The 57,671-nt window shown below is 45.3% G+C and carries 36 protein-coding genes (1 of these 36 running past the window's edge); 7 read left to right on the top strand and 29 right to left on the bottom strand.

The window, feature by feature from the left end:
* The 6 genes in view from QZ135_RS05205 to QZ135_RS05180 are tightly spaced (at most 29 nt apart) and all read right to left on the bottom strand, a layout consistent with a single transcriptional unit that may run on beyond the window.
* Positions 1-2,401, bottom strand: the 5' portion of a protein-coding gene (locus QZ135_RS05205; RefSeq protein ID WP_294606514.1) for a glycoside hydrolase family 2 TIM barrel-domain containing protein. Its footprint begins 71 nt before the window's first position; 2,401 of the gene's 2,472 nt are visible here — the first part of the coding sequence; it begins with the start codon at positions 2,399-2,401; its stop codon lies off the left edge, out of view.
* Positions 2,402-2,410: 9 nt separating this feature from the next.
* On the bottom strand, positions 2,411-3,484 hold the full coding sequence (locus QZ135_RS05200) for a glycosyl hydrolase 53 family protein (protein WP_044263324.1): 1,074 nt from the start codon (positions 3,482-3,484) through the stop codon (positions 2,411-2,413).
* Between the two features lie 12 nt (positions 3,485-3,496).
* Positions 3,497-5,215 carry a DUF5114 domain-containing protein gene (locus QZ135_RS05195; protein ID WP_294606511.1) on the bottom strand — a complete coding sequence of 573 codons (1,719 nt, stop codon included), beginning with the start codon at positions 5,213-5,215 and terminating at the stop codon, positions 3,497-3,499.
* Between the two features lie 11 nt (positions 5,216-5,226).
* The gene (locus tag QZ135_RS05190) at positions 5,227-6,801 is read right to left on the bottom strand and encodes a RagB/SusD family nutrient uptake outer membrane protein (RefSeq protein WP_294606509.1); all 1,575 of its coding nucleotides are present in this window, start codon (positions 6,799-6,801) and stop codon (positions 5,227-5,229) included.
* Between the two features lie 29 nt (positions 6,802-6,830).
* Entirely contained in the window at positions 6,831-9,800 is a 2,970-nt protein-coding gene (locus tag QZ135_RS05185; RefSeq protein ID WP_294606507.1) for a TonB-dependent receptor, read from the bottom strand.
* A gap of 27 nt (positions 9,801-9,827) precedes the next feature.
* The gene (locus QZ135_RS05180) at positions 9,828-12,404 is read right to left on the bottom strand and encodes a hypothetical protein (RefSeq protein WP_294606505.1); all 2,577 of its coding nucleotides are present in this window, start codon (positions 12,402-12,404) and stop codon (positions 9,828-9,830) included.
* A 214-nt stretch (positions 12,405-12,618) separates the two neighbouring features.
* On the opposite strand from QZ135_RS05180, the gene QZ135_RS05175 reads away from it, so the two are divergent.
* Complete coding sequence (locus QZ135_RS05175) at positions 12,619-13,107, top strand: PepSY-like domain-containing protein (RefSeq protein WP_294606503.1); 489 nt, start codon at positions 12,619-12,621, stop codon at positions 13,105-13,107.
* Positions 13,108-13,222: 115 nt separating this feature from the next.
* Here QZ135_RS05175 and QZ135_RS05170 read toward each other — a convergent pair whose 3' ends face one another.
* From QZ135_RS05170 to QZ135_RS05145, 6 genes are all read right to left on the bottom strand, one after another.
* Positions 13,223-17,230, bottom strand: a complete 4,008-nt coding sequence (locus tag QZ135_RS05170; RefSeq protein WP_294606501.1) for a hybrid sensor histidine kinase/response regulator transcription factor — start codon at positions 17,228-17,230, stop codon at positions 13,223-13,225.
* A 26-nt stretch (positions 17,231-17,256) separates the two neighbouring features.
* Positions 17,257-19,017: an AAA family ATPase gene (locus tag QZ135_RS05165; RefSeq protein ID WP_294606499.1), complete on the bottom strand. Its 1,761-nt coding sequence runs from the start codon at positions 19,015-19,017 to the stop codon at positions 17,257-17,259.
* 271 nt (positions 19,018-19,288) lie between these two features.
* On the bottom strand, positions 19,289-19,750 hold the full coding sequence (locus tag QZ135_RS05160) for an HU family DNA-binding protein (protein WP_294606498.1): 462 nt from the start codon (positions 19,748-19,750) through the stop codon (positions 19,289-19,291).
* A gap of 225 nt (positions 19,751-19,975) precedes the next feature.
* On the bottom strand, positions 19,976-21,643 hold the full coding sequence (locus tag QZ135_RS05155; protein ID WP_294606496.1) for a leucine-rich repeat domain-containing protein: 1,668 nt from the start codon (positions 21,641-21,643) through the stop codon (positions 19,976-19,978).
* Positions 21,644-21,650: 7 nt separating this feature from the next.
* The gene (locus tag QZ135_RS24865) at positions 21,651-22,013 is read right to left on the bottom strand and encodes a hypothetical protein (RefSeq protein ID WP_308758012.1); all 363 of its coding nucleotides are present in this window, start codon (positions 22,011-22,013) and stop codon (positions 21,651-21,653) included.
* Positions 22,014-22,063: 50 nt separating this feature from the next.
* Positions 22,064-23,233, bottom strand: coding sequence for a helix-turn-helix domain-containing protein (locus QZ135_RS05145; protein WP_294606494.1), 1,170 nt, complete (start codon positions 23,231-23,233; stop codon positions 22,064-22,066).
* Between the two features lie 375 nt (positions 23,234-23,608).
* Here QZ135_RS05145 and QZ135_RS05140 point away from each other — a divergent pair, with 375 nt between their 5' ends.
* The 6 genes from QZ135_RS05140 (at position 23,609) to QZ135_RS05115 (ending at position 34,254) form a co-directional block, all read left to right on the top strand.
* Positions 23,609-24,616: a LacI family DNA-binding transcriptional regulator gene (locus tag QZ135_RS05140; RefSeq protein ID WP_291550587.1), complete on the top strand. Its 1,008-nt coding sequence runs from the start codon at positions 23,609-23,611 to the stop codon at positions 24,614-24,616.
* Between the two features lie 113 nt (positions 24,617-24,729).
* Positions 24,730-26,106: an MFS transporter gene (locus tag QZ135_RS05135; protein WP_294606491.1), complete on the top strand. Its 1,377-nt coding sequence runs from the start codon at positions 24,730-24,732 to the stop codon at positions 26,104-26,106.
* Between the two features lie 227 nt (positions 26,107-26,333).
* Positions 26,334-28,646 (top strand): family 65 glycosyl hydrolase domain-containing protein, encoded by a 2,313-nt coding sequence (locus QZ135_RS05130; RefSeq protein WP_294606489.1) that lies wholly within the window; start codon positions 26,334-26,336, stop codon positions 28,644-28,646.
* Positions 28,647-28,741: 95 nt separating this feature from the next.
* Entirely contained in the window at positions 28,742-29,794 is a 1,053-nt protein-coding gene (locus tag QZ135_RS05125; RefSeq protein WP_294606487.1) for an efflux RND transporter periplasmic adaptor subunit, read from the top strand.
* Positions 29,795-29,861: 67 nt separating this feature from the next.
* Positions 29,862-32,894, top strand: coding sequence for an efflux RND transporter permease subunit (locus tag QZ135_RS05120; protein ID WP_294606485.1), 3,033 nt, complete (start codon positions 29,862-29,864; stop codon positions 32,892-32,894).
* Positions 32,895-32,979: 85 nt separating this feature from the next.
* Positions 32,980-34,254, top strand: a complete 1,275-nt coding sequence (locus QZ135_RS05115; RefSeq protein ID WP_294606563.1) for a TolC family protein — start codon at positions 32,980-32,982, stop codon at positions 34,252-34,254.
* Between the two features lie 141 nt (positions 34,255-34,395).
* Here the strand turns inward: QZ135_RS05115 and QZ135_RS05110 are convergent, their stop codons facing one another.
* From QZ135_RS05110 to QZ135_RS05030, 17 genes are all read right to left on the bottom strand, one after another.
* Positions 34,396-36,663, bottom strand: coding sequence for a GH92 family glycosyl hydrolase (locus tag QZ135_RS05110; RefSeq protein ID WP_294606483.1), 2,268 nt, complete (start codon positions 36,661-36,663; stop codon positions 34,396-34,398).
* An 18-nt stretch (positions 36,664-36,681) separates the two neighbouring features.
* Entirely contained in the window at positions 36,682-37,815 is a 1,134-nt protein-coding gene (locus QZ135_RS05105) for a DUF4185 domain-containing protein (protein ID WP_294606481.1), read from the bottom strand.
* 56 nt (positions 37,816-37,871) lie between these two features.
* Positions 37,872-39,746, bottom strand: a complete 1,875-nt coding sequence (locus tag QZ135_RS05100) for a glycoside hydrolase family 172 protein (RefSeq protein WP_294606479.1) — start codon at positions 39,744-39,746, stop codon at positions 37,872-37,874.
* 112 nt (positions 39,747-39,858) lie between these two features.
* The gene (locus tag QZ135_RS05095) at positions 39,859-41,307 is read right to left on the bottom strand and encodes a glycoside hydrolase family 125 protein (protein ID WP_294606477.1); all 1,449 of its coding nucleotides are present in this window, start codon (positions 41,305-41,307) and stop codon (positions 39,859-39,861) included.
* Positions 41,308-41,344: 37 nt separating this feature from the next.
* A complete protein-coding gene (locus QZ135_RS05090) occupies positions 41,345-43,321 on the bottom strand; it encodes a glycoside hydrolase family 97 protein (protein WP_294606561.1) in 1,977 nt (658 codons plus the stop codon).
* A 122-nt stretch (positions 43,322-43,443) separates the two neighbouring features.
* Complete coding sequence (locus QZ135_RS05085) at positions 43,444-44,202, bottom strand: DUF3823 domain-containing protein (RefSeq protein WP_294606475.1); 759 nt, start codon at positions 44,200-44,202, stop codon at positions 43,444-43,446.
* Between the two features lie 19 nt (positions 44,203-44,221).
* Positions 44,222-46,138, bottom strand: a complete 1,917-nt coding sequence (locus QZ135_RS05080; RefSeq protein WP_294606473.1) for a RagB/SusD family nutrient uptake outer membrane protein — start codon at positions 46,136-46,138, stop codon at positions 44,222-44,224.
* A 15-nt stretch (positions 46,139-46,153) separates the two neighbouring features.
* The gene (locus QZ135_RS05075) at positions 46,154-49,489 is read right to left on the bottom strand and encodes a TonB-dependent receptor (RefSeq protein WP_294606471.1); all 3,336 of its coding nucleotides are present in this window, start codon (positions 49,487-49,489) and stop codon (positions 46,154-46,156) included.
* 234 nt (positions 49,490-49,723) lie between these two features.
* A complete protein-coding gene (locus QZ135_RS05070; RefSeq protein ID WP_294606469.1) occupies positions 49,724-50,749 on the bottom strand; it encodes a FecR family protein in 1,026 nt (341 codons plus the stop codon).
* Between the two features lie 161 nt (positions 50,750-50,910).
* Positions 50,911-51,522: an RNA polymerase sigma-70 factor gene (locus tag QZ135_RS05065; RefSeq protein WP_294606467.1), complete on the bottom strand. Its 612-nt coding sequence runs from the start codon at positions 51,520-51,522 to the stop codon at positions 50,911-50,913.
* Between the two features lie 223 nt (positions 51,523-51,745).
* Positions 51,746-52,981, bottom strand: coding sequence for a sodium ion-translocating decarboxylase subunit beta (locus tag QZ135_RS05060; protein ID WP_294606465.1), 1,236 nt, complete (start codon positions 52,979-52,981; stop codon positions 51,746-51,748).
* Positions 52,982-52,987: 6 nt separating this feature from the next.
* Positions 52,988-54,823: a biotin/lipoyl-containing protein gene (locus tag QZ135_RS05055; RefSeq protein ID WP_288241502.1), complete on the bottom strand. Its 1,836-nt coding sequence runs from the start codon at positions 54,821-54,823 to the stop codon at positions 52,988-52,990.
* Between the two features lie 37 nt (positions 54,824-54,860).
* Positions 54,861-55,121, bottom strand: coding sequence for an OadG family protein (locus QZ135_RS05050; protein ID WP_294606461.1), 261 nt, complete (start codon positions 55,119-55,121; stop codon positions 54,861-54,863).
* A gap of 196 nt (positions 55,122-55,317) precedes the next feature.
* Complete coding sequence (locus tag QZ135_RS05045) at positions 55,318-55,803, bottom strand: HU family DNA-binding protein (RefSeq protein ID WP_294606459.1); 486 nt, start codon at positions 55,801-55,803, stop codon at positions 55,318-55,320.
* A gap of 358 nt (positions 55,804-56,161) precedes the next feature.
* On the bottom strand, positions 56,162-56,539 hold the full coding sequence (locus QZ135_RS05040) for a hypothetical protein (RefSeq protein WP_294606457.1): 378 nt from the start codon (positions 56,537-56,539) through the stop codon (positions 56,162-56,164).
* Entirely contained in the window at positions 56,500-56,835 is a 336-nt protein-coding gene (locus tag QZ135_RS05035; RefSeq protein WP_294606455.1) for a hypothetical protein, read from the bottom strand. The genes QZ135_RS05040 and QZ135_RS05035 overlap by 40 nt, the downstream gene beginning before the upstream one ends.
* A gap of 237 nt (positions 56,836-57,072) precedes the next feature.
* A complete protein-coding gene (locus QZ135_RS05030; RefSeq protein ID WP_294606453.1) occupies positions 57,073-57,558 on the bottom strand; it encodes a hypothetical protein in 486 nt (161 codons plus the stop codon).
* Positions 57,559-57,671: the final 113 nt, after the last annotated feature.

Genomic DNA, 57,671 nt, shown 5'->3' with positions numbered 1-57,671 from the left:
CGGGTTGTTCAGCCGTTTGCACAATTGCCGTTAACTGACCGCTGAAGGCGGGCATCTTCGGTAAATGGAATAAGTCGAGCGAAATGGCATCGCCATTAGCAGCGGCACGATAACTACCGGCACCTTTCACGGTGAAATTAACAAGTCGGCTATCAGCAGGACAAAGATTACCGTCTTTATCAACTATGCGGACAGTGATATAAGCCAAATCCTTGCCATCGGCTGTAAGTTGGTTGCGGTCGGCAATCACTTCCAGATGGTGAGGTTTACCGGCGGTACGGATTACTTTTTCCTCTACGGATTTGCCGGAAGCATCGTATGCGACCACTTTCACTTCACCCGGTTCATAAGGAACATCCATCCACATCAGGCGGTAACGACGCTGCAAAGCAAGCGCATCTTTGCCTTGCAAAGCTTTACTCTCTTCGGCAGTGAGTTTACGCTGTTTGCCAAAACTCTTACCATTAACAAAAAGCTCGGCCGACGGATAGCTCGTATAGACAAACACAGGAGTGTTCTCCCCTTCCCTACCCGGCCAAGTCCAGTGAGGAAGGACATGGAGAGTATTAGCTTGCTTGTTCCAAAGGCTGCGATACAGATAGTAACGGTCTTTGGGCAGGCTGGCAAGGTCGATGATGCCAAACAGCGAGCTATGGCTCGGCCATGCATCAGTATCATAAGGCGAAGGTTCACCCAGATAATCAAAGCCTGTCCAGACAAACTGCCCGATAGTCCAGTCATAATCATCGGCAAGAGCAAAGTCTTCGTCGGGGACATTAGACCATGCACAGTGTTCCAGGTCATAACCGGAAGATTGATGATCCTCATACTTTGCATCACCACGCTTCTCTACCGGGAATTTATATACACCACGGGAACTTACAGTGGAAGAGGTTTCCGACCCAAGCACAATGTTCTGCGGCAATTGTTCATAAGCCTCCAAATAACGATGCGCACGGTAATTGAAACCGGGAACATCAATCATGGCGGCAAAACCATTCTTCAAGACACAAGTCACCTGGTCCATACCACAAGTTACGGGACGTGTCGGGTCTTCACGGTGGCAGATGTCTTGCAGGAAAGAAGCCACTTTATAGCCTACGGGGCTGCACTGGGTGGGAACCTCGTTACCAATGCTCCACATCACTACACAAGGGTTATTGCGGAACTGATGCAGCATATTTATCATATCGCGCTCCGCCCACTCATTGAAATAACGGTGATAACCGTTCTCGCATTTGGCAATGTCCCACTCGTCAAAAGGTTCCACCATCATCATGAAGCCCATTTCATCACAAAGCTGCACCAACTCCGGCGCAGGCATATTGTGAGCGGTGCGAATAGCATCGCAACCCATATCTTTCAGCATAGTGAGCTGGCGGCGCAAAGCAGCAACGTTGATAGCAGCACCCAGCGGACCAAGGTCATGATGGTTGCATACGCCCTGAAATTTACGATGCTTACCATTCAGAAAGAAACCCTTATCAGCTATGATTTCTATGCTACGGATACCGAAACGGGTAGTGTATTCATCCGTTTGTTTGCCATCAGCATAGATTTTAGAAACTGCCTTATATAAATAAGGTGTCTCCGGTGACCACAAACAAGGTGCATCGACCAGGAAGTTTTGCTCAAAAGGCTGACCGTGATTAATCTTACGGGTGTTATCCTTAGTTGCTACGACTTTACCATCCGGTGAAATAATCTCCGTAACGATACGGATATCTTTCCCCTCATCATTGGCAATGGTAGTCAACAAACGAACCGAAGCATACTCATCGGAAACATGAGGTGTAGTCAGTTGCGTGCCCCATACGGGAACATGCACTTTCTCGGTAGTCACTACACGCACATTACGATAAAGCCCGGCTCCGGGATACCAACGGGAAGACTGCGGTTTGTTTTCTAAACGAACAGCAAGAGTATTGTTCTTACCGTCTTTATTCAAAAGAGAAGTGACATCGCAATGGAAAGAATTATAACCGAACGGCCAGAAACAGGCTTCCTGCCCATTGACGTAAACACGAGCTTCGCTCATGGCTCCATCAAAAACAAGAGTGGTCTGCTTATCGGCAGTGACATCAAAAGTTGTACGATACCAGCCGATACCCACATAAGGAAGCCCTCCTGTGCGTCCGGTCTTGACAGAGGCTTTCTTCTCAAAGTTCTGTGTCACCGCTACTTCCTGCAAGTCGTTACTGCGGTCGAAGGGACCGAAGATGGCCCAATCGTGAGGCACGGTTACGGTTTCCCACTTGCGGTCGTCAAACTCCGGTTTCATAGCTTCCGGAACTTCGCCTTTGGTGAATTTCCAGTTCTTCTCAAGAAGAGACTCGCTGCGTTGCGCTTGCAGGGAGGCAGCGAGTAAGGTCATTAAGAATAAAGTCGATAGTTTTTTCATGATGGTATATTATTGATTAAATGCGTCCAGTGCAACAGTCGGTTTACCGCTTTCATCAAAAGCTCCCAACGTATATCCGTTCCAACTGCCATAAGACTGCGGTTCCCAATAGAAGATGCCGAGACACTGTTCGATTGCTTTAGATTTGGCAATCAGCTCGGTCAGGCAAGATTTTGAGATCCCAGGCTCATCCCACGGCATACCGACTTCGGCAATCATAACCTCCTTATTATAGCGGCTCACCATATCCTCCATATTGGCCACACAGGCGGCAACCATCTCTTGCCAGTTATCTGTTCCGGGATAAAGGGACATAGCTATGACATCATAAGGAGTATTATTGGCTTTCAGAATATCGAATATCCAGCGATAGGTACCGTTGTTGTTTCCATCATGCAAATGTACAATAACTTTTGCATTGGGGAATACCTCTTTCACTGCATTCGAACCGGTTGTGATAAAATCTGCAAAGTTCTTCTCATTTTTCGCATAAGTCACGCCCTCCTTCGGAACGTCATAGGTGGCACCACTCACCGTGGCATCCTCATCCCACAACATACCGGGAGTAATCTCATTACCCACCTGCACCCATTCGGGAGTAATACCTTTCTCTTTCAAGGCATTCAGCACATCTTTGGTATGGTCGGCAATTGCTGTCTTCAGTTCATCAAGCGAAAGTCCCACCCAGGCGGCAGGCTTATACTGGCTACCCGGATCTGCCCATACATCACTGTAATGGAAGTCAATCATCACCCGCATACCCAGTTGATGGGCACGCCAGGCTTTCGCCACAACATCACTCTTATTGCACCAACCATCCGAAGGATTCACCCATACACGCAGGCGGATGGAGTTCATGCCCAGGTCACGCAATAAAGTCATACACTCCGTTTCACGACCGGAAGCGTTGTAGAACTTCTTTCCCGACGCTTCCATCTGTGTCAACCAACTGACATCGGCACCTTTGGCAAAGCCGGTCATGTCATAAGTCGGTTCTTCGGGAAATGTCGGTTTATCATCGTCACTGCAAGCGGCTGCTCCCCAAAGGAGCAAGCCGGCTAATAATATATTCATTAATTTCATAATTGATATCCTTTATTTAATAGTATAGGTTGCATTAATTAAATCTACAGTCAGAGTGTATGTGCCCGGTGCCAGCGTGGCATCATCCGTGATGCCGTTATTGCTCTTGTAATAGAGTTTCCCGGCACTTCCGCCATAAACGTAATTCCAGTCTCCGTTAAAAAGATAAATCTTAAATCCCCAGGCAGACGGTTGTGTGATAGTAATACTACCACTATATACACCACCGGTAGCTGTAGCGGGTAATGGCTCAAAAGTCCAGTCTTCATCTTCCAGTTTGTTGAGACCGGCAACATAAATTTCATTGCCTATAGCCGTCAATTTATAAGTCAACGCTTTCAATGATACATCAAAGAAGTAAAGACCGCCATCCGGTGCAGGAATATTGTTCTCCGCATTAAAAGCTAACGTTCCGGCATTGGCATCGCCTTCGCCCAATTTATAAACATCTCCCCAATTACCTTCTTCTATTGCAATCTGATATCCCCAGGGAGAATTAACATCCGCCACACCGGCATATCCCAGATTATCCTCATCATAAAGCCGCAGGTAGTTATTGAAGTTCCAGTCACCTTCTCCTTCACTGATACCCAGCATATAAAGAGTCTCTCTCACCGGTTCGGGCTCGGCACTGCCACTGGTTACTTCTACCGTCCACTGTTTCGGATTGCTCAAATCAATAACCAAAGTACATTCTCCCGCTGCCGGAACATTCACAGTGATATTACCCGCTTCTCCGCCAAAGATAAGATTTTCTCCGTTTTGCGCAAAACTTACAGGAGTTTCAATTCCTAAGTTGGCATCACTATCCGAACCCTCGGTGCCCGTAGAAGAATCGTATAGACGACCGGTTCCGTTTACCTTGAATGTAATATTTCCCGCCTGTGCAGCACTAAATGCATACGTCCATTTCACATTCGGACGATCAAAAGTCATTGTACCTGCCACATCTCCTGTAAGCGTAAGAGACGGTATGTAAAGGGTCGACCAAGCTTTCTTGTTAGTGTTTGCATCCACATAATAACAACCGCCCATTCCGGGGAACCAGAAGTTCCAGGAGGATTCTTCCGAAGACATCAGGAAGGCCGTTCCAGTTACGCCATCATTACCCCAAACCGTTCCATCCCCTTCTTTCATAAAGAAGTTGTACCAGGCAGTGGCTCCCATGAAACCCAGATATTGTCCGTCGGAAGCAGCCGAATAGAGTGTCACACCGGTTTCTGCCTTATCGGCATTAAGAATATACCCCAGACTCATGTCAATCGTATAGGGAGTGACCGCTACTGTAACTACATTAGAGTAAACAGGGGTCATATTCTTTCCCGTCTGCGCAGCAAGCCGGAAATAAACGTTATTCGCCACATCAGGATTGGCACCGATATTCTTGGCCAGAGCATTTAAGGCAGCACCGGTATAAGCCTTCGAGAGGGAAGTTTCTACATTTTCGCTCACCACACCCGAGAAATCCTGAGTAGTGGAAACCTGCAAGGTCTGGATGGTCACATCAATAGCCGACAAAGCAGGGTCGCTGATCTGCAAGGCATCTTTCGTCCATGCCAAAGACAGGACAATGTCATTACTGTTTTCCTGCGACAAGACGACTGTACTTTCCGTCGCAACCAGTTCACCGGATTCAATACTGCTCAGATATATTTTGTCTTCATCCTTTTCGCAAGAGGCAAAACTAAAGACTGCCGCAAGAAGGAGAAGGAAATTCTTCATTGTCTTCATATAGTATAGAATTAATAGTTTTCGTTATAAAGATTCGGGTTAGCCGTCAGTTCGGTGGACGGAATAGGATAAATGTTATATTTGTTGTCTACTGCCTGTCCGTTCATCACACCGCCTTTCCACTGCCACAGATAGCTGGAAGTAGTAAACTTGCCGTAACGTATCAGATCCGTGCGGCGGACACACTCCAGATAGAGCTCACGGGCACGCTCGTCAAGAATAAAGTCGGCGGTCAACTGTCCGTCGGTAATATTCCCTGAATCGTTGCCAAAGGCACGTCTGCGCAAGTCGTTGACATAACCTAAAGCTGTGGAACGGCTGCTGCCTTCTCCCCCTCTCACTACAGCCTCAGCCAACATCAGATAGACATCCGCCAGACGGAAAACCGGGAAATCGGTATTCACACCACCGTCGTTGCTATTGGAAGCGGCTTCGCCCGCATCAGTCAGGTTAGTCCATTTCTCCGGAAGATAACCGTTGCTTTGGTTTTCCACCACATCTATTGTTTTGGTTTGTCCTTCAGTATAGAACATCCCCCGGCCATCACCATCACTGAAAAGGTCGGGAAGTTCGCCTCGCAGGCGGAAATTACCCCAACCGGAAGATACACCGTAATCGGAAGGTACCTGAGTATCGGAAGTGTTATTCACGCCTCCGCAGATGATATAAGTAGTTGCTCCCCACGATACGGTGTGTGTTGCATCCACCGGAAAAGCATAGATGATTTCATTGGTACGGTTATGGTTGTCGGCATTGAATAGTTTGGCATAATCACCTTCCAGCGTATAACCCGCTTTCAGGATTTCGTTGCAGTAGGTGATGCAATCTGTCCAATGGGCAGTACCCGTATAAACTTCCGCATTGAGATATAAGCGTGCCAACAGGGCATAAGCGGCTTGTTTGCAGGCACGGCCGTATTCACATTCTGTGCGGTCCAGCAAGTCTGCATCCACATCTTTCAATTCCGTCTCCAGATATTCGAACATTTGCGTAGCAGTGTAGCGCGGCGGCAGATAGCCGCCTACAGGATCATTCTCGGTGACGAGAGGTATGTTGCGATAAAGATCGAGTGCATGATAGTATGCCAATGCACGGAGAAAACGGGCTTCAGCCCGATAATGGCGTATTTCCGCCTGCTCACCCTCACTGAATTTTTCAATCTGCCCGTCGGTGGCATTACGCAGGAATTCATTGCAAAGTGCTATGGTATAGTAAATGCGATAATATGTATCGGACACCCACGCATCATTGGCATCCCAACTCAGATAAGTAAGCCCACTCATTTTTTCGCCTCCCAGCCAGGTGTAAACCAACTCATCGGTGCCACACTCCTGCATATTGAAATAACAGCGCATATAATCGTAACCGAAGTTACTGTCGAGGTCTTTATCTCCGCCGCCTTTTTCTTGTCCGGCAATGACGAAAGATACATAAAGTTTTCCTAAGACGGCTTTATAGTTGGCTGCAGACGTATAGACATCAGCCGAAGTGGTTTCCGTATGCGGATACTGGTTGAGGTCGTCCAAACAGGAGGTTGTGAATAGTGTACCGGCAAAAAGCAGTACGGTATAGAATATCTTTTTCATACGATATGTCTTGTTTTTAATGGTAAAGATTAGAATTCAAGTCCTAGGCTGAGTGAGTAAGTACGCGGACGGGGATAGAAAGAAGAATCCATTCCACTCGGAACCTCCGGATCAACACCCGAATACTTGGTTATACAAAATACGTTTTGCACCATGACACTGGCATTCAAACTGAGCCAACGGCATACACGGCCAAAGTTGTAAGATAGTGACAGGTTATCCATTTTCAGGAATGAGCCGTTCTCCACATAATAGTCCGATAAGTGCTGGCGCCTCTGGAAACCGGTTTCCAGATAACTGCTGTGCACGTTATTCAACTGGAACGCATTATAGCTCATCGTCTCCCAGGCACCGGTGTTCATAGCCATACCGTTATATACGTAATTCCCCACATTGGCACGAAGGCTGGTGCTCAGCGTCCACTTCTTATAATTCAACGAAGTACTGAAGCCGAAGATAAAGTCGGGTGTAGGTGATTTATAGCGATAGAGGTCACCTGAGTTTATCTCACCATCCCCATTCAGGTCGGCATAAGCTCCCTCGATGGGTTTGCCGGTTTCGGCATCGTAAAGCTGTTTATAGACGTAGAACATATAAGGTTCGTAGCCTTCGCTCAACACCTGCACATTTTGTCCGTCAATGGAGGCACCGGCCGAGATGTTGGTGGCAGCACCACCTTCTACCAGAGAGAGGTTCTTGACTTTCATCTTTTGCCAGGTCATGTTGAAGCTGACATCCCAGTTCCAGTTCTTGCTTTGAATGGGGCTGGCGTTCAGGGAAACTTCAATACCCTGACTATCTACATTACCCACATTGGTCAGGATATTCTTATCGAAATTAGTACCGGCGGGAGAGGCAACAGTAGCCAACAGGTCCTTGGTCTGGCGGGTATAGTAATCAAAGCTACCGGTAATACGGTCTTCAAGGAAGCCAAAATCAAAACCGGCATTCCAGGCGGTAGTAGTCTCCCATTTCAAATTAGAGACATAAGCCTCAGGACGGTAGGTGGTGATGTACTGATTGCCGAACTGTGCTTCCGCCCCACTCTGACTGGCAGTATAAACGGGCAGGTAATTATAGTTACCAATGCCATCCTGCTGACCGGTGACACCGTAACTGGCACGGAGTTTCAGGTTACTCAACACTGCATTGTCTTTCAGGAAAGCCTCTTCACTGACTCTCCAGGCCAGAGCTACAGAGGGGAAAGTTCCCCAACGGTTATCTTTGCTGAAACGAGAGGTACCATCACGACGCATGGTGGCCGTCAGCATATAACGCGAATCAAAAGTATAGTTCAGACGCGCATAGTAAGAGAGAAGCACATGGCGCTCGTCGGAAGCGGCAGTCGTACTTTGTATCTCGCCTAATGTGCTCAGTTCACTGTATTGAGGGGAAGTACTCTTCCAGTATTGATAATCATATCCCACAGTGGCATCAATACTGCTCTTCCAAGAGTCAAGGTATTTATTGTAATTGAAATAAGTAGTCAGCAGGCGGTTGGTGTTCTTTTGCGGGCCATATTTATAATCACGCCCGTTAGTTGTCGCATACTGGGCTGCCTCAGCCGGAACATATATTTTGCCTTGTCCCTTGGCATAATCATACCCCAAAGTAGCATGAAATTTCAATTCGGGCAGGAAGTGCATTTTGTAGTCCACATCAAAGTTACCGACCAAGCGGGAGACACGGCTGGTTGATTTATATTGTTTGAGAGCCCCCAAAGGATTGACCGTACCACCTGTAACCAACTGCCCTACATTGTCAGTGGCCTCGGTGTATCCGCCAAACGTATCGTTGCCCGAATAAACCGGGATGGTAGGATTCCAGGTTGCTGCATTCCAAATGGCATTTGAATTGGCGAAACGGTTATCGTTACGCGAACCTTTCACATTGAAGTTCAGTTTCAGATGGTCATCAAAGAAACTGGGAGATAAGGATACACTTCCTGTGATGCGCTCTGCATTGTCCGTCTTCACCAAACCATCCTGGTTATAATAACCTATTGACACACGGATAGGAAAGTTCTTTGCCAGACGGCCGGACAGGCTGAGATTATTGTCCGTACCGAAAGCATTATGATAGATTTCATCGTTCCAATCCGTGTAGGTATTACCCAACAAGGCTTTCTGTGCATCCGAACCCTGAGTATTGACTACATTGATGAACTCTTCGCGTGAGAGCATATCGTTCAATTTAGTACGGGTCTGTATGGAATTGGTAGTTGTGAAACTCACTTTCATACGGTCAGTACTTCCTTTCTTGGTAGTAATGATAATGACACCGTTTGATGCGCGCGAACCGTAGATGGCGGTGGACGAAGCATCTTTCAGGATAGTCATACTTTCTATATCGCTCGGATTGATTAATGCCAAAAAGTTACCGTCATTACCACTGATACCACCTGTTTCGAGGGGCACACCATCCAGAACGATAAGCGGGTCGTTACTGGCATTCAGCGAAGCGCCGCCACGGATACGGATGGTACTTCCGGCTGTGGGTGAACCACTATTGCTCATAATCTGTACACCGGATACTTTACCGTTAATAAGTTGCTCAGGCGAGGAAATCAGTCCTGAATTGAAATCCTTGCTGCTGACGTTGGAGACGGATCCCGTCAGGTCACTTTTGCGGGTTGTTCCGTAACCGATGACAACCACATCACTCAGTACCTGAGAGTCACTTTTCATCTTTACATTCACAGTATTATTACTTGGAATGGGAACAGTCATAGTTTCATAACCCACATAAGAGATTTGCAAAGTGGTAGTTCCCGAAGGAACAACAATGGAAAAGTTTCCGTCAAGATCGGTTATCACGCCGGTACTGGTGCCTACCACCAAAATACTGGCACCGATAAGGGGCTCGTTCGTGTCGTCTACGACATGCCCGGTTACTTTTCTTCCGTCCTGAGCGGAAAGCGGGCTCATAATTGCTGATAGTGCGATGCACAGCAGGCATAAAAAAGCTGTGACGCGATGTCTTAAGGTTTTGTTTCTCATACTTGGTATTTAATTTAAAAGTGTTACTTATTCCAGCCAAATGCCGCCTATTTCTATTTCCGCCTGTTTCCCGGCAGTTCCTTCAAAGGACAGTTCAAGGCTTTCTATCTTTTCTACCTGGAAAAGAATCTCCGTTTGCGGACGGAAATAATTGTCGAGGAAAACCGGATAGGCATGAGGCAACAGGGCGGTATTAGCCTGTCGCAGTTCCGTGAGAGGAATTCGGATGATATCATCCGTTACAGCCTTACACGGTGCAAGATAGGTATATCCGTCCGAAGTAATGAAACCTGCTTTAAGCCCTTCCGGCATCTTCTTCACATGCAGGCAGAGGGTATGGCTGGCGGCAAGACGTTCGGGACGACCGCTAATGTCATCTTTAATATAGCGGCGAAGGAAGAAGACCGGGTTCGGGTCCTTGGACTCAAAAGTAATGCGGAGAGTCGGTTTCTCCGTCGGAGCATTCTCAATCAATTCACGATTGGTACGGCTCCACTCCGGTAAGGTATAGACTTCCAGGTTATTGTCGGTATCTCCCACTTTCAGTAAAGAAAGTGACTTCGTAGAAGCAACTACATTCGTCTCCCACAGGGTAGCCGTAGTATAGTCCCAATCCAGCGGACTCTTGGCTACCCCGGAAGGGAATGTCTGTCGTTTATCTCCCCGACAAACAACGATGTTATACCTAAAACAACCTTCTTTTATATCTGAGGCAGGAACAATGGCACAATAAGTGTAACCACCTGCATAGTTCATCTTTATAGATGGGTTCTTTTCATTCCAAAAGGAGATTTTATCAGTATAGATGATAACGGAGTCGGGCTGTTCATTACCGGCTATAGTGGCTTGTATGATCAGGTCTTTGCCTGCATCAACAGTTCTCACCGGAGAATGATTGACTATGAAGTCAAGGTCTGAAGGTTGAGAGTGTAGAGTTGGGGAGACGTATTCGCCGAGAGTGATGTTTTGCCAACGGGTATCGGCAGTCCAGGTTCGGGAAGCGGATATGCCTTCGCGCTGCAAAAGATAAACGCCGGGGCGAAGGGCGGAAATAGTACCGTTCGTGGCGGAACTATGCCGGAAGTTATCTTTATCTAATCCATTTATTTGGAAATGTTTACCCAAGTCAGGTAAATCCAATACCATATCCCATGCATTGGAAATGATATGCATCACTTCTTTATCCAAAGAAGGTTTGGCAAACGGATCGCTCACCTGCACCACATCGGGCATAACTTCCAGACGCCAGACACCATCTTCCAACTTATCTATCCAATAAGCACCTGTACCCTCGTAACGGACAACGGGAGAACTGCCACATCCGGCAATGGCACGAAGCCGTGAAACATCTTTCGGAAGGGTCTGCGTCGTATTGGAATAGTAGAATTTCTCTCCATCGTTCAGTTCACTCAAATCCTGTACGTAGCTGACGCGGAAGTCATTGAACAGCGTATCTGCCGGATAACCTCCAAAGCTCTCTCCCCTGCCCACTTTTTGTGCCACTTCTGCGGCAATCATCAAGCCAAGAGCCTTGTTCGGAGTATAAGCCACATTCAGGTAATGAGTCTGATATTCGGTATTATATGCCGCCATATCAATAGGATCATACGCAAACTGTGTAATCCACTGGAAGCCGGCAGAACGGAAAGTGCGGACAGTGGCAGGATAAAGATAGGAATAGAGATTGTCCGCAGGATCAAATTCATAAACCAAACGCGCCTTTTTATTGAAACCTTTCAAATTGGAGAAAGGAATATCGTAGCGGTCTACCGCAGGCAGGAAGTTTCCTTTACGGGTATGTCCGGAAACAAGACCGACGGGATACCATTGATAAGTAGTACCTTGAACAGCAGTATCGTAGTAAGCTTCAACCACATGCTGATTGTGGCTGACATTATAGAATACCGGTTTCCGGTTGCCTGCACGTTTCAGGGCAGATAACATCTTGTTGATATAAGCACGTGTCTCAGCTATCGTACCCGGATGGCAAGGTTCGTTGTTGATTTCAAAACCTACAATGTAAGGATCGTCTTTATAGGCATAGCCTGTGTAAGAATTGACGTGGCGCACAAGAGCGGCAATGTATTTTTCCTGCGCAGCAATAGCTTCTGCATCGCTATGAACAGCACATTTATCATAATCGTAGGAAAAGCCGCCGGTAGGCTGGTTACGCTCGGGATAGCCATTGCCGAAGTTGGTTTGAGCAGTGATAACGATGCGAATGCCACGTTCCTGCAATTTAAAGATAAGATAATCCAGCAGTTCCAAATGTTCGTTCTCCAGCAGGTTACCTTCGCCATCGGAAATCTCAACGTCCCAGATGTGGATGCGGTAAGCATTCAGTCCCAGACGCGCAAAGTGGTAGACATCACGGTCGATAGCAGCTTTGCGGTCAATGCCCAGATAGCCCATTGCACGGTAAGCATGGGCAAAAGGCAGGGTATAGTTCACTCCGAAGAAAGAGGCCTCTTTCCGGGTATCGGACCAGCGCATGATGCCGTTACCATCTACGTAAACAGTAGGGATGCTTTTGGATGCTTTGTTTTGTGCCGGGACAACTGCCATCAGCAAACAAGTAATCAGGAGTAGAATGTGTCTCTTCATGTCATCAAATTAAAGTTGGTTTTCTGTTGGCAAAAGTAGCGGAGAGAAGGAATTTACGAAAGTATATTTCGGACATAAAAGGATAATATTGAGACATGAGACGACCATAGAACACCTTGTGAGAACGATTTGTGTTAAATGAGCAAACAAAAGACATGAAATGCCGTTCTCTACAAAAGTATTTTTCAAGACCTAACCAAAAAGTTTTATGAGTATGAACAAGCTGAAGTTTTCTTTCCTGCTTCTGATGTTTCTGACATCAGTTCCGGTTTTTGCCGACTATGCTCCTGTCAATGTACAGGAAGCTTTAAAAAAGATGTATCCCGAAGCTAAGGACGTCGCCTGGACCCGGGATGAAGCGTATTATGTGGCAGACTTTATATTGAATGGCTTCGACACCAAAGTCTGGTTCAATGCCAATGCCTCGTGGGCGATGAAACAAACTGACTGGGAGACTATGGATGAAGTGCCCCCCGCAGTTTATAATGCATTCGCCGCCAGCCAGTATTCTGACGGAATGGTGCAAAATGTGACGTTGGTTCAGTTTCCCGAAAAACAATCGGTGATTTCAGTAATAGTGGGGATGGCGAATACACAGACCAGATATCAACTATTATTCACCCCCGACGGAGGACTGGAGGATGAACGAAATGCCACTTACTTTAATAATCTGCTGGGAGCAGAGGTGTTCCTGAACACTTAACACGGCCAATTCCTTGCCACTATATTAGCAATCTTTTGCCATCGCAGTGGCAAAAGATTGCCACCGTATTGGCAAGACTTTGCCACTGCGATGGCAAAAAATTGGCAAAGCTAAACTAAATATATTGCTTGGGCGTCACCCCAAACTCCGACTGAAAGCACTTGGAGAAGTAAGAATGATTGGAGAAACCAACCATGTACATCACCTCGGCAACCGTGAACTTTTGTTGCTTCAACAACATGGCGGCTTTCTTCATGCGGATGGATTTGATATACTCTACAGGCGTCATGCCGGTGAGTTGTTTTATCTTGCGATACATCTGCTTGTTATTCGTACTCGTCCATTCACAGAGGGCATTCACATTCAGTTCCGAGTCCGAAATATGCTCTTCAATCAAATGAATAATATTTGCCAGGAACTTTTCATCGTAGGAAACAGCCTCGATTTCCTTCGGAGCGGCAAGGGCTTCGATGCGGGCTTTCGTCTCGTGCATCTCCCAGGCAACCAATAACTGCTGTACACGCGAAAGCAAAATATCCGGTTCAAAAGGCTTGGGAATGAAAGCCTCGATGTTCAACCGGATACTTTCAAGCTCCGTCTCCTTGTCGCTCTTAGCCGTCAACAGGATAATGGGGATAGTGGAAGTAGGAATGTGCTTTTTGAGGCGGCGCACCATTTCAAGCCCGTCCATTACGGGCATCATGACATCAGCAATAATCAGATCAGGAGATAATTCCATCGCCATCTCCATACCTGTCTTGCCATTCTCCGCTATACGGCAACGATATTTTGCGTGCAGTATCTGATAAATGAACCCGGCTATTTCCGGAGTGTCATCCACTATCAATATCAACGGAGCTTCAGGGCTGGCTGCCTCTGCGGCAGAAGAAGAAACGGAGGCTGCTGTTTCTGCTTCAACAAGCGCCGTCTCCTGTTCAGAAGCCACAGACTCGGAAAGCACATCAACCGACATCTGTTCCGGACTGCCAACCGGTAAGTTCAGTGTAACGGTAGTCCCTTTATTTTCTTCCGAAGTAAGCAATACGCTGCCGCCATGCAATTCCGTGTAAGTCTTTACGAGATAAAGTCCGATACCTGTCCCTTCCTTTTTTCCTGCCGTCTTGGGCGACTGGAAGAAGCGCTGGAAGATATAGGGCTGGTCCTGACGGGGCACACCGATACCTGTATCGGAAACTGAAATACGCACATCTTTTTCCTCACCGGGAATTTCCAGGCGAAGCGTGACGCTCCCACCCTCCGGAGTATACTTCACAGCGTTGGACAAAAGATTATCCAGAATGGATTCCAGTTTTATGGCATCCATCTGTATGTATATCTTTTCCCGGTCGGTATGAAAGTCAAATGTGAGTTGTTTCTCCCTCGCCTTTTCTTCTGCATATAGAGCAAACAATCCACGCACGAAGGAGACCAACTCTATTTGCGACAAAATCAACAGCGCATTGTTGCCGCTATCCACCCGGTTGAAGTCCAGTCCCTGATGGATCAGCGAATTCAGCTTCATGGCATTGTGCTGCACCTGTTCCAGTTGCTTCTTCTCCTGCGGATTCTTGATGGCGGGGAGCATCCGGCTGATAGGCGCAATAATCATGCTCAACGGAGTTTTCAAGTCGTGGGAGAGATTTGTGAAGAACTCCATCTTAGCCTGAGACTGCTCCAGGATTTTCTCTTTCTCCAGACGCTCCAGCTTCAGACGGTTCTTCACGCGGAAGAAGTTGATTGTCCAGAGTATCAAGACAAGGCACAGCAAGACATAAACGGCCTTTGCCCACGGGGTGTAGTACCAGGGCGGAATGATGTGGACGTCCAATGCATACGTTTTTTCGGACGGCTTGCCATGCGCATCCAGCTTACTCACTATCAGGCGGTAGTCACCGTAGTTCAGATTGTTGTAAGTAATCCGGTTGGTATTCGGTTTCAGTAGGTTCCATTCACGATCCACACCTTCCAGGCGATACAACAGTTTGCTTTTCTCTTCAAGGGAATAAGGCAGGTCGGAGAGTTCAAAAGCAAGATTGTTCTGGTCGTAGTCCAGATTTATATGTTGTGAGTAGCGGATGCTTTGCCCGGATTGTGCCACATCAGGCGCCTGTTCCCCCTGCCCTGCCCCGGACTGATAAAGTTGGTTGTTGACATAAAGGGCGGTCAATATCAAAGGCTGTTCAAGATGTTCCGCCAACAAGGCTTCGGGTGAAGAGATGGCAAAACCATCTGCAGTGCCCAGATAGAATTCTCCGCTTGTCTTATCAAAGAACATGCTGGTGAAACGCTTGTCGGTGATATTCAGGCGGCGGACTTCCAGAGTCTGTTGGTCGGCTACCCAGAAACCATCTGTGGTAGAGATCCAGATGCGGCCGTCGGCTTCGGCCATGGAAAGCACTTCGTAATGATTATAGGCATCAAAGGGCAGCATGCGGATACTGTCGTTTTCGGGAGTCACGCGCATCACTCCGCCGGGGAAACCTATCCAGATGTAGCCGTCTTCGGCACAAAGGATAAAGTTGGGAGTACGCTCGCCTTTCAGTTCACCGGCGGCAATATGGGTGACTTCGCCTGTACGGGGATTTATCTTTTCGATGCTGTTGGGACTGTTATAGAGCAATGCCCATACATTCCCTTCCCGGTCGGGAATCATCTGGTTGATGAACATGCCGGACAAGCCGTTGTGGATGGAATAAGTCTTCTCCGCCATGTAGAGTCCGCCGGAAGAACGCATGAGGTTTTCCTTATCCACCACGAAGATACCACCGAGGCAGGTAGCTATCCAGAGTTGCCCGTCACGGTCTTCAAAAAGGCTATACGTCCAATTGGCGTTGTAGCGGCGGGTGCTGTCCACTATATTATAATGTATAAACTGGCGTTTCGCCGGGTCGTAACGACTGATGCTGCCATCCGTAGCCACCCAGAGTTGTTGTTCACGGTCTTCGTAAAGATGGCGTACCCGGTTGTGGGACAAAGGATATTTCCGGTCCCCCATCTTGTACCAGGCAACGTCCTGTTCCCCATCCATAAGAGCGGTGAAACGAATGAGACCGTTGGTGCCGCCAAACCAATAAGTTCCGTGCGCATCACGCAGCATGGAATAGAACTGATTGCCCTCCCCTGTTCCGGTAATCTGCGAGATAGGGATATGACGCAGCACACTGTTATGGCGGGACATGGAGATGCCGTAATCCGTACCCAACCAGACGTTATGCTCGCGGTCGGCAAAGATGGTCCAGATGATATTGTTAGAAAGGGACTGGAGGTTTCGGGAGTCATGAACAACGTGCAACAGAGGTTCGTCCTCCTGATAGACGTACAGACCATTATCGGTACCTACCAGCAATTGTCCGTTTCCGTCCAGTGCCAGAGATTTGACGGAGTTATCATGAAAAGCATCTATCCGCCGTGTATGCCCATCGGCAGGGGTGTATTTGAAAAGACATCCTTCTGTGCCTATCCAGATACAACCGCGTGCGGTATCTTCCAGAAGTGAATTGACAAACTGGTTGCTTCGGCCACGAGTGACGGGCAAGTCTATGGTTTCAAAGCGTCCGGTAGCGGGAATGTAGCGGCAACAGCCGTTGTACGTGCCAATGTAGAGGTTATCGTCCGAGGCGCGGATAATGGAATAAATGGTCTGATGCGGAAGTCCTTCGGTGATGGCGGAGAGCTGCCGGGTTTCCGGTGAGTAGGTGTAGAGACCGTTAAGTGTTCCCAACCACAGCACGCCGTCACGCAATGCCAGTGTGCGTATGTCGGTCGGGAAGTCCGCTTCCGGTTCTTGGTAGGTGTCTGTCCGGTAATTATAAATCAGCAAGCCATTGTCCGCACCCATATAGAGATAAGTGCTGTCCACCACTTCACCGCAATAAATGCGCGTATTGCTGCGCTCGCCGAAAGTGAAATGCGGTTGTGAGGAATAGCCGTCGTAACTGAACAGTCCTTTGTTGGAACCTATCCATATCAGTCCTTGCGTGTCTTGCAGGAAGCAACTGATAACGGATGCTTCCGTCCCCAGACTGATATTATCAAACAGCCTGTAATCGGACTTCTGCCCTGCCAGACTGCAAGGAAGCCAGATTTGTAACAGAATGAAAAGAAAAAGAACTGGTCTGTACATACGCCGGGTTACGTTAAAAGTCCGGACTATTGTATTTCTTCGCACACCCACATTTCCATGCCTTTATACACCACCACAATCTTATGTAGCCGTGTGTTACCAATGGCACGTTTCACCGTATCGGTCTCTGCATAACGATTGGCTTGTGCGATAGCCTCCTGACGCAACTCCTCCACACGGGTTTCGGGATCTTTGTATTTGGCATACTTCAACTCCACAATGTAGCTGTGCGTCATGTCGGAGTAAATATCCAGCATCGGACAGAGGAAAATATCGACATAGCCCGCCTGCGTATCCTGTTCGGAGACGGGACGGTAGAAACGGTTCTGTGCGGTCATGGCAAGTGTGAAGCCGTGCACGAAGAACTCTCCCTTCTGTTTGTCGCGTTGCGAAGCGTAGGTCTTCAGGCAGTCGGCAATGTAGTCGAAGTAAGCTTTCCAATTGCCATCGTAAGCGAGCTGGCTGGAAAGTTCACTCTTTTCGTAACTACTGAAACTGAGGTCAGCTTCGTTGTAGGTGCTTAGCAGATAGGTATAGAGTTGTTCCTGAACAACCAGATTGGGGATGATGAGTTTAGTCTTTCCCCGGTGCATACCGCTGATGGTGAGCATACCGAAATAGTAGAGCAGGCTCACGAAATTATCGGGATTGGTGATGCCGGAAGCAGGGAAGCCACTCTTCAGTTCGCCGGTGATGAAGCCCTGGCTCACGAGGGTTTGAATGACGGAGGCATCGTGGGCAAACTCCTTGTCCTTGCGGATGAGCATGCGTAGTTTCTCATAGTCGATGCGGATGTTCTCTTCCACCATGCTTAGCGGTGCTTTGCCACGCGAGATGTAGTTCTTGACGAAATAAAGCACCATGTTGGAGTTATACATCGTGGTTTCGCCGTAACATTCCTGCGCGAAGCAATAGTTATCATACCACGGCTTCATTATCTCTATCAGTTCATCAATGGTATGATTGAAGGGGCTGGTGGTAGAATAGTAGGTCAGCATTTCGCGCACTTCTTCTTCTGTAAATCCCATCATTTGGTTGAAGTCCGGTGAGAGGGAATAGTTGGTTCCGATGTTGAAGCCGCTGGTGAGGTCGTCCATCGTCACGGGGCTTACACCGGTAATGAAACAGCGCTCGATGCTGGAATAGGTTCCCGCTTTCACTTTGTTGAAGAAGGCGCGCAGATAACCCTCGCCATGCGTCTCGTTGGTGTAGCGGTGCAGACTTTCGGGGTCGGAGAGAATGGCGTTGGTGAAGTGGTCGTACTCGTCGATAAAGAGATACACCTTCTGTCCGGCACGTTCGCATTCCGAAATCAGATAGTCTAATTGGTTGACGGCTCCGTCCTTCTCGTCCAGCCGATCCCTGATGCCTTCCGGCAGAAGGTCGGCATAGACTTCACAGAAAAAGTCGAAGCGGATTTGGCAGTGCTCATCCAGCCCTTTGCGATAGTCGTTCAGTGCACCGGTGATGCCGGAGAAATTGAGATAGAGCACAAGATAAGTGTTACGACTCGGTGTGGGATGCTGCCCGATGTAGAGGTCGCCAAAGAGGTCGTCGAACTTGTCGCGGGTGCGCACATCGTAGTAATGTTGCAGCACGTTCAGCGTCAGGCTCTTCCCGAAACGACGCGGACGGATGAAAAAGAAAAAGCGGTCTGCCTGTTCTATCAAAGGGATGAAGCGGGTTTTATCCACATAATAATAGTCTTCACGGCGGATGACCGCGAAGTTCATCATGCCGTAGGGAAGTCTCCTTCTGCCGGGTACTAAGTATTCTAATGGATCCATATGCTGTCCTCCTACTGTTTTTGAGATATTTAATCCGTCGCTTTATGACGGGATAACGACACAAAGATAATGCAAATTGAGTGCAGAACTTTCATGCAAGCATGAAAAAGTTATGCCGAAATGCAGCTTATCTTATCTAAAGATAACAAAAGTTCTTATAGGAGGGTGCATCGCAGTTAATATTTATAACGACTGAAAGCTTCCCTTCACGCATTGTGAAAGGAAGCTTTCGGTAGATATAAGAAAGAAGACCGGAGTTTCAATTGGGATATCACCCCAACGGATTTTCTTCCAGTCCGCCCTCATCGCCTCCTGAGGGACCATCGTCCACAGTATCGGAGGGGAGCTCAATCCACTCCAGCGTACCACTGTCCACCAGCGCACGGGTGTAGGTGCCGCTGGAGGTCTTCTCCCGGTCGGGAGTGAACTCCACACGGACGGCTTTCACTTGTTTCTGAAAATCGAAATCCTTGAGGTCGGCCACGCCTACGGTATTGAGCGTGTAGCGGAAGTAGCCCAGCCCTTTGATGTGGACGGACTTTCCTTGTTTCATTTGGGTGTGCATCACGGGGGCTATGTCGCCCAGCACGGCCTGCACGTCGGAGTTACTGACGGTGGAGATGCGAGCCAGTTCCTTGGCTATATCTTCGGTTTCCACGGGTTTGCCCTTGACGATGGCCTGGGGGTAATATACTTTCTTTGACTTGTTCTGTTGTTTTTTCCAAAATGCCATAATTGTAAGTTTTTTTAAGTGAATATATTGTTGCTGTATTATCCGCTCCGTCTCCTCCCGCTACCATTACTCCGGGCAGGTGAAACTTCCCGGAGGAGGAGGCTGAGCCTTGACTGTGCCGAAGTTAAACTTTGACGATGCCAATGTTAAACTTTGACCGCCTCAAAGCTTAACTTCGGGAAAAGGCTTATTCCGTGCCGGGAGAGGGAATGTCCCCGATGTCAATCATTGAAAGCCGATGCTTTTCCAAATAATTAAACTGGAAGACCATTTGTTACCGTCGGAGACTTTGGGGACGGCACTGCCACCCGCTTGCTTGTCAGTGTTCAGCACGAGGGCGCAATTGGCGGGATTGAATGCGTTATCTCCGGAATGAGCGGATCTGTTGTCAAAAACACCATAGTTCTCTATATTGTCTTCTCTATTTATAAAAAGGAAATCACCGGCTGCGGTGGCTTCTATCCGGGTAAGAGAGCTACACCCCGTAACGATAAAATTACCGAACCGGGTGCACTGCGGTATTTTGAGCGTTTGCAGACTCGTACATCCGAAGAAAGCATCCCTGTCTATCGCCGTCACATTATCCAAAGTGAGCGTCTCCAATGAAGTGCACTCTCTAAATGCGCTTTCATCAATCTGGGCAACCTGCAAAAGATTCACCGTAGTCAGCGCAGAGCAGCGGATAAAAGCATACTCTCCGATTACCCGCACGTCATCGGGCAACTTCACCTCCTGCAAGGCGGTGCAATCCTTAAAGGCGCGGTCGGGCAGTGTTGCCTCTGTCCCCCAGCCCGTCACTCCGGTGAGGTCGCATTTCGTGATTTGTTTATTATCGGCAAATGTACCGTAGACATCACCCATTCCCGCCTTGGCAAGGTCGCCCTTGAGCTTGATTTCGGTGACGCCGGCATCAAGGACGGCTTGGATAGCGGCCTTTATCTCAACAGTAGAGGCATACTGGTCCACATCGATAGGTTCGGTGGGTACTACTTCTTTCAGTGTCACTTCTGCCACGTATACGTTTCCCGCTTCTATTGTGATAGTGGGCAGGGCGGCTATATACTTTTTCCCTTCGCTATCGGTGGCTGTTATGAACACCTCGCGTATTCTGTCGGGCACGAGGGCGGTATAGAAAACATTACCCGATGAGGTAAGGGAGAGGTTTTCTATTTTCTCCATGGATATTTCATTTTCATAGTAGTAAGCGAGAGGAGGAAGCGTCAGATCCACGTCTGCCGCACGAGACACGTTACTCAGTTGCAGGCCGGTGATGGTTGTTCCGCCGGGTATTCCCTGTATAGTAAGTTTCAGCGCCGCCGTCAGGGGAAGGAAGCTGAAGCTGACGGTGGATTCTCCCTGATAGGTGGTCTTGGCAAAGATGGTGTGCTTTATGTTGTCCGGAGTTCCGTCACTTGTGATGTCGGGGATGCTCAAGCTTAGCCATTCCCCCCACCCGGAGGCAGGGTCAGCCGGAATTTCCGCGAGAGTAAAGTCCATGTCGGCCAAGCCGTGTTGGTAGCAAGCGTACAGTTCATCGCCCGTTTCTGTTCCCTCAGGCAAATCCCCGGTGAAATCGGTGTTTTTGCCATCCGGGCTGAGTGAATTTGCTTTTTGTTGAAGGATGGATGACGTTTCTCTAGTCCTATTATAAAGGTATATCTTTTCGCCACTTTCCGCCCACTTCACTACGAGTTGTCCGTTGCCTTCCGCGTTGGTTTGGTCGTCGTATATCAGGCGGGTATCTACTCCCGTACCGGGCATGGCGGCGGTGACGGTTATCTGTTTTCCCGGGGCGTTGCCGTTATCGGGAGTTTCCATTGCCGGTTCGTCCTGGCTGCATCCTGCCGCCATTGTCAGGCAGAAGAGGATGGAGGGTATGATGATTTTTTTCATATAGCGCTTATTTTTCAATGGTGAGAATGTCGTTGATAAGGTCTTCCAGGTCACTGCCGGATGCGGCACGGCCATAGCCGGTGGAACGGGTGCGGCCGGCGCTACTGCCCCAAGGCCTTTGCGGCATGTCGCCCAGACTACTTGCCATAATTCCCTCGCTTTCCATCCGTATCACTTCGATGGCGGGGGCGGTGTACTTTTGCTTTTCTTTTGGTTTCATACTCGTTGTCTCCTGTCTTTTATATAGTGAATACTGAATTGTTTGCCACGAAATTACCGCACAGACGTATTCATGCCAAATAATATCAATTATCTTTCGTTCAATCGAACGAAAGATAATTTCACCTATGCTGAAAAGCAGGAAAATCAATGAAAGATAGCCTGAAAAGGAAACTAAAACAGGCTCTTAATTCAAGCGGGCTACAAGAATTGCTTACAATAGCATTTGGGAGTCATCCCCATTAGTTGCTTAAAGTCTCTGTTGAAATTGCTACTATTGTTGTAACCTACCATCTCACATACATCTTCTATACTATATTCGGGATGTTCGGCAAATAACCGGGATGCCTCGCGTATGCGTAGTTCCTTACGCCACGGACGGAAGTCGATGCCATAGCAACTTTTCATATATTGCCGGAAGAAAGCCTTGCTTGTTCCGAAAGAAGCAATCACCATACCGGAAGGAACATCGCTTTGGCAGTATTCTTTCTCATCTACGTATTTCTGCAACCTTTCTTTTAATGCCTGCCTCGCTTCGGACATCTCATCTTCCGGTATCGCATCTTCCGGTGTTGCATCCTCTGTTGTCTCTTCCGCCGCTTCTTCCTTCATATTTATCTCTGATGCAACTGTCTCCGCCGAGACCGCACAAACATTCGCCTCTTGCGGTACGGACGCAATGACCGGGATTACAAATTTCATTCTATGGTAGTAGTTCACAAACCAAATCACCATGAAACTATAGAAAACCACATACAGGGGAACGAAGAATTTGTACCAACCGGGATTAAATATAATAAGTATAGCCATTACTCCGATAGCCAGTGCACTATAGAACCCGGTCTTCACCCATGCCAAACGACTTTCCTCATCGTCGTCATAATACTCTTCTACCTCTTGCACCGTTTTGCGGTAAGACGATATGAATTGCCTCGTATAGACAATTAGCTGAACGACATAAGCGGTAAGGCCCACATAAAAGAACCATGAGAAATAATCCGTAAAGCAGAACAGGGAGACAAACAAGACAATACCCGCTACTGTGATACCTCCCGCCTGCCGGAATACCACACTCCATCTGACCGCATTGGGACGTATGAAAACCAACATGGACATCGTAAAAAGCAGAGACTGGAACGAAGCAACAAAAAGCGTACTGGCCGGTTCGATACGGCGGTCATACCCCGTCAGGCAACACACCACACTGAGAAGTGAAAGCACAAAATAAGAAGGTACAAGAATATTACGGGCTTTTCGAAGTTTCGCCAATCCGCTTTCCGGCAATATCTTCGTAGTCGCCAACATAACTCCTAATATTGCAATAACAAAGGCAGAAGCACCCGTTAAAAACTCGTATGTAGTTTCATCCATGTGATAAGATCGTTATAACCGCAAAATTAGTTCTTTTTACATTGTGTGCCAAATAATCAGTCCCGAAAACTTCATCTTTCTATACCACTCATCTCTACCGTCCCAATGTAAACAGAAGGGAAATAAGACTTTCTACGGCTTTGCAAACGTTTGCACTATTCTATAATCCGATAATTCTCAACACAGAAGCTTATTCTCATCTATTCCGCTATTTTTGCAATCGGATTAGCTGGCTTTACATTTTTCAGTTTGGCAGCTACCCCAGTTTAAGTAACCTTTGAATAAGAAGAACTGCACCTCAGCAATAAAAATAAGCAAGCTTATTTTGTACTGCCTCCGGTTTGCATTATCTTTGGCTGAAACAATTTATATACCATGAATAAACCGCAGATAACCATCAAGGATATTGCCCGGGCGTTGAACGTCTCGCCATCCACCGTGTCGAGAGCGCTGAAAGATAACCCGGACATCAGCCAGGAAACCCGTGACCTTATACATGCGTATGCTCGGGAACATAACTACAAACCCAACGTACTTGCTGTTAATCTTCGAGCCAGCCGCTCGAATACAATCGGTGTAATTGTGCCGCAACTGGTACATCACTTTTTCTCGTGTGTGCTGAGTGGCATTGAAAAGGCTGCCGCCGAAGCAGGATACAATATTCTGGTAGCCCAGAGCAACGAATCTTACGAACAGGAAGTGAAAATCGTACATTCATTCCTTGCCGCCCGCGTCTGTGGTGTGATTGCCTCACTGGCAAAAGATACTTCCCAATACGACCATTATCAGGATTTGCTGAATAACAATATCCCCATTGTATTCTACGATCGCATCTGTACCGGATTGAAAACGGAACGGGTGGTAGTGGATGATTATGCCGGTTCGTTTGCTGCCGTGGAGTATATGATACAGACAGGTTGCAAGCGTATTCTGTTTTATGGAGCAGCCCCGCATCTGGAAATCACCAAGAACCGCCGGAATGGGTATCTGGACGCTATGAAGAAGTATAAAATTCCTGTGGACGACAGCATGATTATGCTGTGTGATACGCGTGAACGTGCCATAGCCATCACTCCTGATATTCTGGAAGGACCCGACCATCCGGATGGTTTCTTCGCCATCAATGACGAAACGGCCTCAGGAATTCTTTATGCCTGTAAGCTGGTAGGGAAAAAAGTTCCCGACGAAGTATCGATCTGCGGATTCACCGATGGAGCCATTGCCCAAAGCACCGACCCGAAGCTGACAACCGTGGAACAGCATGGAGAGGAAGTAGGGAAAAGTGCTTTCAGCATTCTGATAGGTAAGCTGGAAGGAGGTGATGACAAGAGTAGCAACAAGATTGTGAGGACGAATCTTGTAGTGAGGGGGACGACGAAATGAATGAGTTACAAGCTACAAGCTACGAGTGACAAGTAGGCTGCGCGGAATTGTCAGTGTGCCGAAAGGAACTCGTAGTTTGTAGCTCGTAGCTCGTAACTAATAATTTATTAAGAATGAAAGTAAAACCTGATTTGAGCTTTTGGAAGCTGTGGAATATCAGCTTCGGCTTTTTTGGCGTACAAATTGCATACGCCTTGCAGAGTGCGAACATCAGCCGTATTTTCGCGACATTGGGTGCAGACCCGCACAGTTTAAGTTATTTCTGGATATTGCCACCACTGGCAGGTATCATCGTGCAGCCCATCGTGGGTGCTGCAAGCGACAAGACGTGGACGCGCTTCGGACGACGAATTCCTTACCTGTTTGTCGGTTCACTGGTAGCCGTACTGGTGATGTGCCTGTTGCCCAATGCCGGTAGTTTCGGTATGGCAGTCAGCACGGCAATGATATTCGGATTAGTATCGTTGATGTTCCTGGATACATCCATCAATATGGCAATGCAGCCATTCAAGATGATGGTGGGCGACATGGTAAACGAAAAGCAAAAAGGACTTGCCTACTCTATCCAGAGCTTCCTGTGTAATGCCGGCAGCCTGGTAGGTTTCCTGTTTCCGTTCATCTTTACATGGATAGGCATCAGCAACATAGCTCCCCAAGGTGTAGTTCCCGACTCGGTTATCTATTCCTTCTATATCGGAGCAGCCATTCTGATACTCTGTGTAATCTATACCACAGTGAAAGTAAAGGAAATGCCACCCGCCGAATACGCTGAATACCACGGCATCACCGAAGAGGAAGAAAAAGAAAAGATCAATATGGTGAAGCTATTGGTGAAAGCACCGAAGGCTTTCTGGACAGTAGGTTTGGTTCAGTTCTTCTGTTGGTTTGCTTTCATGTTTATGTGGACGTATACCAATGGTAGTGTAGCTGCCAATGTATTCGATGCTCCTACAGTAGAAACCGCAGTGAACGGAGTCAGCAAAGTTATGCTGGACACCAAGAGTATTCAATATCAGGATGCTGCCGACTGGGTAGGCGTGTTGTTTGCCGTACAGGCTATCGGTTCTGTACTATGGGCTGTCTGCATCCCGTTGTTCAAGGATCGCAAACTGATCTATTCTCTCAGTTTGGTACTGGGTGGATTAGGTTTCATCTCCACCTATTTTGTTCATAATCAATATGTATTATTCATTTCCTTCTTACTGATCGGTTGCGCATGGGCCGCTATGCTGGCATTGCCTTTCACCATCCTGACCAACGCACTGAGCGGTGGACACATGGGAACTTATCTGGGCTTGTTCAACGGAACAATCTGTATTCCGCAGATTGTGGCCGCTTCACTGGGTGGTAGTATTCTGGCTCTGTTCACCCCGAAAGGCATGTTACCGCCTGAAATCAATATGCTGGTTATGGCAGGTGTCATGCTGATTATCGGTGCGGTTTGTGTATATTTCATCAAAGAAACAAAAGGAGAACAAGTGAAAGCATAATCCTTACGAGAATATATTCTGAAAGGGGGCTTCGTTGTTCTACGATAAGTACCCCTTTCTTCTACGACCAACGCCCTGTTTCTCTACGATGAATGGGGCGTTGCTCGTAGAGAAGTAGAGCACATTTTAACCCAAAAGTAAATTTTGTCTTCTTTTTTTCCTCTTTTTGCCGTTTATCCGTTAATTTGTTTATCTTTACGGCCATAATCACCAACGAAATACACGCCATGAAAAGATACCTTAAAACCGATGAATGGAATATTATTGAAGATAACTTTCACGCTGACAACCTGCGAATGTCCGAGAGTATATTCAGTCTTGGGAACGGTCGCTTCGGCCAACGGGGCAATTTCGAGGAGCCTTATTCAAGCGACTCATACCGTGGTTCATTCGTTGCCGGTATCACCTTTCTTGATAAAACGCGTGTAGGCTGGTGGAAGAACGGCTTTCCGGCTTTCTACACCCGCATCCCCAATGCTGCGGACTGGAGTCGTGTCAGCCTGCGCCTCATTGATGAAGAACTGGACCTGGCACAATGGGACGTAAACAGCTTCAGCCGCAGGCTCGATATGAAAGCGGGTATCTCCTACCGCGATTTTGAAGTGACTTCTCCCAGGGGAAACCAACTGCGCATCCATGTGGAGCACATCAATAATATGGCACACCCCAATTTGGGTCTGGTGAAATATAGTGTCACTTCTATTAACTATGCTGGCAAGATATCCCTCGTCCCTTCCCTGAATGCCATCATAACGAACAAGGATGACGAACCGAACGAGAAGATATGGAATATCTTGCGCTCCGGCGTCACCAAGGATTGTGCCTACCTTTGGACACAAACCCGGCGGGAAGATGCACAAGTGTGCTACGCCATGACTTACCAGTTCTTCAAGAATGGCAAAGAAACCACATCCAACCCCATACGGATTGAAAAGGAGAAACAAACCGGATTCAGCCTCGGGGCAGATGTGAAGCCGGGAGATAACGTCACGCTTATCAAATATACCGCCATCACTTCCTCACTCTATTACGAACGCCAGGATCTGGTTGACCACTCCATCGCCGAAGCCCGCCAGGCTAAAGTTTCCGGTTGGGACACATTATCCGGTGACCATCAGCAAGCCTGGGGAAATATTTGGAATGAAATGGACGTAACCATCGAAGGCGACCCGGAAGCGCAACAGGGCATCCGGTATAACATCTTCCAACTATGCCAGACCTATCGGGGAGACGACCCACGTCTGAACATCGGTCCCAAAGGATTTACCGGAGAAAAGTATGGCGGAAACACTTACTGGAACACTGAACTTTGCTGCGTGCCGTTCTTCCTGCTTTCCACTCCGAGGGAGATTGTGAAGAACTTGTTGATATACCGCTACAACCAACTACCCAAAGCCATAGAGAATGCCCGAAAACTGGGTTTCAAAGATGGTGCAGCACTATTCCCCCAAGTGACCAACAACGGCGAAGAGTGCCACAGCGAATGGGAAATCACCTTCGAAGAAATACACCGCAACAATATCATCGTATATGCCATTGCACAACATGCCGTACTGACTGGCAGCAAAGATTACATCGCCAAATACGGTCTGGAAGTGATGATTGCCGTCTCCCGCTTCTGGAGCCAGCGTGTATCCTTTTCAAAGCCGAAACAAAAGTATGTGATACTGGGTGTGACCGGACCGGATGAATATGAAAATAATGTGGATAATAACTGGTACACCAACTATTCGTGTGTGCAATGCCTGCGAATGACACTCGGATATCTTGAAATCATTGCCGGAGAATATCCGGACGAATACGCACGTGTCCGCCGTGTCACCAACCTGCGTCAGCAGGAAGAGGCCGAACGTTGGCGAGACATCATCGCACGCATGTACCTGCCGGAGGACAAGGAACTGGGGATTTTCGTACAGAACGACGGTTATCTGGACAAGGAGTTGGAAAGTACTGATGCCATCCCGCCCCAAGAGCGTCCCATTAATCAGCATTGGTCCTGGGACCGTATTCTGCGTTCATGCTACATCAAGCAAAGTGATGTTTTACTGGGTTTATACCTGTATTATTTCCATTTCGACAAAGAAACCGTCCGCCGTAACTTTGAGTTTTACGAGGCCATGACGGTGCACGAGTCTTCACTCTCTCCGCACATCCACTCCATTCTTGCCGCACGCATCGGTGAAGTGGAACGTGCCTATCAGCTCTTCATGCACGCCACCCGCCTCGACTTGGACGACTATAACAATGAAACGCACCAGGGACTGCATATCACCAGTATGCCGGGTAGCTGGCTTGCCATCGTGCGGGGATTTGCAGGTATGGAGGTACTGGAAAATATCTTGTGCTTCTCTCCTGTTATACCGGAGAAGTGGAAAGGTTATTCGTTCCAGGTGAATTATCAGGGACGCACGCTATACATGCAAGTAGGAAAGGAAATAAAAATCTCACTGATTGCCGGAGAAGAACTGAACATACAAGTATACCAGAACGTTTATAGCCTGAAAGCAGGCACAGACTTGAAACTCAGGATAGAAGACTAAAGTCTGCGTGCCATAACAAAGCACAATAATAGAAACCGGGAAAACATTTTTCTGTTTTTCCGGTTTTATGCATTATACCTAAACGAACAACTTATATGAAGAAAATCTATCTGTTCGCCCTTGCCGCGACGCTGCTTGTCACGTCGTGCGGGCAAAAGAAGGAGGGCGAAACCGCCCTTATCCGGCCTGTTAAGACAACGACCGTCAGTTCCCAATCGGTCATCCGGAAAGACTTCTCCGGAATAGTGGAAGCGGTGGAATACGTAAAACTTGCCTTTCGCGTCAGCGGACAAGTCATCAACCTGCCTGTTGTGGAAGGGCAACGGGTGAAAAAAGGCCAGTTGATTGCCGCCATCGACCCGCGCGACATTTCCCTGCAATATGCCGCCGACAAAGCTGCTTACGAAACTGCCGCCGCACAAGTGGAGCGCAACAAACGTCTGCTGGGACGTCAGGCCATCTCCGTGCAGGAGTACGAAATCAGTGTAGCCAATTACCAGAAAGCAAAGTCGGCCTATGAGTTATCCGGCAACAACATGAGGGATACAAAGCTGACAGCTCCGTTCGACGGTTCCATCGAGAAGCGTCTGGTGGAGAATTATCAGCGTGTCAACTCCGGCGAAGGTATCGTGCAGTTGGTGAATACGCAGAAGCTTCGCATCAAATTCACGGTGCCGGATGATTATCTGTATCTGCTTCGTGCAAAAGATGTGACGTTCCGGGTGATATTCGACAGTTATCCGGGGGTGACGTTCAACGCACGACTGGAAGAGTATCTGGATATTTCGACGGACGGGACGGGAATACCGGTGACTATCAGGATAGATGATGCAGCCTTCGACCGCAGTTTGTATGATGTGAAGCCGGGATTTACATGTAAGATTAAGCTGGCTTCGGACGTTGCCCCGTTCCTGGAAGAGAAGCTGATGAATGTTCCGCTCAGTGCTGTCTTTGGTGAGAGTGGGAATAAGAAAACATATGTGTGGGTGGTGAAGGATGGTAAGGCAAGCCGTCGGGAAGTGACGGTATACTCTCCGACGGGTGAAGCCAATGTTCTGATTTCGGCCGGACTGCAACCGGGAGAAAGTGTCGTGATAGCCGGAGTACACCAGTTGGTGGAAGGACAGATGGTGAAGGTAATCAATTGATATCGTTTGATACCGGGCAAAAAAGCCACGTGATGAATATCCCCAATAAACCTAAACATTTTAAATTATGAACTTAGCTAAATATGCATTAGACAATACGAAAATTGTCTATTTCTTCCTCGCCGTGTTGCTCCTGGGCGGCATACTGTCGTTCAGCAACCTGGGAAAGAAAGAAGATGCGCCCTTCGTCATCAAAAGCGCGGTCATCATGACCCGCTATCCGGGGGCGGAACCTGCCGAGGTGGAACGGCTCATCACCGAACCCATCTCCCGCGAAATACAGTCGATGAGCGGTGTATACAAAATCAAGTCGGAGTCCATGTACGGACTATCCAAAATAACGTTTGAACTTCAACCTTCCTTATCCGCAGCGTCCATTCCGCAGAAGTGGGACGAACTGCGCCGCAAGGTTCTCAACATACAGCCGCAACTGCCCTCCGGTGCCTCCACGCCCACGGTGTCAGATGATTTCGGCGACGTATTCGGTATTTATTACGGTCTGGTGGGCGACGACGGTTTCTCCTACGAGGAAATGCGCAACTGGGCGGAACGCATCAAGACCCAGGTCATCACCGCCGACGGAGTAATGAAAGTAGCCCTCTTCGGCACCCAGACCGAAGTGATAAACATCCTCATCTCCGTCAATAAACTGGCGGGAATGGGAATCGACCCCAAACAACTGGCAAGCCTGTTGCAATCACAAAACCAAATTATCAATACCGGTGAAATCAAGGCCGGAGAACAACAACTGCGCATCGTTGCCAACGGCACGTACACCACCGTGGACGACATCCGCCGACAAGTGATTACCACCCCCGGCGGACAAGTGAAGCTGGGCGACATTGCCGTCATCGAGAAAGGCTATATGGACCCACCCTCCAATATCATGCACGTCAACGGACGGCGTGCCATCGGCATCGGTGTCTCTACCGACCCGACCAAAGACGTAGTGAAAACAGGTGAACTGGTAGATGCCCGGCTGGCAGAACTGCTCCCGCTCATCCCGGTTGGTCTGGAACTCGAAAGCCTCTACCCCGAAAACGTGATAGCCCGTGAAGCAAACAACGGCTTCATCATCAATTTAATAGAGTCCATTCTGATTGTTATCGTCATCATCATGCTGGTGATGGGACTGCGTGCAGGAGTACTTATCGGCAGTTCGCTGATATTCTCCATCGGCGGTACGTTACTCATCATGTCCTTCCTCGGCGTAGGACTGAACCGAACTTCGCTGGCAGGGTTTATCATTGCTATGGGTATGCTGGTGGACAACGCCATCGTAGTGACGGACAACGCGCAGATAGCCATTGCCCGAGGCATGGACCGGCGCCGGGCTCTGATAAACGGAGCCACCGGACCGCAATGGGGATTACTGGGTGCCACGTTCATAGCCATCTGCTCCTTCCTGCCGCTTTACCTTGCCCCTTCGGCCGTAGCGGAAATTGTGAAGCCCCTGTTTGTGGTGCTGGCCATTTCCTTGGGGTTAAGTTGGGTGCTGGCACTTACACAAACCACCACCTTCGGTAACTTTATCCTGAAAGCCAAGTCCGGAGATGCCAATAAAGACCCATACGACAAGCCTTTCTATCACAAATTCGCCTCCATCCTCAGCATATTGATAAAGAAGAAAGTGCTGACTTTGGGAAGTATCATCATACTGTTCATCCTGTCGCTCGTCGTCATGGGACTGATGCCACAAAACTTCTTCCCTTCACTGGACAAGCCGTACTTCCGTGCCGATATTTTCTATCCGGACGGTTACAGCATCCGCGACGTAGAACGGGAAATGAAACAAGTGGAAGCGCATCTGCTGCAACAGCCGGAAGTGAAACGAATATCCACTACCTTCGGCAGCACACCGTTGCGTTACTATCTGGCCTCCACCTCCGTCGGCCCGAAACCGAACTTTGCCAATATCCTCATTGAACTGACTGACAGCAAGTACACCAAGAAACATGAGGAGAAGTTCGACGGGTATATGAAAGCCAATTATCCGAATGCCATCACCCGCACCACGCTCTTCAAACTCTCCCCCGCCGTGGATGCCGCCATCGAAATCGGTTTCATCGGCAACAATGTGGACACACTGGTGATGCTGACAAACAAGGCCCAGGAAATCATGCACCGCGACGCCGACCTCATCAATGTGCGCAATTCGTGGGGAAACAAGATACCCGTGTGGCGCCCTGTCTACAGTCCGGAACGTGCTCAGCCCCTGGGTGTTTCCCGGCAGAGCATGGCGCAGAGCATTCAGATTGGCACAAACGGCATGACGCTGGGTGAATATCGTGAAGGAGACCAAGTGTTACCAATCCTGCTAAAGGACAACAAGATAGACTCTTTCCGTATCAACGACCTGCGCACGCTTCCGGTATTCGGTACCACCAAGGAAACCACCACACTGGAACAAGTGGTCAGTGATTTCGATTTCCAGTACCGATTCTCCAATGTGAAGGATTATAACCGCCAGATGGTAATGATGGCGCAAGCCGACCCACGCCGTGGAGTGAACGCTATCTCCGCCTTCAACCGGGTGTGGAAACAGGTGCAAAAGGAAATTCAGGTGCCCGAAGGATACACCATGAAATACTTCGGAGAACAGGAAAGCCAAGCCGAAAGTAATGCGGCACTGGCTGCAAACCTACCGCTGACGTTTTTCCTGATGTTCGTCACACTGCTGTTTCTGTTCCGCACATACCGTAAGCCCATTGTCATCCTGTTGATGCTGCCGCTTATCTTCATCGGTATTGTGTTGGGGCTGCTGGTGCTCGGCAAGTCTTTCGACTTCTTCTCCATCCTCGGTTTGCTGGGACTGATTGGCATGAATATCAAGAATGCCATTGTACTGGTAGACCAGATTGATGTGGAAGCTGCTTCCGGAAAGGCACCGCTGGATGCAGTGGTGAGTGCTACTACCAGCCGTATCGTACCTGTGGCAATGGCTTCGGGAACTACAATTCTGGGTATGCTTCCGCTATTGTTCGACGCTATGTTCGGCGGAATGGCCGCAACTATCATGGGAGGTCTGCTGGTAGCTTCGGCATTGACGCTGTTTGTACTGCCGGTGGCTTATTGTGCGATACATAAAATTAAAGAGTGACGGGCTACAAGCTACGAGTGACAAGTGCCTTTCGGTATGATAACCGTCATTTATCGTAAATATATAAAAAGAAGAAATACAAGTAATCATGAAGAAGAAGATATTCATACTCACACTACTCTGTTGCTTCGGCATTAACGCCGGAGCGCAGCAATACCTCAGCCGTGAAGCCTATCGCGACCGCGTGGAGGCATACAGCCAGGTACTGAAACAGCAACATCTGCAAACCGTGGCAAGTACCGAAGCACGGAAAATCGCTTCTACGGGCTTCTTGCCACAGATAGACATCACCGCCGAAGGTACAGCCAACCTCAACCACCTCGACCAGTGGAACAGTCCGAAAGGCGAATACCGCCCCTACACCTATCAAGCCCTTGCCACCTTAGCACAACCGCTCTATACCGGTGGCTCCCTAATAGCCCAGAAGCAAATGGCAAAGGCTGATGAGGAATTATCTCAACTGACTACCGAGCTGACACTCGACCAAATTCACTACCAGAGCGATGCCGTCTATTGGAATGCCTCCGCTGCCCGTGCCAGCCTCGAAGCTGCCGCAACGTTCCAGAACATCATACAACGGCAGTATGACATCATCCAGGACCGTTTCGACGACGGTGCCATCAGTCGCACCGACCTGCTGATGATTTCCACCCGTCAGAAAGAAGCGGAATTGCAATACATCAAGGCCCGCCAGAACTACACCCTCGCCCTGCAAAAGCTAAATATCCTCATGGGCGTCTCCCCCGGTACTCCCGTAGACAGTTTATGCGAAATCAGTACTCCCAGCGAACCGGTCACCCTGCTTGGCCTCGACGATGTTCTCCCCCGCCGTGCCGACTATGCCAGCACCGGAGTCAACATCCTTCGGAGCGAAGCGCAACGTCACGCCGCACTCAGCAAATACAATCCGCAGGTCAGCATGTTTCTCGCCACCGGATGGGATACGGGTATCACTTACATGGGGCAGGAAATCCCCCATACGCCCGTGGCAGGCATCAACGTCAGCATCCCCATCTTCCGTTGGGGCGCCCGCTTCAAGACGAACCGGCAACAAAAGGCATATATCGGTATGCAAAAGCTGCAACAAAGCTACGTCACCGATAATATCCTTGAAGAGCTCTCCGCCGCTACTACGAAACTGACAGAGACAGAGCAACAAGTAAAAACCGCCCGCGAAAACATGACTCTTGCCGAAGAGAACCTCGACCTCGTAACGTTTTCCTACAATGAAGGGAAATCAAGCATGGCTGACGTACTTTCCGCACAGTTATCGTGGACACAGGCACATACGAATCTGATAAATGCGTATCTGGCTGCAAAGATGGCGGTGGCGGAATACAGGAAGGTGATTAGTGAATAAAGAAAGACAACTATCTAACAAAAAGAAGAACACAAATTACGCGAATTATACGAGTTCATCTTATTGATAAACTTATTTATATAATTTACGGATTTGTGTTCTTTTATACCCCCTCATTATGGAGAAGGAAACCAGTAACCCCTATTCCTTAGAAAACGAGTATGGTGTATCCTCATTCAACACACCTCTCTTTTTATTCGGTTCATCACTCATCATAACTTCCAATTGTCCTCCTTTCAACAAATCTTCATGGCATAAAAAATTCTTATTCCACTGTTTCCCGTTGATAAAGAACTTATCAATATAATAATTGCATTCATTATTGTCGGGCGCAGAAATCACCAACTGTTTTCCATTTTCCAGATGCAAGGTTGTTTTTTTGAACAAAGGTGCTCCTAATACATATTGGTCAGTACCCGGACATACAGGATAAAAGCCTAAAGCACTGAATACATACCAAGCTGATGTCTGCCCGTTATCCTCATCTCCGCAATATCCATCCGGAGTAGGTGCATACATACGATCTAAAACCTGACGTATCCAATACTGCGCCTTCCAAGGTTGTCCGGCATAATTATACAAGTAAATCATGTGCTGAATCGGCTGGTTGCCATGAGCATAATTACCCATATTCATCACTGTCATCTCGCGTATTTCATGAATCACCTGCCCGTAATAACTTTCATCAAACAATGGAGGAACTGTAAACACCGAATCAAGCATCTGCACAAAACGCTCCTTGCCACCCATTAGCTCTATCAATCCTTGAGAATCATGGAATACCGACCAAGAATAATGCCAACTATTTCCTTCCGTAAATGCATCTCCCCACTTCAGAGGAGAAAAAGGCACTTGAAACCGTCCATCCTTATTACGTCCACGCATAAGACAGCTTTCTATATCGAACATATTACGATAGTTCATCGCACGTTTTGCAAAAAGTTTCAGTTCCTTCTTTGGGCGCTTCAAAGCTTTAGCCAACCGATAGATACACCAATCGTTATAAGCATACTCCAACGTGCGGGCTACATTCTCATTAATATTCGCATCATAAGGTACATAACCCAATTCATTGTAATATTCATGCCCCAGCCTCCCCGTGGAATGTACTTTAGGATGTACGTGCTCAGTTCCATACAATAAACCTTCGTACAATGCATTCACATCATCCACCTTAACGCCTTTAAGATAAGCATCTACCAGTACGGAAGCCGAATTATTACCAATCATACAGCCTCGATGTCCCGGACTTGCCCATTCAGGAAAGAAACCACTCTCCTTATACGTATTAATAAGCCCCTCCTGTATCTGCTTGTTCACCGAAGGATACATTAGATTGAGGAAAGGAAACAAGCAACGAAAAGTATCCCAGAATCCCGTATCGGTATACATATAACCCAATAAAACCTGTCCGTTATAGGGGCTATAGTGTATTGGTCTTCCTGCTCCGTCTAGTTCATAGAATGCCCGTGGAAAAAGCAGCGAGCGATACAGACAAGAGTAGAACGTACGGTACTGATCAAGGTCGCCTCCTTCTACTTCAATTCTCCCCAAAACCCGATTCCACGCCTCCTTACCTTTTTGAACTAATGCTTCAAAGCTATCATGCTCCAACTCTTTCAAGTTCCGGTCTGCCTGTTCAAAACTTATAAAAGAGGAAGCAATACGTGCATGTACTCTCTCTCCCTTACGGGTCTTGAAACCAATAATTGCTCCCGCATGATCAGTCATCTGCTCATTTTGTCCATCCTGTACAACACCGTCGGCCACAGTAACCTGATAAGTGAAAGGTTTATCAAACTCAACAATAAAGTAGTTCCTAAAATTTTCAGGAACACCTCCACTATTACGTGTACTATATCCGATAATCCGATTTTTCTCTGGCTGAATTTTAATATACGAGCCCTTGTCAAAAGCATCCACTACAACATAAGAATGATCATTCTCGGGAAATGTGAAACGAAACAACACAGCACGATCAGTAGGTGTGAACTCAGTGACAACGTCATATTCTGCCAAGTATACTTTATAATAATGAGGCTGTGCCACTTCTCCTTTATGCGAAAACCAACTGGAACGTCTGTCTTCATTGAACTCCGGCTTCCCAACTACAGGCATAATAGAAAACTGCCCATAATCGTTAATCCACGGACTAGGCTGATGTGTTTGCTTAAAACCCCGGATTTTATTGGCTGTGTACATATACTGCCATCCGTCGCCCATTTTCCCTGTCTGTGGCGTCCAAAAGTTCATTCCCCAAGGACGTGCGATAGCGGGATAAGTATTGCCGGTGGAAAGTTCAAAAGTAGACTGTGTACCCATGAGAGGATTGACATACTGCGTGAATTCTTTGGCATGTACTCCAAACAGATAATTCAACAAACAAATTAATACAAACACTTTTCTCATAATGTTAAGCATTAGTTTTTACTCCAGATGCAAGTCTGCACTCATCAAAAACGTATTATAGGGTCCCCATTGAGACGATATAAACCATATTTTATCCTCATTATCTTTGAGAGGGTGCAAATAAGCACAATAATGAGAAGGATATAGCAGTTTAGGAGAACTCCATTGCGTAATATCTTCTGCCGTACAATAGAGTATCCCACTCTTCTTTATTACAGGCTCCTTATCATAGTTAGGATCATAATTATAAGTCAAAATCCAACGTTTGAACTTTCTATGCCATAATAATGATGCTTCGCCCACAGGCCCCCGAAGAATAGGAGTTGCAGCAGTTTCTTCACCACGTACCCACTTCTTACATTCTCCATTCCAATATTCGTAAGACTGCATATCAAGGATATCCTTTTCACGAAAACGGGCCAAATAGGCTGCATCTCCGCGCCCCGATTGTGTGCCAATCATATAAATCCAGCCTTTGCGCTTGGCATAAGTTATCTGAGAGAAATGGCTATCAGCAGCAAATGTGACTTCATTGCAGCGTGTCCAAGTACTTCCACAATCTTCAGACGCATAAAGCGATGAAAAGTTAGTGAGCCAGCGTCCATGCCTTCCTCCCCAATTATGTATGTTCATATAATGCACATAGTCCCGTTTTCCGGCACGAATAGCACCGGTAGGAATGGAAGTTTGGTATACATCCGGATTCGTTTTTCCACCCGCACAAATTTCACGGGCTTTGCCTTCAGAATCCACTAACATGGAATCAATTTTTAATCCATCTTCCAGATAAACATCTGATGAGAAAGCAACTACATTAGAGCGCCAATTGGAACCATTGCCACCATTTTTATTAATAACAAAGCCCTCACCACTGGTATCACCAAAAAAGAGACCTACTTGTTTTTTACCGGTACGCCACATTAAACCTAAGTCCGTACCATAAACATCAAAATCAGGTCCGGTATTATTAGGACTATAGATTGTCTCACCGGGAAGTGTATCCCCTGTAACACGAGCAACTTTACGAACATTCGTTATGTGGAGCGTTTTTCCACCTTTTGAGGGCGAAGGTTGCCTGGCTTCAGCATTTCCTGTGATACCACAAATAGCAAAGCCTAGCAATAAAAGATATCTGTTATTTATCCAATTCATTTCTTATAGTTTTCTGTTATATATATATTATTTTACCTTATTGAAAACAAGTACATCTATTCAATTCTTTCAAGTGTGATTAATGCTAATTCAAATTCGTCCCTCTCTTTATTATTCCTAACATGCACAGTAATGGAATTAGTTTGCTCTGTCAATTCGATATCTCCTACATATACTCTATCCTTAAATAATTCCTTGTCCCCCCTACTTGATATCCAATCGGACAGTTGCTTTTGACGCTGCCAGATTTGAAAATCCGCTCCATTGTTTTTTTCAAAATAATTAATCAGTACTTTATATTTTCCTTCTGGAATGTCATTCAACATGATACGCACAGCCCCTTCATGTTGAGTGGTCATACGGATACCCCTTTCATTCGCCACCTGGACACCTCCACTCGGTGTCAGCAACATCAACTGCGGGAAGTAAACATGAACAGTAGGACGATAGACTATCCGTTGCTCATCAGAAGGTTCTATTCTATCAGATAAAGGTTGTGCAGCATAGAAAAAAGCGACGGAAGTATAGTCGACCGGGAAATTATTCTTCACTTCGCCATGTTCCATTCCATGATAGATTCCACTTTCGTAAGACATCTTATCAGACAAAAAGAAACGCCCACCGCCGGTTCGTGCCATTGGAAGAGAGTAATCCAGACATCCATGAATAGGAAGGCTATTACCCCTGTCCCAACGATCCAACAAAGCATACCAACCACCATTATAATAATCTTCAGAACCAGTCCCATGTAGTCTCATCTTATTATCTACATAGGTACTGTCATCTCCTTCAAAAAAGAGGGTCATGCCAGGACGCAAGCCTTGTGCCTGATGTATAGTACCCACATAATGCCCTTTCCCCTTCTGGGTTAAGAAGCGGTGAAACATCCCCAATGGAGTCTTTTCCCTATGCCACACTGAATAGAACTTACCTTCTTCTTTAGCATTACGTTTGTTGTTGTTATAATAAATTCTCACATTTACAGAGATAGGAGATTGCTGGATATTATTCCTTTTCTTATAAACCAATTTGAGAGAGGCGGATCTATCGAAAGGCATAGGAAGATAGCAATAGTTGGAAGTACCTTGCTTCCCCATCACAATACTGCGCATAGCCCCTTTACCAAAAGCGTATCCGAAGAAATCGGCAACAGGAGAATAAATAGCCTCAACTCTTTCATTGTCCCACTGGGCAGAAAGCATCACATCTTTATATAAACCTTCGAAAGAAGTTCCCCCATCAATCTCCATACCTACAATCCGCCCAGGTTTGTCCATTTCAAAGAAAGGCATTTCTTCGCCCGGTTTAAGAGTGAATGTTGTTTCCTTTGTCTGTATATCAGCTGATTTGCCAAGTGTATAATTAACTACTTCAGGAGTGATATCAGCCCATATGCCATTAACTTCGGAAAGCAATTTCTTATCTTGCAGTGAGAACTCTCCTGTGTAGCTTTCTACTTTTTTACCCGGCAAGGCACGATATTGAATCTGGATAAATTCCAGTTTCGGACCATCAAAAACAATTTTACATGACTTCTTGTAGGTAATTGGCAGGTAACAATAGAAACCACCAATCTCGTTTCCACAAATCGGTTTGGTAAAAGGATAAACTTTACCAGAAAAGAGATCGGAAAATTTAATCTTTAAGCCTGGTTCTTTTTGACCATCAAAATAGAAATATAACATATGATCCGTAGGTGTAGGAGTCCAGATACGGTTAATCACACCAGGACCTTCCATCTCAGCAATGACAAGCCGACCGTCTTCCTTACGAAGAAAAGAATAGGTTCCAGCAAAGCCATCGTCATTCCCCCAAGTCCTGTCGTAACTCGAGAACTGCTCGACATAAGAGCCAGTACGGTATTCCGGCAATTTATCCACTCTTTTAAGTAATTCCAGTTCGTCCATCCATCTATATGTCTTCTGCGACATTAACTGGGAACTGAATAACAGGAAAAAAATCAATAAAATTAAACTATTGTTTTTGAGAACATTCATTGTTTCGTTATTAGATTAATTAAAAAAGATTGTTTATCCGCTTTACTTAGTACTCCAGTAAAGCGGGATTCTCATTAAATGTTTTCCATAGTAGCTCACCAAATAAAGTGTTCGCCCAAGCAAACCAACTTCTGGTAAACTTCTTAGGATCATCTTTATGGAAAGATTCGTGCATGAAACCGGTTCCGGCATGCGTGCGTTGCAATGTTTGTATACATTGCTGAATTTCTTTATCATCTTTGGAAGTCAAAGCTTTCATGATGATACTCATCGGCCATATCATATTGACACCAATATGATGTCCTCCGATGCCCTCAGCTATACTGCCTTTGAAGAAGAATGAATTGTCCGTCGACCACACAAACCTTCTTGTATTCTCATAGATAGGATCATTACGATCTGTTCCACCTAAATAAGGAAGAGCTAATAAATTAGGAACATTGGCATCGTCACTCAAGTAAGCTGATCCGAAACCATCCACTTCGAATGCATACACTTTACCATATTTAGGATGATTAACCACAGCATATTCCTGCAAAGCCTTACGAACTTCGTCACTCAACGCTATCAATTCATCTGCCAAGGCATTGTCTTTTGAAATCTTACGCACCATTTCAGATGCTTGTTTCAGACTGGCTACAGCAAAGAAATTAGAAGGAATCAGGAAAGGAAAAATAGTAGCATCATCACTGGGCCTAAAGGTCGAACAAATCAACCCTATAGGATTGACCTTGTACCCTACTCCCCCCATCGGCACAGCGTCAATGGCCCATTCTGAAGTTCTGCGGAAGCTATAAGCCCCATTGCCTTCTTTCCTTTGCTGTTCTTTACAAACTTTCAGTATAGCTTTTATCGCTTCCTTCCATTGTATATCAAAAGGAGAAACATCATTGGTCTTTTTCCAATATCCGTAAGCTAAACGAATAGGATAACAAAGCGAATCCAATTCATATTTACGTTCATGAATACCCGGCTTCATCTCAGTATGGTCACTGGTCCAACGGGTATACTTTTTGTCATCATCATAGAAAGCGTTAGCATATGGATCCTTCAAAATGAATGTTGTCTGTTTGTTGATAACACCGGCAATCATCTGCTGCAATTTTGTGTCTTCAAACATGAAATCTAAATATGGATACACTTGTGCCGAACTATCTCTTAACCACATGGCATCAATATCGCCAGTAATGACGTAAGTATCCGGACGACCATTCTTCTCCGAATAATAAATAGTTGTATCCAATGTATTTGGGAAACAGTTCTCAAACAACCATCCTAACTCTTTATTCTTCACTTTCTTTTTGAAAGTATCAATAGCCTTCTCTATAGCCGGGCTCTTGAAATGTCTTTCTGACGGAACTCTTCTCACTGTAGGAAACAGGGCAAGAGAATCACTCTCTAATGAATTTCCAGAATGGGCAAATACCATACTCTTGTTTAATGCATATCCAGCACCTAATAAACCTACTCTTTTTATAAAATTTCTTCTGTTCATGATACTAAAGATCTAATTATATTATTAAAAAACAACCCTATTGTAACTTAGTGATATGCAAAACCGAACCTCCGTCCATAGCTAAAGGCAAATTCAGTACGTCAGTCCGGATAACCTTGCGTAATTCCTTATTTAAGTGATTGGCATTCTCATCCACATCAGCAGCATCCGTATAGATGGTAGCTTCGTAATCCCCCTCATCCAAGAAGTCCAATTTCAGTTGCAAAGTGCGAGCAGTACTATTATTCAAAGTACCTACCCACCAATCGGAATCATTGCGGCGGGCCACTGTAACATATTCATTAATCTTTGCCAATGGTACACGTATTTCATCCCATGTCCCCGGAACAGTACGCAAAACTTCAAAACCAGGTTGTCCTTCATAAGCCATAGGAGTATCACACAGAGAAGTGAGATGATTCTCCAGAACCACATACATTGCCATCATATGACAACGTGTACTCATTATATAAGGGTTAACATACTGAACCTTGAATTGGGAACGCGGTAAAGCACGGAAGCCCCCCAGATGGTAGTCGGTAGCCCCGGCAAGCATACGAGTAAAAGGGATAGAAATATCATGGTCGGCATTCACCGCATTGTCCCATTTACAAACTTCGTAATTTAATGCCCCTTCACGGGTAAACTCATTCGGATAAGTGCGCACAAGCCCCGAAGGCTTGCTAGATCCGTGGAACTGGATAAATAGGCGATGCTTGGCAGCACACTTCAGAATATCTTCCTGTATACGTATCATTTCCTGATCATTACGATCCATAAAGTCAACCATTAAACCTTTTACACCCCACTTCTCATACAAAGTAAAAGCTTCATCCAGTTTGTCGTACAATGGGCGCCAGTTCACCCAAAGATGTATACCCACACCTTTACTTTTTGCATACTCTACAATGCGTGGCATATCCAGACAAGGAATTGGTCTGGTAACGTCGGCATTAGGACCTGAATGACCAAAATTGAAGTTTTCATCATAATACCATGGAGTTTCGGCATAACCATAAATTCCATGGGCATCCAAACCATTGCGGGCGGCAAAATCAATATAGTATTTATTTGTATCAAAATTATTACCTGGCGAAAAAGTACTATCGGGAACTACATTTCCGTTCCACCAAGTAAATGTTGTGCGGCACGGTTTGATCCATGAAGTATCTTCTATCTCACATGGTTCGTTCAGGCTAGTCAGAATATTGGATTCCAGCAAAGCTCCGACCTGCTCGGCAATTGAAATCACACGCCATGGGGTACGATGCGGAAATGCATTGATTTCTACTTTAATTTTTTCCTGTCCGGGGTGTGGCGAAAGCTTACCTACCAGTTTATCCTTTTCTTTCATCAGATACATACCTGCATAATCCCGTATAGCAGCCTCCGTAATGGATACATAAGTATTGTCTTCAAACTCAAATGTAACAGGCATTTCAATCAGCTTTTTTCCGGCAATTTCATTATACTTCACGTGATTGTAAACGTTTTCATGGGTATTTACATAGCCCGGAAGGTACATCAACAAAGTCATCGGATTACCATTCAGATTAAACTGAGTCTTTTCATCATACATCACATACGAGTTCCAGCCTTCTTGCTTAGGAAACTCATAACGAAAGGCCACTCCATCATCAAAAGCTCTTACAATTAAATTGATCAAACGAGCGGGAACAGACTTCTCCTGCAAAGGAATAATGACTTCATTACAATAGTTACGCGCAACACTTACTTTACCAATAATCAGCTTATAAGTTTCATCAATAGAGTTACGACGTACTTTACCAGTTTTGATATTATGGCCAAATTCACCATTGTCAAAGCTAAATCCTAATAAAGAGTTTGTCACAATGGGACATTTCTTATAATCCACATCATAAGTTATTTTTTCAGGCTCTATTTTCAGAGAAAATTTAAGTTTTCCACTAGGTGATGAAACTGAAATTCGCTGTTGCGCAGAAACAATCATAGAACAGAATAAAAGGACATATAAAACAAAAAACTTTATCATCATTATATTAATTATGATTCAATACGATTACTCGCTGACCAAATCAGCTTAATCCGTTTTTAGAGATTAAGCTAATTCAGCCAACAGGTAATGTTCTATATTATTAATTGGACTATTTAGAATTAAGGAATGCTAACAGTCTTAATATCAGCATAATTATAGCGCTTAGCACCAGCAATATCCTTATCAATACGCGCTCCAACACGCAAATAATAAGTTCTGCCGGCTGGAAGTTCTCCTTCTGTTGTCAAGGTAATAACCTTCCCTAAAATATCATTCACCGCAGCACCACTCAAATGCTTATCATATCGGTCATCAAAGTTATTATTCCCGACATAAGGACTTGATCCGTTAATAAACAGGTAAACATCAGAAATCTGTTGCTGGTAATCAACATGATTTGTACCACGGGTAATCTTAGCTTGAATAGTAATCTTTTTACCCTCAACAACAGGCTCACCTACATATTCCACACGCAAGAATGGTTCAACTTCAAAATTCAGAGTAACTGTTCCTTTAATATCTGTCGTTATACTCTCATCTGTTAATACTTGGCCATTTCCATCTTTCAAAACCAAAGGCACAAAAGCACCTTCCGGTTCAATATTGTAATTACCTTTAAAAATTTTAGTATTATTGAACGTGCCATCCTGTTTCACCGTGAAATAATAAGGGGTAGGATTATCACTCCAACTATATTCCATCAGCTTGATGCGAACACCATTATTTCCCGTTTCCGTTAGAAATGGTTTTTGCGTTTCTTTATCAATAATGACTCCTTTCAGTGTTTCCTGAGGCCCTTCATAATTATCAAACTTCTGACAAGAAACTACCCCCAATAAAATGAAACTTACTACTAAAAAATAACCTATCTTTCTCATATTCTATTTCTTTATTAAATTAATAACCTGGGTTCTGGGGAATTCCATCACTATTAACAATATCACCCGGTATATCCAGATAATACCAACGAGAGTCGGCTGTATAACGAGTCGTTTTCTCGTCATAGCGAGCATCAAAGAACCATTTATTTGCTTTATCCGCATAAAATGGCATTAGAATCCGGTAAATTCGATTATTCTGTTCCTTATCCAAAGTACGCCAGCGTTTCAAATCCCACCACAATTTATTCTCAAAGCCTAGTTCCTTACGTCTTTCTACACGGACTACCTCTATCGTTATTTCCGAAACATCTTCTAATAAAGTGGCTCCGGCACGTTCCCGAATTTCGTTAATACAGGCATAGGCATCCTCTTTATAGTTTGCTCCCCCACCAGCTTCAGCTAATTCTATCGCCGCTTCAGCACGATTCAACAGCACTTCACCATAGCGTAACTCAATCCATGACTGCACAGAACGGTTCAACACCACAAGTGACGCTTCCAATTTAGGGTCCAGATATTTGCGAACAGAGAAACCGGAAATAGCACTAGCGTTATCATTATGAAAGCAACCACTTCGCCCGGCGGGATTCATCAACTGTCCATTAGACAATTGATAAGGTATTTGTCCGCTGCCACTTGCACTTGTAACAATAAGATCCTTACATTCACTGGATTCATATTTAGAAAGCGTACCCTCAGGAATTAACGGAGAAATACCACCTTCTACCGATCCGATATAAATACCACGCCAGATTTCAACAGCTTCACCTTTAAACTGCTCACCAGGCAAAATAACAGTGGCTCGCAAACGCGGTTCTGCATCTCGAAAGAAGTCCGTCAGATTATCATACAATACATATTTGCCATTTTCCATCGTTTTTATACGCCCATTCTCATCCTTTGGGAAGCCATCAAACATTTCCACAAAGTCCAGTGTAGGACCTATAGCCGAGGAATAACCTCCGACCATATATTGCCGGGGAATAGCGAAGCAGTCATACCCATGTACTGAACTGGGATATAAATACTGACGAATCAAGATATTTTCAGAACTTCTATCATTAAAGAACATATTTACAAAATTCTGATATTGAGCTTCCTTGTCATCCGCTTTCCAATCATCTTTATACAATGAAAAATGTCCTTCCAATAATTTTGCTGCATCATAAGCTGCTTTGAAATACTCGGTAGCTTTCTCCGCAGAAATACCACATAGGCGATCTCCACTTTTCTCATCCACTAATGTTATTTGATTATACTTTGCTATAGAACCGGCAAATAACATTGCTCTTGACTTGAGTGCAGCAGCCGCGTATTTTGTAGCCCGTCCTAACTCATTCGTTTCCGGAAGTAAGCTATATGCATCATCCAGATCTTTTTTGACTTGCTGATAAACGGCATCTTCTGAAGAACGCGGTAATTTCAGTTCATCAATAGACTGTCCCGGATATTTCAATACCTCATTAACAAGAGGTATGCCGCCATAACGCTTCACCATAGCAAAGTAGATAAAAGCTCTATTGAACAACATTTCCCCTTTCCAAGTATTTATATCCGAGTCATGGAAATTGGAAGCGTATTTAGGCAAGGTTTCCAAGAAATAATTAATGTCACGCAAGGAAGCATATGCATCTCTCCAGTACTTGGTATTTTCACTTTGAGCCCCTTTACTTTGGTTAGCACAAATAGCTTCACCATCCATTACACTCATTCCGGTCATTGTATAGCCATTAAAGAAACCTCTTTCCGGAGAATAACGAAAATCTTCCATAGGCATGCCACTATAAATGCGGGCCAAATAACTATATATACCATTCTGTGATCCAAACACATCAGTATCCTGGATAACATTCAAAGGTGGAAGATTCAAATCCAGACATGCGGACATCGTAAAAGTCAATGCCAGACATGATAAATATCTTAATACTTTCATGATATTATTTTTCAATTAAAATTTAACATTTACACCAATAGAAAAAGTTCTATTCAACGGATACAAGTTACCCCACGTATCATTACCAGAGTGTTCCGGATCAAACGGTACCCCTTTAACAGTAAACAAATTATAGCCATTTACATATAAACGTAAATCTTTGATTCCACTTTTTCCAATCCATTTTTGCGGGAATGTATAACCTAACTCGGCACTTTTTAAACGAATATAGCTTGAATTATGCACATTGTATTCGGACCATTCATCAGCCAATGTACCCGTATAAGCATATTCACCACTTATCCACTTCGTAGAAGGATCATAAGGATCTGCTGTCGGATCTACCGGATGCCATCTATCCATAAAATAATCTAATGCATTTGAATAATCACTACCCCACATCGGCTCACGCAACTGTTCTATATAACGATTATATTGCATGGCAGCTCCTTGAAATAACAGATTCAGATCAAATCCCTTCCAATTAGCTCCTATATTCAAACTGAAATTGATTAAAGGACGATTTTCATAGCCAATAGGATGTCTATCCAGATCGGAGATGATACCATCACCATTCCAATCCTGATATCTATAGTCACCGGGCAGTGTACCATAACCAGTAAAGATACCACTGTTTGCAATATCTCCATATGAGGTATAACGACCACCATCACCAAATCCCCAAACGATATTTTGCAAACGATCATTATTATTATTTCTCCAGTTTTCATAGGAGTTTCCCGATTCACCACGTTCCACATATTTAGACTTGGTACGAGTGTAAGAGAAGATACCCTTCAAATTATAACGCAAATCACCAATACTATTATAATGAGATACTTCAACATCAAAACCATGTGTAAAATCTCCATTCAAGTTTTCCTGAGGCAGACTTGCGCCCACAATTGAAGGCAGACTGGTAGCGCGAGTTGCCAATAAACCTGTACGGGACCGACTGAAATAATCAACAGTAAGACCTAATAATCCATTCCATGCATCCAGATCTATGCCCACATCAAATGTCTTAGCAATGTACCAGGTTATAAGTGGATTAGTGATACCTTTATTCGCTACTGCATTTATATAAGAGCCATTGAAAACATAGCCTCCGGGACGTCCGCTGGCATCGCCTCCCGCAGGATAAGTATATCCCGTAATGAATTGGTAACTGGAAGCATTATCATCTCCCAATTTACCATAGGACAAACGTATCTTTGCATTATTAATAAAAGCCAGATGAGAATCTTTCCAGAAACCTTCCTCAGAAATACGCCACCCTAAAGAACCTGAGGGGAAGAATCCCCATTGAGAGCCAGTGCCAAATCTGGAAGAACCGTCATAACGGAAACTGAATTCAGCCAGATACTTGGACTTATAATCATAACCGAACTTACCCACTAATCCCATATTAGCCATTTGGTATAGTTCATTACCACCGGTTCCCATGTTGCCTTCCTGGTTTGCCACATTCCCCGCAAACAATTTATCCAGATTCAAGGATAGTTCTCTCCTGGCAAAAAAGTTATCACCATCACGACGCTGACCTTCCAATAGCAATAATCCTGTTACATTATGATTCTTCTGAAAAGTATGTGCATAGTTTAATGAGGCTTGATACAACCAAGATTGCTTCGTGTAATGTTCACGGCGGTAAGTAGCCGGCACCTGGAGTTTACGAACTGCATAGGCATCTGTTGCAGCATCATACTCATACTCGTTGAATGATTTGGAATAAATGCTATTATCCGCTATTTGATAGTCATAGCTGAACATTCCCTTTAATTGCAAACCTTTTATCCAAGGTAGATCATAAGTGACCTGTGCAGAAGTCTGAAACCATTTATTGTTATATTTCTTATTACCTACCTGGTCGGCATCCATCATAGCTACCGGATTATCACCTTCAATCCAGCCATACATTAAATATTCAGGATTATTATTTGCGTAAATGGGTTGGGTGGCCGGTGCACGTTGCATAGCACGTATAATCCAGTCTGCATTCGTATAAGGCTGATCTTTCTGATCCATGATTCCGCTCATATTAAAATTAACGGTTAACCGATCTGTAATTTTACCCGTCACGTTAGAGCGGACATTAAAGCGATCGTAATCCAGGCTCTCACTACGTAAGAATGATTCCTGATACATATATCCAGCACTCATATAATATTGTACCCTTTCATTACCGCCACGTGCACTTAAAGTATGTTGGGTTTGTGGAGCCAGTGGGCGCATCACTGCATCATGCCAGTCGGTTCCCTGCTTTGTCCCATTACGATAGGCTTCAATCTCATCTAATCCAAAGACCAAAGATCCACCATTCACATTATGCATGCTTTTTTCATTCTTCAGTGTCATCCAATCGGCAGCACTCACACTCTTTACTGAACCGGAAGGATTCTGCCATCCAAAGTTTCCTGAATACTCCAGTTCTACATGCCCAGCCTCTCCCTGACGGGTAGTAATCAAAACAACACCATTTGCTGCACGTACTCCATAAATTGCAGCAGATGCATCTTTCAATACGGAAATAGACTCAATATCATTGGGAGACAAACGGGACATATTATCGCGAGGTACTCCATCAATAATAATCAAAGCATCACCCATACCACGAATATCAAAATTATTATTAAATGAACCCGGCTCGGCAGATTTCTGCATAACACGAACGCCTGATATTTTACCGGTCAGCATATTCTGAGTATTCTCATTCTTGGTAGAAATCAGTTGCTCATTTCTGATAGCTGCCACCGCACCGGTTAATGAAGCCTTTTTTTGTATGCCATAACCCACCACTACCACTTCACTCAGAATTTGAGTGTCTTCTTTCAACAATATATTGATTTCCGATTTATTACCGATAGTAACAACTTGGGTAGTATAACCAATATATGAGATTTTCAAGCGTACAGCATCAGTTGGAGCCTCTAAAGAAAAATATCCATCTACATCCGTAATAGTGCCATCGGAAGTTTCATCAATCGTAACAGAAGCGCCGATAACAGGTTCTTGAGCCTCATCTGTCACCCTACCGGTTATTCTGCGAACATTATTCAATGTCTGCTCTCTATTTATATTCATTGGTTTATAAATAGTGATGCGTTTCCCTTCGACTTTGTGCTTGATGTTTTTTCCTGAAAACAGCATGTCCAAGACCTGTTCTATAGTTTTATTCTTTGCATCTATAGAAACTTTCTCATTCGTATCAACGTCATTGTTCCTCACCAAAAAAGAATATCCTGATTGCTTTTCAATATCCCGAAAGATTTGAGTTAAGGTCACATTTTTCCGTTGTACAGTAATACGGATGTCTTGATAAGGGATTGCATTGGCTGTAAATGTTGCCATTATGGAAAATAAAACAAGCATAGTAAACAGCCGTACGGGTATAAAAAGTCGCTTGGAGTGATAAATTAAGCTAATCACTCCTTGAATATGATTTTTTTTCATACATTTGTATCGTTAAAAAAATTATGCAAATAGTTTTTAGATTCACGAATCGGAGAGCATGGGGTCAATATGTTTCTCCGATTCTTTTTTAGGTGGTGTTTTTCATCTCATCCATTTTTTAGGGTTAAACATTCATTTATCAGTTATTGTGATCACATTGTCTTTTCTCGTCCATACATACTTATTGTCTACATCCAGATAGTCTAACATTTCTTCTAAAGACAGCTTAGAATTAATGCTTCCTGAGAAAATTTCAGCTTTCATATGTTCAGATTCAACAACAATCCGTACATTATAATGCCGTTCCAGCTCTTTCATTATATCAGCCAAAGAAGTATTCACGAAGCTCAAGCGTCCAGTAATCCATAAAGCCGCCACTTCCGCATCTGTATCCTCCGAAAACAGGGACTTGGATTTTTTATCATAAACAGCCCGTTGATTGGGATTCAAGACCACATTGCCTATCGTTTCGGATTGGGAGAATACATTTACCCGTCCTTTGACAAGAGCTATTTCCACATTCGATTCATCCGCATAAGCCCGTACATTGAAAATAGTTCCCAACACCTTCACATTTAGATCTCCAGTATGTACAATAAACGGTTTATGTTGGTTTTTCCGCACTTCAAAATATCCTTCACCAGTCAAGTAAACATCCCGATTCTTATTCTTCATAAATGAGGGATCATATTTCAAAACGGAGCCAGAATTCAGAAAGACCACTGAGCCATCAGGCAACACGACCTTTGTTTGTGAGCCCAGCGGCACCTCCATTTGACACAACACAACATCCTGGGAAGTTCTCCACACATCATCCCACACATAATAGCATGCAATGGAAGAAGTTATCAGCAGAGCAATGACTGCCGCTATGCGACGTATAGACTTCCAAGTAATACGATGTATTGATAAATTTCGTGAAGACGTACTCTTTTCCAAATTAATCCTACGCAGTAACCTCTCATAGTTATCAGCCTCTTCTACTGCAAATCGTGGTATTAATAGTTTCGCATGAATTGCAGACAAGTCTTTAAACCTGTTCCTATAATGAATATCTGATTTCAAAAGAGTATGGAATTTCTGCATATCTTCTCCTGAAAGACTACCAGCCATGTAATCCATCATCCATTTATCAAATTCTTCATTATTTTCCTTCATGAACTTATACTTTTAATATTCTCTTTATATAGAATACACACCTCATGCAGAAAACATTTATCCGAAGAGCTCTTTTTTTCGTATTATTTTAGAATTTGTATTTTCCAAAAACGCAACTCACTACAAACCAGCAAGATAGAACATACAGAGCAAGTAGATAATTATTGCTCGAAAAAAGATAAAAATAAAATAAAGACAGCCGGCCCAAAATGATTCTTCAATTTATCAAAGGCATTCTTTATCTGCACACGGACTGTATTCACCGACAAGCCACACTCATCAGCAATTTCCTGGGGGGAAAGATTTTTATAAAGGTATTTTTCAAATATAACCCGACACTTTTCTGGCAATGTCCGTATAGCTGCATGCACTTGCTTCTTTATATCTTCGACTTCCAATACTTGCAAAGGTGTTTCTCCACTCCGGCAATATTCTTCTTGAAACAGCAATAAATCTTCTCTGAATTCATCCAGAACCCGTTCGCGCGATCGTAATGAACGAATATAATTCAGACAACCATTTTGCACGCACCGCAACAGATAAGAATGAATAGGAAATTCCAGACCGCCATGTTTATTCCATATATGAACGAAAACATCATTCACAATTTCCTTGGCAACATCTGCATCGAAGATATATCCTGCCGCACAAGTACAGAGATAAGTAAAATAGCTATTATATAAAGCAGCAAATGCCCTCTCATCTCCTCGATTGATATTATCAATAACCGTTCTATCTATAATTATTGCTGCTGTCGTCTTGTGTGAATTCATTTGATTGATTTCAACGTCAATTTATTGTTTTCATAATATTCAAGAGGCAAATATAACTAATATTATTAATCTTGAAACAAGACTGGCATAAAAACAGCAAAGTGAATATTTATATCTTTCATAGTAAAAACAGGATGCTTTAGCCTTCTATATATACAAATCAAGTGCGAACTTCATGATTAAATCATGCAATTCGCACTTGATAATTATAGATATAGAGTCCTTATCCCAGGAACGAAATCAGCACACCCGCCGCTACAGCCGAACCGATTACACCGGAGATATTGCTGGACATACAGTAATTCAGTACGTGGTTCTTAGGGTCATACTTCGTGGCAATCTCGTTACATACGCGGCTTGCCATCGGCACAGCACTCAGACCTGTTGCACCAATCAGAGGATTAATCTTCTTCTTGCTGAACATATTGAACAGCTTCACAAAGAAGATACCACCTGAAATAGAAAGCGCAAATGCAAGGAAACCACCGACAACAATACCGATAGTCGTCCAGTTCAAGAACGCCTCGCTCGTCATGGTAGCACCTACACTCAGCCCCAGGAAGATGGTTGCCGCATTCATGATACTATTGGCAGCCGCATCAAACAAACGGCTTGTATCAGAACCGATTTCTTTAATCAAGTTACCAAACATCAACATACCAATCAAAGGCACTGCCGTCGGCACGAAAAGGGCAACAACCGTAGTCACTGCTATCGGAAAGATAATCTTCAGCACACGCAGATTCTTAATCTCGGTTTTTGAAGGATAGAGTTTTTCCTGCTCCTTCATGTTAATCATCAGTTCCTTCTTAGAACAGAGTAACTTCACTACCAGAGGAATAATCACCGGCACCAATGCCATATAAGAGTATGCAGCAATGGCAATCGGACCCAACAGATGCGGAGCCAGCTTAATAGTTGTGAAGATAGCCGTCGGACCATCAGCACCACCGATAATGCCCAGCGCACCCGCCTCTTGTGGAGTGAAACCTATCATAACAGCACATAGCAGCACAGTGAAGATACCCAACTGTGCAGCAGCACCAAATATAGAGAGACGCAGGTTACGAAGCATCGGGCCAAAGTCCGTCATAGCACCCACACCCATAAAGATGATAGGCGGCAGGAAACCTGTCTTAATCAACATATAGTAGATGAAGTTCATCAGTCCCAGGTCGTGCGCTATCTCATGCAGCGGCATTTCCCAGATGTTCTTCGCTATTCCGTTCACCATCACCATTCCATTCTGGTCCGCCTGGATAACCCCCATATCACCGCCGGGAAAGTTGGCAATAAGCACACCAAAGGCAATGGGCACCAGCAGCAACGGTTCGTAGTGCTTCTTGATACCCAGATACAGCAGAACGAAAGCAATGGCATACATCACCAGAAACGACGGGTCGGCAATGATATTGCTGAACGCCGTCATATCGTAGAGTCTTGCAAATATTTCTTCCATCGCTGTTTATCCTATCTTCATTAATACATCATCTTCTGAAACAGAGTCACCCGAAGTAACACAGATAGCTGTCACCGTTCCGTCAAAATCGGCACGGATGGCATTGTACGTCTTCATGGCTTCAATGTAGCAAAGCAAGTCACCTTTCTTCACTTTGTCGCCCACCTTCACCGGAGTTTCCTGGGCATTCTTCGTCAAGAAAAACTTGCCTTCCAGAGGAGCCGGAACGTCTTGTCCTTCTCCTACCGGAGCTTCCACTTTGGCCGTGGCATCTGCGGGCAGGTCGATGTCACCGTAAGCCACCGTCACGCGGTAAGCTTGTCCGTCCACCTGTACGGTAAGGGTTTTCGGTTTGGCATCATCCAGTGGGGATTTGTTAAGTTCCGCTTTCCGCTTCTCAACGTCTGCCAGAAAGTCTTCTTTCGCTTTACCGCTCTTATAAGCCTCGTACTGTGCCGGGTGCATGGCGTATTCGAAGAGTTCTTCGTCGTCCTCGCCCAAGTCCCATTTGTTCTCTTTCATCATCTTGCGATACTTGTCGAGCGCATCCGGATAGTTATCCTGCGGATTGCCCGTGAAGAACTTACGGCCTTCGCGTTCGGCTTTCTCTATAAGTTCGGGAGCCAGCGTGCCCGGCAACTTACCTGCCTTACCCAACAGCATATCCCAGATATCATCGGCAATCATACCCCAGCGTTCCTTGCCTTTTTCCATGGCAATCACGTTCATCATTGCCAGATTCTTAACGTACTGACTGAACGGAGTAACCAACGGAGGATAACCTACACGCGGCCATACGTAAGCCACTTCATTGAACAGCTTGATAAGCAACTGATCCTGCGTCATAAACGGCAGGTTACGTTTTGCCTTATATTTATTGATAGATTCCAGATTGGACTCTAAGTCGGCCATAAGGCTACCCATCATACCGCCCGGAAGTCCCGGACCAATCAGCAGGGAGTTCATCAAGCGGTTCTTCGGGCTGATGTACAGACCGAGGAAGTCATCCATAAATTCCTGGATGAGGGCGCGCACCTTCATGTACGCTTCCATATTCACTTCCGGCACCTGAAAGCCTGCGTCTTTCAACATTGCCTGCACACTCAGCAGGTCGGCATGTCCTGTCCCCCAGGAAAGTGGTTCCATACCTACGTCGATGTAGTCGCAACCGGCCTCACATACTTCGAGGATACTTGCCATATTGAAGCCCGGACCTGCATGGCTATGATACTGGATAGGGATTTCGGGATGTGCAGCCTTGATATTAGCCACAATCTTGCCCAGCGACACCGGACGTCCGATACCTGCCATATCCTTGATACAGATTTCATCAGCACCCGCCTTGATGAGCTCTAACGCCATATTGGTGTAATATTCTACTGTATGAATGGGCGAATGGGTAATACAGAGTGAACACTGGGAAATCATTCCGGCTTCTTTAGCGTAAGCGATGGAAGGAATAATGTTACGGGTATCGTTCAGTCCGCAGAACGTACGTGTGATGTCCGTTCCCTGCACTTTCTTCACTTTATAAAACAGCTTACGCACGTCGGCAGGCACGGGGCTCATGCGAAGACCGTTCAGTGCACGGTCCAACATGTGAGTTTGTATGCCGGCTTCGTGGAAGGGTTTCGTCCACGCACGTACAGCCTTATTAGGATTCTCACCAAACAATAAATTTACCTGTTCAAAACCGCCTCCATTCGTTTCTACGCGGGCAAAACAGCCCATTTCTACGATAGCGGGAGCAACCTTTACCAGTTGGTCTACGCGGGGCACATATTTTCCGGCACTCTGCCACATGTCCCTGAACACCAAGCTGAACTTAATTTCTTTTTTCATACTAAATAAATAGATGTGTGTTTTTTATTAAAGATTATCATTTTACTTTCTCGACCTTGGCTACTTTACCCTTACCTTGTGTCACCACCGTTACAGCAGCACTGATAGCAGCCAATATATTTCCAGGAATGGCAGCGGGACCTTGCGCGCCTTTCTTATCCGGCACCACCTCTTCGGGGGCATACTTGTTAACCAGAAGGATAAGTCCTTTACCTAAGTAGATTACAATCAGTAGGATACAGAACACTGTTACCATACCTACCACCATCAGCATAAACGCTGTGTTGAGATTTTCCATATTATAAATTATTAGTTATTCGGCCTGTTTTACAAAAAATCGTCCGAAATTAGCGAATATTTATAGAAGAAAGGCAGAAAAAAATGATAAAAGATGCTAAAACAAAAGTTCCCGTACTGCCGGAAGGGGCTGTACGGGAACTGATTATCACAAGTCGGATGCTCCAAAACGGAGGTTAACAAAGCACGGGGGAAGGTTATCCTAACGGGTCTTCTTCCAAGCCACCTTCACCGGAGCCGCCGCCAGGATTGCCGGAACCGCTATTTCCAGTGTTAGTAGAATTTTTTCCCCATTCTTCCCAAACAATCTTGGTATTTACCATGCTGCGGGTAGTCACTTGATTACCACTGTTACGTTCCACTTCAGGAAGGAAGCGGACGCGTACCCCTTTAATCAACGAGGCACTTACCTCCTCAGCCGTCGGTACTCCTCTTTTAGCGGAGGTAGCCGTGTAATAGAAAGTGCCCACACCGTCTATTTTCACGGTACGTCCCTGTCCCATATAACTACTTAATACCCGTCCAAGATTTTCCATCACCGCATACGTGTCACCACGGGTCACGGTAGAGATGACAGACAGCTCGTCTGCCACTTCACGGGTAGTAACCGCCTTGCCCCAGGTTACTGATTGAGGATACCACAAATTGTTAATTGTTTTTTTGATTCTTCTAAAAAAAGCCATAATCGTAATGTTTTTAAATGATTAATTTAATAATGTATATTCTATCTCTTTTATCTCATCCGAGAAGCAGAAGTTTTCATCGTGAGGCCTCAACGATTCAGCCATCTGCTTTTCTCAAATTCGATGTTGCAAAGTTAGGGTGAGAAACAAGAGAAAACAAGAAAATGGCATCTACAACCATTTTTTATAAACCACTTAAAAACAACGACTTGCAAAAATGGCATCTCTACAAGGAAGAAAAGGCAATAAAGCGAGATAAACAATCTTTTTGTAGTAATCTCTACAAGCAGAGGACGTAAAGCACTGATAATGAAGGGTGGCATTCAAGACAGTCTCTACAAGCACTTTGCTTTCCTCTCTATATTGTTTCATCCATAAAAGTCTCTAACTTTCTTTTCAAACGTTCCAATAAAGGAAGTGTCCGACCTAAATTATTCTCTGATGTTGCTTGAATATTCTCATTATCTTCTACCGGTTCAGCATCTGCCGACACTGTATCTGCCGCTTCTTCTGTTGCCGCGTCCGCAATATCCTTGGAAGAAGTCTGGTCAAGACGTTCATCATCAAAGCCCATAGCGATAATCGCAACTTTCACATCATCTTCCACACCTTGCAATGCTTTCTGAATACGCACCTTCTTCTCAAAAGCAAAAGGTATTGTTACGACGCCTACCGTCAGCAACCCCATTTCCTTAGCTACTCCGGCAATGACCGGTCCGGCAGTAACAAACACCATCTTCGTGTCTCCGTCAAATAAGTGTTCACCTCTTCTATACTTTCTTCCGCTGCTTCCTTTCCTTTTAACGGATTGCCACCAACTCCAAGCCCAACCTTTCCAAGTTGAATCCGCACAGGTATATCAGCCCTCGCAAGTGCTTGACTATCGGTATTGCAAATTGCAAAAGATACGTTGTATACCCCTTGCCTGTACATATTCTTCACAGCATTGCTACCACCGCCACCCACACCAATCACTTTAATGATATTGACTGATTTGTCGTGCGGTATATCAAATTCTACGATTTCATCCATACTTTTTACTATATAATATTATTAATTCTCAAAAACAAAGAAAATAAACACTTAAAAGTCCTGATAAATTTCATAATGCCAATATGCTTTTATTGACACCAATATATCAATGACGACAACTCCAACAAAAAACAAGTAAAGATAAGGGGCATCTTCCGCCATTCATTCATTTTTCAGATCAACATCTTCTGAATCGGCAAATCCTTTTATCCTACCTTGCTTTTCATCTATTTACAGTCATCTATAACAAAAGACAAAGAAATCATACTTGCGGATAATGTTGCATATACAGAGCCAATGCCTCTGGAAAAGGCAAAAGCTTTCCTTGTAATTTCCATTTTCATTCTGTATCAATGCCAATACACCCCAATTAATCAGGGAAGAGAAAGTTTCTTTCTTCTCAAACAGTTCTTTTGCTTTTTCTGTATCTCCATTCTGCAAATAGCCCAAAGCCATTTCATCAATGGAGGAGACTTTGATAAACCAGAAAAGAGCATGTTTCAGTTGGTCGTAAGGAAGATTGATGCACCCGTTAGCATACTCTATGCTTTCGGCAGTTCGAACCGGTGCCGGGATAAGATTCAATAAATCCAATGGAAAATCAACCGACTTGCCTACTTTCTGATAGGCTTTCAGTTTGTTTGCATTGGCTATACGATCCTTGACAGGGGAGTTGGAATATATACCAAACAGTCTATAAGGATTGCTGCTAATAATATCCATACACTTTAACGAACTATATAGCAGCCAAATTCCCCAAACTGCAAATAAATAATTGATTTATATAAAAAGAAAAAGCGCGGGAATCTGTACCTGTTACTCGTCCCGCGCATAGA

This window comes from uncultured Bacteroides sp. (assembly GCF_905207245.1).
Taxonomy (GTDB): Bacteria; Bacteroidota; Bacteroidia; order Bacteroidales; family Bacteroidaceae; genus Bacteroides.
Note: the sequence above shows the minus strand (reverse complement) of the source record. Positions and strands in the feature narration are given on the sequence as shown.

Bases quoted from the DNA above. Each gene is read 5' to 3' on its own strand.
- QZ135_RS05190 (WP_294606509.1), bottom strand. From the start codon at position 6,801: ATGAAAAAGATATTCTATACCGTACTGCTTTTTGCCGGTACACTATTC.
- QZ135_RS05100 (WP_294606479.1), bottom strand. From the start codon at position 39,746: ATGTCGCAGAAGACATATAGATGGATGGACGAACTGGAATTACTTAAA.
- QZ135_RS05045 (WP_294606459.1), bottom strand. From the start codon at position 55,803: ATGGCTTTTTTTAGAAGAATCAAAAAAACAATTAACAATTTGTGGTAT.
- QZ135_RS05130 (WP_294606489.1), top strand. From the start codon at position 26,334: ATGAAAAGATACCTTAAAACCGATGAATGGAATATTATTGAAGATAAC.
- QZ135_RS05095 (WP_294606477.1), bottom strand. From the start codon at position 41,307: ATGAACAGAAGAAATTTTATAAAAAGAGTAGGTTTATTAGGTGCTGGA.
- QZ135_RS05105 (WP_294606481.1), bottom strand. From the start codon at position 37,815: ATGAATTGGATAAATAACAGATATCTTTTATTGCTAGGCTTTGCTATT.
- QZ135_RS05120 (WP_294606485.1), top strand. From the start codon at position 29,862: ATGAACTTAGCTAAATATGCATTAGACAATACGAAAATTGTCTATTTC.
- QZ135_RS05185 (WP_294606507.1), bottom strand. From the start codon at position 9,800: ATGAGAAACAAAACCTTAAGACATCGCGTCACAGCTTTTTTATGCCTG.
- QZ135_RS05060 (WP_294606465.1), bottom strand. From the start codon at position 52,981: ATGGAAGAAATATTTGCAAGACTCTACGATATGACGGCGTTCAGCAAT.
- QZ135_RS05125 (WP_294606487.1), top strand. From the start codon at position 28,742: ATGAAGAAAATCTATCTGTTCGCCCTTGCCGCGACGCTGCTTGTCACG.
- QZ135_RS05195 (WP_294606511.1), bottom strand. From the start codon at position 5,215: ATGAAGACAATGAAGAATTTCCTTCTCCTTCTTGCGGCAGTCTTTAGT.
- QZ135_RS05110 (WP_294606483.1), bottom strand. From the start codon at position 36,663: ATGAGAAAAGTGTTTGTATTAATTTGTTTGTTGAATTATCTGTTTGGA.
- QZ135_RS05075 (WP_294606471.1), bottom strand. From the start codon at position 49,489: ATGGCAACATTTACAGCCAATGCAATCCCTTATCAAGACATCCGTATT.
- QZ135_RS05040 (WP_294606457.1), bottom strand. From the start codon at position 56,539: ATGGTGTTTGTTACTGCCGGACCGGTCATTGCCGGAGTAGCTAAGGAA.
- QZ135_RS05170 (WP_294606501.1), bottom strand. From the start codon at position 17,230: ATGTACAGACCAGTTCTTTTTCTTTTCATTCTGTTACAAATCTGGCTT.
- QZ135_RS05175 (WP_294606503.1), top strand. From the start codon at position 12,619: ATGAACAAGCTGAAGTTTTCTTTCCTGCTTCTGATGTTTCTGACATCA.
- QZ135_RS05080 (WP_294606473.1), bottom strand. From the start codon at position 46,138: ATGAAAGTATTAAGATATTTATCATGTCTGGCATTGACTTTTACGATG.
- QZ135_RS05180 (WP_294606505.1), bottom strand. From the start codon at position 12,404: ATGAAGAGACACATTCTACTCCTGATTACTTGTTTGCTGATGGCAGTT.
- QZ135_RS05085 (WP_294606475.1), bottom strand. From the start codon at position 44,202: ATGAGAAAGATAGGTTATTTTTTAGTAGTAAGTTTCATTTTATTGGGG.
- QZ135_RS05090 (WP_294606561.1), bottom strand. From the start codon at position 43,321: ATGATAAAGTTTTTTGTTTTATATGTCCTTTTATTCTGTTCTATGATT.
- QZ135_RS05135 (WP_294606491.1), top strand. From the start codon at position 24,730: ATGAAAGTAAAACCTGATTTGAGCTTTTGGAAGCTGTGGAATATCAGC.
- QZ135_RS05155 (WP_294606496.1), bottom strand. From the start codon at position 21,643: ATGAAAAAAATCATCATACCCTCCATCCTCTTCTGCCTGACAATGGCG.
- QZ135_RS05050 (WP_294606461.1), bottom strand. From the start codon at position 55,121: ATGGAAAATCTCAACACAGCGTTTATGCTGATGGTGGTAGGTATGGTA.
- QZ135_RS05035 (WP_294606455.1), bottom strand. From the start codon at position 56,835: ATGGATGAAATCGTAGAATTTGATATACCGCACGACAAATCAGTCAAT.
- QZ135_RS05160 (WP_294606498.1), bottom strand. From the start codon at position 19,750: ATGGCATTTTGGAAAAAACAACAGAACAAGTCAAAGAAAGTATATTAC.
- QZ135_RS05200 (WP_044263324.1), bottom strand. From the start codon at position 3,484: ATGAAATTAATGAATATATTATTAGCCGGCTTGCTCCTTTGGGGAGCA.
- QZ135_RS05065 (WP_294606467.1), bottom strand. From the start codon at position 51,522: ATGAATTCACACAAGACGACAGCAGCAATAATTATAGATAGAACGGTT.
- QZ135_RS05070 (WP_294606469.1), bottom strand. From the start codon at position 50,749: ATGAAGGAAAATAATGAAGAATTTGATAAATGGATGATGGATTACATG.
- QZ135_RS05030 (WP_294606453.1), bottom strand. From the start codon at position 57,558: ATGGATATTATTAGCAGCAATCCTTATAGACTGTTTGGTATATATTCC.
- QZ135_RS05165 (WP_294606499.1), bottom strand. From the start codon at position 19,017: ATGGATCCATTAGAATACTTAGTACCCGGCAGAAGGAGACTTCCCTAC.
- QZ135_RS05055 (WP_288241502.1), bottom strand. From the start codon at position 54,823: ATGAAAAAAGAAATTAAGTTCAGCTTGGTGTTCAGGGACATGTGGCAG.
- QZ135_RS05145 (WP_294606494.1), bottom strand. From the start codon at position 23,233: ATGGATGAAACTACATACGAGTTTTTAACGGGTGCTTCTGCCTTTGTT.
- QZ135_RS05140 (WP_291550587.1), top strand. From the start codon at position 23,609: ATGAATAAACCGCAGATAACCATCAAGGATATTGCCCGGGCGTTGAAC.